We start from the raw sequence: 56112 nt of genomic DNA, 5'->3' as shown, positions 1-56112 counted from the left end.
ATACCGATCAGTTCGGCGTCACCGATTTCCACACCCAGGTCGCCACGGGCAACCATCACGGCGTCGGACGCCTTGATCAGGCCGTCGAGGGTTTCGTCATCGGCCACGGCTTCGGCGCGTTCGATCTTCGCCACCAGCCAGGCGGTACCGCCGGCTTCATCGCGCAGTTTACGAGCGTATTCCATGTCGGCGGCGTCGCGCGGGAAGGACACGGCGAGGTAGTCCACTTCCATTTCAGCGGCGAGCTTGATGTCGGCCTTGTCTTTTTCAGTCAGGGCTGGGGCGGTCAGGCCACCACCGCGACGGTTGATGCCTTTGTGATCGGACAGCGGGCCGCCGATGATCACGGTGCAATTCAATTCAGTCGGAGTCGCGGTATCAACGCGCATTACAACGCGACCGTCGTCCAGCAGCAGCTCGTCACCGACACCGCAATCCTTGACCAGGTCCGGGTAGTCGATACCCACGACGTCCTGGGTGCCTTCGGTCAGCGGGTGGCTGGTGGAGAAGCTGAACTTGTCACCGATCTTCAGCTCGATACGCTTGTTAGCGAACTTGGCGATACGGATTTTCGGGCCTTGCAGGTCACCCAGCAGTGCGACGAAGCGGCCGTGCTTGGCGGCCAGGTCACGCACCAGCTTGGCGCGAGCCTTGTGCTCGTCCGGGGTGCCGTGGGAGAAGTTCAGACGGGCAACGTCCAAACCAGCCAGAATCAGCTGTTCGAGGACTTCCGGCGAGTTGCTGGCCGGGCCAAGGGTGGCGACGATTTTGGTACGACGGACGGACATGCACAGACTCCTGAGTTCAAGCGCTGAGGAAGGCTACTATGCTCTTTGGTTGTAGTCATTGTTCGTTTGCACTACTTATCGATGATTCGTTTGTTTTCGCTTCGATTGAATAGATGAACAGCCTTGAAGATTTTTGACGAGGGGTCGATACACTGCACAAGACAGGAGAACCCTCATGCGAATTTTGCTCATTGCTGCCCTGGCCGTCAGTGTTGGCGGCTGCACCCGTTGGTCGATGGACCACCATTTGAACAATGCCTACCGTGCGTACAAGGTCGGTGATTGCGAGCGTGTCACTTTGGAACTATCCCAGGTCGACCGCGAGAGCCGTACCCGGCGTTATGTACAGCCGGAAGTCTCGATGTTGCGCGGGCAATGCCTGGAACGACAGAAGCTGTTCGTTGACGCAGTGCAAACCTATCAATTCATCATTAACCAATATCCGTCGAGCGAGTATGCCTACCGTGCCCGCGCGAGGCTGGACACCCTGCAGCAACTGGGTCATTACCCTGGTGCGAGCGTGGCACAGCCGCGTCCTGCCTCGTTGTAATGGCATTCGTCGTTTAATCACTGGCCCGTTGCCAGTCTTGGGCTATTCTTTCAATGTTCGTTTGTACAAGTTTCTATTCAAGCGGATGCAAGGCCCGGATTCGGCAGCTGTCTAGTGACGAAATGTTGTTCGTTGTCACACCGAGATCCAGGGAGAGCGAGCGCTCGCGCTCGTTCCGAATCACTGGCACGGCCAGAGTCATGGCCACTGGATGGCGATCTCACCATGTTTACCGACCGACGGATCGAGCGGCATCAACTACCGTATTTCCTGCAAGTGTTTAACCGTCTCACCGACAAACCCATAGGTTTTCTGGGTAACGTCTCTGAAGATGGGCTGATGTTGATCAGCCAGTTACCCATGATGGTCGATGTTGATTTCGAGTTGTGCTTGAAGATACCCGGGGCGGACGACACGTTCCATGTCATCGACATCACGGCGACCTGTCTGTGGAGCCATGAAGATATTAACCCGCAGCACTACGATTCCGGGTTCAGCGTGCTTGAGGCTCCCGAGGAATATGGGCAACTGATCAACGTGTTGTTGCAGTACTTCAGTTTTGATCCCTTGCAGGCTTCGGCCTAGACGCAGCGCGTCGTCGACGCGGCCGGGGGCTACTGTCCCTGCCGCAGTCGTGCGCTTTTTTTAGAAAACCCCGGCTTTCTTCCAGCCCAGGTAGCGTGTCACCAGGGCCGCCCCCATTTCTGATGGCAACGTATCCAACACCGACAGGCCGTGGGCGGTCATGCGGTCATGCAATTCATCCCGCGTATTGAGGTAGTCGACAGTGCCGCTGTAGGCCAGGGCCTCGGGCAAGGTTTGTACGGGGGATTGGCGCAGCAGATCGAGTACTTCCTCACGCATACTGGCCACCAGCACCCGATGTTGGCGACTGATGCGCTTGACGGCGGAGAGCAGGGCTTCATCGTCCTCATCCCGCAGGTTGCTGACCACGATTACCAATGCCCGACGTTTTTGCCGGGCCAGCAGTTGGCTGGCTGCTGCCTGGTAGTCGGCGGTTCGGCGGGTGGTGTCCAGGTCATAGACCGTATTGAGTAACAGGTTCAACTGGCTACTGCCCTTGACCGGCGCCAGGTAGCGTGGCTGGTCAGTGGCAAAGGTGCACAACCCCACCGCATCGCCCTGGCGCAGGGCCACATAACTGAGCAGCAGGCAGGCATTGAGGGCGTGGTCGAAATGGGACAGCTCATCATCCTGGCTGCGCATGCGGCGGCCGCAATCGAGCATGAACACGATCTGCTGGTCGCGCTCGTCCTGATACTCCCGGGCGATGGGGGTACGTTGCCGCGCAGTAGCTTTCCAGTCGATTTGCCGCAGGCTGTCGCCCTCACGAAATTCGCGTAACTGATGAAACTCCAGTCCCAAGCCTCGTCGTTGCCGTTGACGTACCCCCAGTTGGCTCAGCCAGTTATCCACACCCAGCAGTTGTGCCCCGTACAGGCGGGCGAAATCCGGATAGACACGGGTGGCATCCTCGGCTTCGATAAAGCGTCTTGCAGACCAGAGCCCCAAGGGGCTGGGCAGGTGGATTTCGCAGCGACTGAAAGTGAAATGCCCGCGCCGCAAGGGGCGCAGGCGATAACCCAGTTCACTGCGTTCACCGGGGCGCAATTCGATGGCCTGGGGCAGGTTTTCCACACTTAACCCATCGGGGACGTGATCGAACACCTGCACCGTCAGCGCCTGTGGGTAGTCATATTCCAGGGTCAGACGGACTTCGCCCCAGCGGCCCAACGCCAGGCTGCCGGGCATCTGCCGGTACACGCGCGGCGACGGGCGACGGCGCAGTCGCAGCGCGTCCAGCATGGCCAGCAGCAACAGCGCCAGGAGCAAGCCCCACGCTATTGAGTGCAAGGTGTCGGGGACCTTGAACTGCAAGGCTGCCGCAGCGCCCAGCAGGATGCTCAAGCCCAGCAGTACGCCAAGCCAGGCCAATAACAGACGGGTCGGTTTCATGGACGGGTCATTGCCGGGGGGCCGGAATCTGGTCCAGCAGTTGCTTGAGCACCTGGTCGACCTCCAGCCCATCTATATCCAGTTCTGGCGCAAGACGTACACGATGGCGCAGTACTGCCAGGGCACAGCCCTTGATGTCATCCGGCGTGACGAACTCGCCTGCACGTAACAATGCGCGTGCGCGTGCGCCGCGGACCAAGGCGATGGAGGCTCGTGGGCCGGCGCCTATGGCCAGTCCCGGCCAGCTGCGAGTAGCTCGCGCCAGGCGCACGGCATAGTCGAGCACTTGTTCATCCAGGGCCAGTTCACTGGCGACCAATTGCAGTTGCAGTACGTCCTCGGCCTTCAGCACGGTGCGCAACGGTTGCACGTCCAGCATGTCGGCCCGTGATGAGCGCGTCACTTCACGCACCATATCCAGTTCCTGCTGCGCTTCGGGGTAGTCCATGCGTACCTTGAGCATGAAACGGTCCAGTTCGGCTTCCGGCAGGGGGTAGGTACCTTCCTGTTCGATGGGGTTTTGCGTGGCAAGTACCATGAACGGCTGACCGATGGGCAGCGCCTCGCCTTCGAGGGTGACTTGCCGTTCCTGCATGGCTTCGAGCAGGGCCGCCTGAGTCTTGGCCGGGGCGCGGTTGATTTCGTCAGCCAGCAACAAGTGGGTGAACACGGGACCCTTGCGCAGCTTGAACTGTTCGGTGTGCAGGTCGTACACCGCGTGGCCGGTGACATCGCTTGGCATCAGGTCCGGGGTGAACTGGATCCGCGCGAATTCGCCGTCAAAGCAACGGGCCAGGGCACGCACCAGCAAGGTCTTGCCCAGCCCGGGTACGCCCTCGAGCAATACGTGGCCGCCGGCGATCAGGGCGGTGAGTACATCATCGATCACCTGATCCTGCCCGATCACCGCCTTGCGCAGTTCAATGCGCAGGGCCTGGGCCTGCTGGCTGGCGCGTTGAAGGGGTTCGCCGGGCAGGGTGTTAGCGCTGGGAAATTCGCTCATAGGGCATTCCTGAGGGTTTGCAGGCACGCCACCTGCCGGCTGAAATCGGCACTGGAAAGCCGTTTTGCCGGGAGTGGGCCGAGGGCCTGGCTGATGACGTGAGAGGGTTGGCGCGTCAGGTGGGCAAGCACTCGCCCCCGTTCGGTGTTGTCGAGATGTTCAAAGCCGGGATGACGCCGCTTTGCGGCGCGCAGGATGTCGAGCTGCAAGGCCTGCAATAGCGTGCCTTGGCCGCTGCGGCGCAGCAGGAAGTCGGCGCTGGCCTTCAGGTGTTCCTGCAATTGCCGACGCGCCTTGGGGCCGGGCGCCTGGATTGGTCCCTGGCGCATCCCCGCCTGCCAGAGTGCCAGGGCAATCAGGGCAATGAGCGCCACCAACGCCTGGGGGAAGTAACGCAACAGCAGGGTGAATAGGTCATCCACATGGCTGTTGAACAACAAGGTCACGGCACTGCCCTGAGTCAGATACCACAGCAGCCAGGCATTGTCGTGCTTGCCAATAGCCGGTGTTTTCCACAGGTCGCTGTCGGTGATCACCGTTACGCGGCCCTGCCCTAGGTCGAGTTGCATCAAGTGGCTCGACCTGGCGCTATTGGCTGAAAATTGTGCCAGGTGCTTGGGGTCGATGAGGTTGAAGTCGGTGTCGAAACTGAAATACGCCGGGGCGGTGTCATTGTCGACATAGAGTTTGGTCAGGTCCGGTGCTTTGTTTTTGCGGGCCGGGGCTGTGTCCTCGGGTTCATCGCTCAGAGCCTGGTGGATATGCAGGCGATCAAGCAGCAGGTCGCCGCTCTTGCCGGTTTCTTCATCCCACAGAGCCTCGGCGACTACCAGTAGATGGCCGCCGGACTTGGCCCAGTCCAGGAGTTGACCTACCTGGCGTGGCGACATGTTGCTGCGTTCGCCCAGTAACAGCAGGCTGTTGCCCTTGGCGGGCAGGGTAGTCAGGCGTTCCAGGCCATTGGCGTGTTCCACGGCCAGGCCTTGCTGGCGCAGAAAGTGTTCGGCCGCCAGGTAAGGGTTGGCCATGGCTTCCGGGGAGGGGCCGCGGTCCACCACTTCTTCATAGGGGATCGCTTTGCTCCAGGCATAAAAGCCGCCCGCTCCAAGCAGGCACGCCAACAGCAGCCCCACCCACAGTAATGGCCGGTTCATTGGGCGCCTCCCGAACTGAACAGGACGCGCCAATCGTTGCACAATTTCTGCTGGGCTGAGACCGGGGGCAGGTGGTGGCCATAGGCAAGGTTTTGCCAGTGCCGAGTCAACTCATCACTGAAGGCCAGCAACTGCGGCTGTTGCAACTGGTGAACGCGTTGCAGGACCTGACCTTCGGTGTCAGCGCTTTTAAGGGGCAGGTTGAAGTCATGCAGCAACCTGCTCAGCAGGCCACGATACAAAAGGCCGAGGGCTTCCCGTGGTTGGTTAGGCCAGAGTTGCTCGGCAGTGCTGGCGATATCCTCAGGCAGGGTCTCGGTGCCCAGTTCCAGGCCGAACAATTGCGCGGGTGATGGTTTCGCCGCTTTGGGTATACGTGCCCCGCGCTGGCTGACAAAGGTGCGCAACCAGTCCCGATAACGCCATATCACCAGGGCCACGCCACCGATAAGCAGGCTCCATAACAGTACTTCCAGGCCTTGGGCGACAGGCTTGAAAGTATCGCTGTTGAGGTTGTCCAGTAGTGCCTGCAGCCACGCCGGAAGTTTGCCGTCACTGTGCGCCTTGTTTTTAACGACGGGCTTTTCTTCGCCAAAGCGATAGCGGGTGACGGTTTCCGGATTTTTGAAGGGTGGTTTGTCCAGCAGCGACTTGATGGACTGGCTTGCGCTTTGGGGTGGCAGTGGTTTGGTTTCATCCGCCATGGCGGGCGGGTTGAATGGCAGCAAGGTCAGCCCGAGCACCAGCATTAACAGGGGCGCCACATTGCTCAGGCGCTGGCGCAGGCGTCGGAATACCAGCTCCAGGTCCCACGCCTCCAGTAGGGTGCGACGATTCAGATAAAGGCTGAAACCGCAGGCGACGTAGATGGGCTCCCAAAATACCAGGATCAAGGCGTAGAAGGCGTTGCTCAAGTGCTCCAGCCAGACCCCCTCGGCGCCTGTCGCCAGCGCCAACCGTTGCCAATCCCAATCCAGTTCAAGTTGTTGCGGAATGAATAGATAGAACAGCGCCATGCAGCCGAACCACAACCCGATTTCCAGGTGCACCCCAACGGTGGTCAACCAGCGCGCCGCACCGGAATTGCGCTGCTGCAGCACGCCCAGGCGTTTCTGACGCGCCTGGCCGTCCAGGCCTTCGAGCTGGCTGACTGGCATCACAAAACTGCGGCTGAGGCTAAGTCGGCGCCAGGTCAGGCTGGCCAGCAGTTGGTGGTTGAGCAGTCTTGGCCATTCGCGCACAGCCTGCTTAAGGCTTGGCGTTTCGCCGAACAGGGCTTTGGAGAGGATATATAGAGGCAAGCGGTCGAACGCCGGTTTGAACCACCAGAACAGGAACATGGCTGTGGACGGGTATTTCCACAGCAACGCGGTAAGCAGGGCAAAAACCGGCAGGGTCACCAGCGCCCAACTGCTCATCAACAGCAGGCGATGTTCCCGGGCCATTAGTACCCCAAGGTCCATGGCCTCCCATGCGGTACGCGGGCGAATCGCCACGCTGGCATTACTCAGGCGCATGGCGAGTCCGTCCGGCAAAGGTAAGGTAAGTCGCCACCAGCAGCCAGAGTGCAGCGCCTACCAGGTATTTGACCCAAGGGGCGATCTGGGTGGTGGAAGACCAGTAGGCTTCGATAAATGCGGCGATCAGCAGGAACACCATGACACCGCACAGCAGTTGCACACTCTTGCGCGCTGCGAGCCGCAGGGATTCGCCACGGGTCAGTTGCCCCGGGGCGATCAACGCCCAGCCCAGTTGCAAGCCCGCGGCACCGGCGAGTGCAATGGCCGTCAACTCAAAGGCCCCATGGCCGATGACAAATGACCAGAAGGTCTGCCCATAGCCGATTTCGGTCAGGTGCCCGGAAACCGCGCCGATGATCAGCCCGTTGAATATCAGGAAAAACACACTGCCCAGGCCGAACAGCAAACCGGCGGCAAATGTCTGAAAGGCGATACCGATGTTGTGCATGACGTAGTAGCCAAACATCATCCAGTCTTCGCTCGACGCACGTTCGGCGGCGCGCCCCAGCCGGCTGGCCTCAGGGTCATACATGCCCTGCATCTCGGCCACCTGCTGGGGGCTGACAATGCTGTAGATCAGGTCGGGGAACAGGTAGACCAGCAGGGCAATGCCCAGCAGGCTGCCAAAGAACAGCAGGCTGGCAATCAACACGAAACGCCACTGTTCTCGCACCAGTCGCGGGAAGTCGGCGAGTATGAAACCCAGCACATTCGCCGCCAATTGGCTGCGGTGGCGATACAGTTGTTGATGGCCGCGCAACGCCAGTTGTTGCAGGGGGTCCACCAGGTAACTGCTGTAGCCGCGCTCCTGGGCGAGGGCCAGGTGCTGGCATAGGCGTCGGTATTGATGAGGGAAATCGGCCACGTCACTGGCCTTGGCCTTGCCTTGTTCCAACTGTTTCAGTTGTTCGGCAAAAGATTGCCACTGGTGTTGGTGACGGCTTTCGAAAAGACTCTGCTTCATGTTGGCCCCAGCAGGCCGCGGGCCACGCCATTGAGTTGCTCCACGGCGCGGGCCGGAGACACTTGCAGCGGCGTTGCAAGGATCGAGGCGAGCTCGTGTACCCGTTCTACGGACAGTTCACCCTGGCGTTCCGCGAAGCCAAGAATCGCTCGCTGCTCACTCAGGTCCAGGGCAAACGGCAAGCGCAGTGCCGCAGCTTGAGGTACCTGTGGACGTGCCAGAGGCTGTTCGCGGTAGACCACCAGGGTGCCGGCGGCCAGGTCGCCAAGGCGTTTGAAGTGAGGGTGTTGCAGGCAACTGATTGCGCCGAGAAAGTAGCCGAAAGGCAGCATGTCGACAAACCGCAGGAGGTTGCGAATCAGCGACGCTGACCAGCCTATGGGGGTGCCGTCGTCCTGCACGACCCGTAAGCCCATGACCTGTTTGCCCGGTGAGCAGCCCTGGTTGAGTACCTCGAACAGTACCATGTACCACCAACTGACCAGGAACAGCAGAAGCGACCCCAGGCCGATACCTATATTGCCGAGCAACGCCAATGGCACCAGCAGCACGCCCATGATCACTGCACGTGCGCCGAGGTCGAAGGCAAATGCCAGCGCCCGTGGCACCAGGCCGGCGGGGCGAAGTGGCAGGTCGATGCCCTCCGGGGTCTCGATCTGGTAGAGGGTATCCAATGGGGCTGATGGCATCGCGATCCTTGGCAGTGCAGAGCGGTTGGAGACACGGATGCTAACAGCGTCGGCGATGGAAGCAACTATTCAAGGTTTTGCTGGATGTTTGTACAGTGTAATTGGTGCTGGCCCCGAACACGGCTCAACGCCTAGACTTTGTCGATCTTCAGCACAGGAACAGCCCGTGACCTCCATTTTCTGGTACGACTATGAAACCACCGGCATCAACCCACGCAGCGATCGCCCACTCCAGGTTGCCGGCATTCGCACGGATCTCGATCTCAACGAAGTCGGCCCGCCGGTCAATCTTTACTGCCAGCCCAGCGACGACATCCTGCCCCATCCCGCCGCCTGTGCCATTACCGGCATCACCCCTCTAACACTGGCGGAAAAAGGCCTGGCCGAGGCCGATTTCATGACCCGTGTACATGCCGAACTGGCGGCTCCGGGTACGTGCGGCGCAGGCTACAACATCTTGCGGTTTGACGATGAAATGACGCGCTACAGCCTGTATCGCAATTTTTTCGATCCCTACGCGCGGGAATGGCAGGGCGGTAACAGCCGTTGGGACCTGATCGATGTGGTTCGCACTGCCTACGCCCTGCGCCCGGAAGGCATCGAGTGGCCGCAGCAGGACGGGCGCGTGACCCTCAAGCTCGAGCGCCTGACCGCCGCCAACGGCATTGACCACGGCCAGGCCCACGATGCGTTATCCGACGTGCGTGCCACGATCGCCCTGGCGCGCCTGATTCGTGAGAAGCAGCCCAAGCTATACGACTGGCTGTTTCAACTGCGCAGCAAGCAACGGGTGATGGACCAGGTGCGCTTGCTGCAACCCATGGTGCATATCTCCGGACGTTTTTCTGCCGAGCGTCATTACCTGGGGGTCGTGCTGCCCTTGGCCTGGCACCCGCGCAACCGCAATGCGCTGATTGTCTGCGACCTTGGGCTCGATCCCCAGGGGCTGCTGGACCTGGATGCCGCTGCCTTGCGCCAACGCCTGTATACCCGTCGTGAGGACCTTGCCGAAGGTGAGCTGCCGGTGCCGCTCAAGTTGGTGCATATCAACCGTTGCCCCGTGGTCGCGCCCTTGAACGTACTGCGGGCCGAGGATCGTGAGCGCCTGCAATTGGATATGGATATTTGCCAGGCGCGGGCGCTGCGGCTAACTGACGCACAGGAACTTTGGCGCGATAAGTTGGCGGTCATTTACGCCGAGGAAGATTTTGCACCGAGTTCAGACCCGGAACAGCAGCTTTACGAGGGTTTTATCGGGGATCGTGATCGACGCTTATGCGAGCAAGTCCGGGCGGCTGAGCCTGCGCAATTAGCTAGCCAGCAGTGGCCTTTTGATGATCACCGTTTGCCTGAACTATTGTTTCGCTACCGGGCGCGTAACTTCCCCGATACGCTGAACAGCGAGGAGCAACAACGCTGGAAACTTTTCTGTCAGCAACGTTTGGAAAATCCTCAATTCGGCGCGCCGAATACCCTGGAGGCATTTAATCAGGCTCGGCAGGAGTTGGCCGTTAGTGCCACGCCGTTTCAGCAGCAGGTGCTGGAGCAGTGGCAGGAATATGCTGACTCTTTAGCCGCTCGTGTGAATGCGTAATAGCGGTTTGTAGAAAAGACGATCAATAAAAAACGCCAGCAGGCTGGCGTTTTTAATGGGTCGCGTATCAAGCGCAGACCTGGCGAAGCTTAGCCCAGCAGGGTAGCCCAGCCTTCAACCACATCACCGCCCCACTTGGCTTTCCACTCTTTCAGGGTTTTGTGGTTGCCGCCTTTGGTTTCAATCACTTCGCCGTTGTGCGGGTTTTTGTATTGCTTGACCTTGCGAGCACGTTTGGTGCCGGTAGTTTTTACGGCGCCACGGGGTGCTTTAACTTTCGACTCTGGATCCAGCAGCGCGATGATGTCACGCAGGGATTTGGAGTACTCGCCCATGAGGGTGCGCAGTTTGCCTTCGAATTCCAGCTCGGTTTTGAGTTTGTCATCTTGGGACAGATTCTTCAAACGAGCTTGCAGCTCTTTGATAGCTTCTTCGGTGGCACGGTATTCGTTGATCAGAGACATGTGGACTACCTTATGTAGAACGCTGATTGACAGGATAGTGGCCCAATAATAGTCAGGCGGTTTCCTCAAGTAAACATTTAAGAGCGCATTTAGGTGAATTACTTTGAATGTTTGTGAAGGCGCTATGCGATCGAGTTAATTAATAGGTGCTAACCCGAAAATAATGTCCTTAAAATTTGCATAATTGCTGCGGCTTGCGCTGTTCGTTCATATAGCGCTGGTAAAACCATGCGCTATTAAGGGGGGGGCAGGGCAGGGGATCAGAATAAGGCTCAACGAATACTGCAGTTTTTCTGCACAATCGCTAGAATGGCGGCCTTTGCGAAGTTCTGGAGTTCCCCCCTAATGCGCACTTTTCGGCTGGTGATTGCTTGCCCGGACCGGGTCGGCATCGTTGCCAAAGTCAGTAACTTTCTGGCCTCCCACAACGGCTGGATCACCGAGGCGAGTCATCACTCGGACAATCTCAGCGGTTGGTTCTTCATGCGTCACGAAATCCGTGCCGACACGCTGCCCTTTGGTCTTGAGGCTTTCCGCGAGGCATTTGCGCCAATCGCAGAAGAGTTTTCGATGACCTGGCACATCACCGACACCGAGCAGAAAAAGCGCGTGGTGTTGATGGCCAGCCGCGAATCCCACTGCCTGGCTGACTTGCTGCACCGCTGGCACAGCGATGAGCTGGACTGCGAGATCGCTTGCGTGATCTCCAACCATGACGACCTGCGCAGCATGGTCGAGTGGCATGGCATTCCCTACTACCACGTGCCCGTCAACCCGCAGGACAAGGAGCCGGCGTTCGCCGAGGTCTCTCGCCTGGTCAAGCAGCACGAGGCCGACGTGGTCGTGCTGGCGCGCTACATGCAGATCCTGCCGCCGGAGCTGTGCCGCGAATACGCGGGCAAGGTGATCAACATTCACCACAGCTTCCTGCCGTCGTTTGTGGGGGCCAAGCCTTACCACCAGGCTTCGCTGCGTGGCGTGAAGTTGATTGGCGCAACCTGCCATTACGTCACCGAAGAGCTGGATGCCGGTCCGATCATCGAGCAGGACGTGGTGCGCGTCAGCCACAGCGACAGCATTGAGGACATGGTGCGGTTTGGTCGGGATGTCGAGAAGATGGTACTGGCCCGTGGCCTGCGCTATCACCTGGAAGACCGCGTGCTGGTGCACGGCAACAAGACCGTCGTGTTCTGATCAACGCGTTCGGATTGAAGAATGGAGGGCCTGGGCGTTAAATCGCTGCAGGCCCTTTTTCTTTGTCTGCCGTTGAGGATTGACTGATGAGTGACCCACTCGACAAAGCGACCTCCAAAGCCCCCGCGACACTGGGTGAGGGGTGTTTGAGCCGGTATGACCCGGACGAGCTGGACAGTGACGACGGCACCGAATTTCCAGGTGCCGCCGAGTTGTGGGAGCAGGAACAGGAAACGTCCCAATCCATAGAAGAAAAATAACCCGCCGCTGAATCCAGCGACGGGTGCCTGGATCAGATCCGGAAGCTCCCCACCAGCTGTTTCAACCGCGCCGCCTGTTGTTCCAGGTCGGCGCATGCGCGCAGCGTCGATTGCAGGTTTTCCACACCTTCCTGATTGAGGGTGTTGATCTCGGTGATGTCCATGTTGATCGACTCCACGACCGAGGTCTGCTCCTCAGTGGCGGTGGCCACCGATTGATTCATGCCGTCGATCTCGCCAATACGTTGGGTCACGCTGTTAAGGCGCTCACCGGCCAGGTTGGCGATTTCCACGCTGTCATGGCTGTGGCGCTGGCTGTCGCTCATGGTGCTGACGGAGTCTCGGGCGCCGACTTGCAGTTCCTCGATCATCTTTTGTACTTGCTGTGCCGATTCCTGGGTGCGATGGGCCAGGTTACGCACTTCATCGGCGACCACCGCAAACCCGCGCCCGGCTTCCCCGGCGCGTGCAGCTTCGATGGCAGCGTTCAATGCCAGCAGGTTGGTTTGCTGGGAAATACTGGTGATCACTTCGAGAATCTGGCCGATATTCACCGTCTTGCTGTTAAGTGCTTCGATATTGCTGCTTGAAGCACTGATCATTGCAGACAGCTGAGTCATCGCCTTGATATTGCGCTCAACCACCTGTTGACCGTCTTCGGCCAGGTGGCGCGCATCGCTGGCCTGATTGGAGGCTTGTGCGGCGTTACGGGCGATTTCCTGGGCGGCGGCGCCCAGTTCGTTGATCGCGGCGGCAACGCTGTTGGTGCGGTTGGCCTGTTCGTCGGAGTTGACCATCGACGAGTTGGACGCGCTGACAACCCGCAGTGCGACTTCATTGACCTGTTCGGTGGCCGAGGATACTTCGCGGATGGATGTATGAATCCGCTCCACGAAGCGATTGAATGCAGTGCCCAGGGTGCCGAACTCATCGTGATTCTCGATGGTCAGGCGGCGAGTCAGGTCACCTTCGCCGTCGGCGATGTCTTGCATGGCACGGGTCATCACGTGCAGCGGTTGCAACAGGACGCGAATCAGCATGCCCAACAAGGCAATGATGATCACCACCGCAATGAGCGTGGCGATCACCGCCGAGGTGCGGAATTCGCTGAGCATGGCGTAGGATTTGTCTTTATCCACCGAAATGCCCAGGTACCAGTGCACCGACGGCAGGCCCTTGATCGGTCTGAAGGTCACGATGTTGTCCTTGCCGTTGGCTTGGACTTCACCGAAGTCGCCGCTGATCTTCGGCGTGTTTTTTGGATACATGTCGGCCAGGGTTTTCATCACCAGGTTTTTGTCCGGGTGCACCAGCACTTTGCCGTCGGCGCTGACCAGGAACGCGTAGCCCATGCCGCCGAAGTTCAGCGCACCAATGTTATCCACCAGGGTTTGCAGGCTCAGGTCGCCGCCCACCACGCCGATGCTCTGGCCGCCTTTGGCGCTGGGGGTGGCGATGGAAATGATCAACTGCCCGGTAGCGGCATCGATATACGGTTCGGTCAGTGTTGAGCCGTTGCTGCTTTGGGCGCCCTTGTACCAAGGCCGAACGCGTGGGTCGAAGCCATCTGGCATCTTCGTGTCGGGGCGGATGGTGAAGGCCCCTTTGCTGTCGCCCACGTAGGTAGCCATGAAGGACGACGTCAGGGCTTTCTGCTCCAGCAGGCTGGCAACGGTCGAAGGCTCAGGGTTGATGGCGATGTTTTGTGCCGCGTTTTCCACCAGCGCAATGCGCCCGGTGAGCCAGGTCTGAATGTTGCTGGCGGTGACATCGCCCATTTCATGCAGGTAATTGTTGAGGTCGTCGCGAATGGCGTTGCGTTGCAGGTAGTCGTTGTAGAGGGTGAACAGTGCGAAGGCCGCGATGACGATAAGGGAGGCTGCAAGCAGGATTTTATGGCTGAAACGCAAGTTTTTATTCATAGCTTGAAGGGTCCGCTAAGGTCTTAATATCCGAAGCGCGTCCTTGTGGAACACGCGGGAGGGTAGCGTCAAAAAAGTTTGATATTTCCGTTGGTCCCTGTAGGAACTATCTGAGCGTTTTTTAGACTTTGTAGGTCTCACATCTGTCTTATCGACCTGGCGACATTAAAGATTAACCATGGGTGACGAAATGCCTGACTCCACGCAACTCCTTATCGGGGCCGGTCTTGACGGCCAGCCCATTGCCCAGGCCATGCGCCTGGCCAACCGTCACGGGTTGATCGCCGGCGCCACGGGCACCGGCAAGACGGTCACGTTGCAACGCCTGGCCGAAGCCTTCAGTGATGCGGGCGTGGCGGTATTTGCGGCTGATATCAAAGGTGACCTCTGTGGCCTGGGTGCCGCCGCCACCCCCCAGGGCAAGGTGGCAGAGCGTATCGCCGGCATGCCTTTCCTTAATTACACAGCCAAGGCGTACCCCGTCACGCTGTGGGACATCCATGGGCAGTCCGGTCATCCGCTGCGCACCACCATCAGCGAAATGGGGCCGTTGTTGCTCGGCAGTTTGCTGGAACTCACCGACAGCCAGCAGTCGGCCCTTTATGCGGCCTTCAAGGTGGCGGATCGCGAAGGCCTGTTGCTGCTGGATCTCAAGGACCTCAAGGCACTGCTCAACCACCTGCGCTATCACCCGGAGTTGCTCGGCGAAGACGCGGCGCTGATGACCACCGGCTCCAGCCAGGCGCTGTTGCGGCGCCTGGCAGTATTGGAGCAGCAGGGCGCCGAGGCCCTGTTTGGCGAGCCGGCCTTGCAGCTTGAAGACATCTTGCAGCCCACCAGCGATGGGCGCGGGCGTATCCATCTGTTAGACGCCAGCCGCCTGGTGCATGAAGCCCCGAAGGTGTACGCGACCTTCCTGCTGTGGCTGTTGGCGGAATTGTTCGAGCAACTGCCGGAGCGCGGCGATGCCGACAAACCGTTGCTGGCGCTGTTTTTCGACGAGGCGCATTTGTTGTTCGCCGACACGCCCAAGGCTTTGCAAGAGCGCCTGGAGCAAGTGGTGCGGCTGATTCGCTCCAAAGGTGTGGGGGTGTATTTCGTTACCCAATCGCCGGGCGACCTGCCGGACAGCGTGCTGGCGCAACTGGGGTTGCGGGTCCAGCATGGCCTGCGGGCATTCACCACGAAAGAACAGAAATCCTTGCGGGCGGTAGCAGACGGGTTCCGGCCGAACCCGGCGTTTGATGCTTTATCGGTATTGACCGAGTTGGGCACCGGTGAGGCATTGGTGGGCACGTTGCAGGAAAAAGGTACCCCGGAAGTCGTCCAGCGCGTATTGGTCGCTCCGCCGCAATCGCGAATCGGGCCGCTCAGCGCCGCTGAACGCGTTGCATTGGTGACCAGTTCGCCGTTGCAGGGGCGCTATGACAAGCCGATTGATCGCGAGTCGGCCTATGAAGTATTGATGGCGCGCAAGGAGCTTGGACCGACCGAAGAGGCCAGGCAGGCGGACGAAGAACCTAGCTTCACTGACAAGGCCGGGGCGTTTTTGGGAACCACCGCAGGCAAGGCGCTGAAATCCGCGATGCAGCAGGCGGCCAATCAGATGGGGCGCCAACTGGTGCGTGGTTTGTTGGGGTCTTTGCTGGGGGGCAGCAAGCGCAAGTAGCGGTTCAGGGCTTGGGCTTGCCATGGGCGGCCAGCCGCTCAAGTGCCGCGCGCAAGCCCGGATCGCTGATGCCGTCGGCCGTGGCCTGAATCGTCTCGGCCGCCGTCTCCGACAAGTCCATCGTGTGGCCTGCCGCGCCTTGCTGTACGGTCGGCGGCTGCACCTTGAACTGGATGCGCGTCAAGCTGGCAAACTCATCGAATGCCATTAATTGACGCTGCAGGCGTTTTTGCTGATAGCGCAGGCGGGTCGCCCAGTGACCATCTGTGACAATCAGCAGCAGGTTGCCTTCACGCCAGGACGCCACATGGCAGTGTTCGCGGGCGGCCGGTTGCAGTTGGCTTTCGAGCAGGCGTTGCAAATGGCCCAAGCGCTGCGCATGGCCAAAGATGGCTTTCAACGGCTTGGCTTCGCGAAGCAACACGCTGGGGGCGCGGGCTGTAAGAGGGCGAAATGCCATGATTGGACACCTTAAGTAACAGAGCGGCCATCTTAGCAGAAAGCGTCTACGCGGCCCCGGGCAATGCATTGCCGGGGCTTTATCCACAAAATCCATCAGCTCCACGGGTTGAAGTTCGCGCAAAAGCCCTTATTTTAAACAAGCCCTCTCATAGCCCCATGCCAGCCTCGGGGAACAACGCCACTTTCCTCACCCACGATTCCGGGTAGAATGCGCGTTCGCATGCGGCCGTGAGGGCTGCTCGGGCCACTCACGGTGCGCCCTCCATCCCTATGTGTGGAAGAACCTGCCGATATGTTTGCGCCTTTGTTAAAGAAACTTTTTGGAAGCAAGAATGAGCGCGAAGTCAAACGCATGCTCAAGACGGTGCAGCTGGTCAATGCCTTCGAAGAGCAGATGGTTGCCCTTTCGGACGAGCAATTGCGCGCCAAGACCGAAGAGTTCAAGGCCCGCATAGCCAAAGGTGAAACCCTCGACAAGCTGCTTCCCGAAGCCTTTGCGGTTGCCCGTGAAGCCGGTAAGCGTGTCATGGGCATGCGCCACTTCGACGTCCAGTTGATCGGCGGCATGACCTTGCATGAAGGCATGATTGCCGAAATGCGTACCGGTGAAGGCAAGACCCTGGTGGCAACCCTGGGTGTTTACCTCAACGCACTGTCCGGCAAGGGCGTGCACGTTGTGACGGTGAACGACTACCTGGCTCGCCGGGACGCCAACTGGATGCGCCCGCTGTATGAATTCCTCGGCCTGACCGTCGGCGTGGTAACGCCGTTCCAGCCGCCGGAAGAGAAACGCGCCGCCTACGCCGCCGACATTACCTACGGCACCAACAACGAATTCGGTTTCGACTACCTGCGCGACAACATGGCGTTCAGCATGGAAGAAAAATTCCAGCGCGAACTCAACTTTGCCGTGATCGACGAAGTCGACTCCATCCTCATCGACGAAGCCCGTACCCCACTGATCATCTCCGGCCAGGCCGAAGACAGCTCGCGCCTGTACACCGAGATCAACAAGTTGATCCCGCGTCTTGAGCAGCACATCGAGGAAGTGGAAGGCGTGGTGACCAAAGAAGGTCACTTCACCATCGACGAGAAGACCCGCCAGGTTGAACTCAACGAAGCCGGTCACCAGTTCGTCGAAGACATGCTGACCCAGATCGGCCTGCTGGCCGAGGGCGAAAGCCTCTACTCGGCACACAACCTGGGCCTGTTGACCCACGTGTATGCCGGCCTGCGCGCCCACAAGCTGTTCCACCGCAACGTCGAATACATCGTGCAGGACGGCCAGGTCGTACTGGTTGACGAACACACCGGTCGTACCATGCCGGGTCGTCGTCTGTCCGAAGGCCTGCACCAGGCCATCGAAGCCAAGGAAGTGCTTAACATCCAGGCCGAAAGCCAGACGTTGGCGTCCACCACGTTCCAGAACTACTTCCGTCTGTACAACAAGCTGTCCGGCATGACCGGTACCGCCGACACCGAAGCGTTCGAATTCCACCAGATCTACGGTCTGTCGGTAGTGGTTATCCCGCCGAACAAGCCGCTGGCCCGTAAAGACTTCAACGACCTGGTGTTCCTGACCGCCGAAGAGAAATACGCGGCGATCATCAACGACATCAAGGACGGCATGGCCCAGGGTCGTCCGATCCTGGTGGGTACCGCCACCATCGAGACTTCCGAGCACGTCTCCAACCTGCTCAACAAGGAAGGCATCGAGCACAAGGTCCTCAACGCCAAGTTCCACGAAAAAGAAGCCGAGATCATTGCCCAGGCCGGTCGCCCAGGCGCGCTGACCATCGCCACCAACATGGCCGGTCGTGGTACCGACATCCTGTTGGGCGGCAACTGGGAAGTGGAAGTGGCTTCGCTGGACAACCCGACCCCCGAGCAGATCGCCCAGATCAAGGCCGACTGGCAGAAACGCCACCAGGCCGTGCTGGAATCCGGTGGCTTGCAGGTGATCGCGTCCGAGCGTCACGAATCGCGTCGTATCGACAACCAGCTGCGTGGTCGTGCCGGCCGCCAGGGTGACGCCGGTTCCAGCCGCTTCTACCTGTCCCTGGAAGACAGCCTGATGCGTATCTTCGCCTCGGATCGGGTGAAGAACTTCATGAAGGCCCTGGGCATGCAGTCCGGTGAAGCGATCGAGCACCGCATGGTGACCAATGCCATCGAGAAGGCCCAGCGCAAGGTCGAAGGCCGTAACTTCGACATTCGTAAGCAACTGCTCGAGTTCGATGACGTCAACAACGAACAGCGTAAAGTGATCTATCACATGCGTAACACGTTGCTGGCCGCCGACAACATTGGCGAGACCATCGCCGATTTCCGTCAGGATGTGCTCAACGCCACCGTCAGCGCCCATATCCCGCCACAATCGCTGCCTGAGCAGTGGGACGTCGCCGGTCTGGAAGCTGCATTGAAGAGCGACTTCGGTGTCGACTTGCCGGTCCAGCAATGGCTCGACGAAGACGACCACCTGTACGAAGAGACCCTGCGCGAGAAGCTCATGACCGAGCTGCTGGCCGCGTACAACGAGAAGGAAGAGCAGGCGAGTGCCGAAGCACTGCGCACCTTCGAGAAGCAAATCGTACTGCGCGTGCTGGACGACCTGTGGAAAGACCACCTGTCGACCATGGATCACCTGCGTCACGGCATCCACCTGCGTGGCTATGCCCAGAAGAACCCGAAGCAGGAGTACAAGCGCGAGTCGTTCACGCTGTTCTCCGAGTTGCTGGATTCGATCAAGCGCGATTCGATTCGTGTGCTGTCCCACGTTCAAGTGCGTCGCGAAGACCCGGTCGAGGAAGAAGCTCGCCTGCGTCAGGAAGCCGAAGCACTGGCGGCGCGCATGCAGTTCCAGCACGACGAAGCGCCGGGCCTGGAAGTACCTGAGGTGTTGGGCGAGGAGGTCGATGTGGCCCTGGCCCAGACCCCGGTACGCAACGATCAGAAGCTGGGCCGCAACGAACTGTGCTACTGCGGTTCGGGCAAGAAATTCAAACACTGCCACGGCCAGATCGAATAAGATTTTCGCCTGACGCTGCAACACCCCGCGCCGCGACCGGCCTCTGCCGTCGCGGCGTTTTGCCATTAATTTCACCGTCGATCACGACGGCACAGACATCACCTATTTTTAAGGAGCGCATTCATGGCTGTTGGTCTTGGTCCTTTGCCCACATTGCACCCGGTTGCCGGTTTTGAACTCGGTATCGCTTCGGCCGGCATCAAGCGCCCAGGGCGCAAGGATGTGGTGGTGATGCGCTGTGCCGAAGGCTCGACCGTTGCGGGCGTGTTCACCCTCAACGCCTTCTGCGCCGCGCCGGTGATCCTGGCCAAACAACGTGTTGCCGGCCCGATCCGTTACCTGCTGACCAATACCGGTAATGCCAACGCTGGTACCGGCGAGCCTGGACTGGTCGCCGCTGCGCGCACCTGCGCCAAGCTGGCCCAACTGGCCGGTGTGGACGCCAGCCAGGTGCTGCCGTACTCCACCGGGGTCATCGGTGAGCCGCTGCCGGTGGAGAAAATCGAAGGCGCCCTGCAAGCCGCGCTGGATGACTTGTCTGTGGATAACTGGGCAGGCGCCGCCACCGGCATCATGACCACCGATACCCTGCCAAAAGGCGCGAGCCGCCAGTTCGTGCACGATGGCGTGACGGTCACCGTGACCGGCATCAGCAAAGGCGCGGGCATGATCCGCCCGAACATGGCCACCATGCTTGGCTATATCGCCACCGACGCCAAGGTCTCCCGCGACGTGCTGCACAGCCTGATGCTGGATGGCGCCAACAAGTCGTTCAACCGCATCACCATCGATGGCGACACTTCGACCAACGATTGCTGCATGCTGATCGCCACCGGTAAAGCCGACCTGCCGGAAATCACCTCCACCAGCGGCCCGCTGTTCGCGGCGCTGAAGCAAGCGGTGTTCGAGGTGTGCATGGAAGTGGCCCAGGCCATCGTGCGTGACGGCGAAGGCGCGACCAAGTTCGTGACGGTTGAAGTCAACGGCGGCGGCAACCACCAGGAATGCCTGGATGTCGGCTACACCGTGGCCCACTCGCCGCTGATCAAGACCGCGCTGTTCGCCTCCGACCCGAACTGGGGCCGCATACTGGCTGCCGTCGGCCGTGCCGGTGTGCCGGACCTGGACGTGAGCAAGATCGACGTGTTCCTTGGCGACGTGTGCATCGCCAGCCGTGGCGCCCGCGCCGAAACCTACACCGAAGCCCAGGGCTCGGCGGTGATGCAGCAGGAAGAAATCACCATCCGCATCGAACTCGGTCGTGGTGAGTGCAGCGAAACCATCTGGACCACCGACCTGTCCCACGAGTACGTGAAGATCAATGCGGAATACCGTACCTGATAGAAGAGGATAAGCGCGGTGAAACGAGTGCATGTAGCAGCAGCGGTGATCCGCGGTGTCGACGGCAGGATCCTGCTGGCGCGCCGTGCCGATACCCAGCATCAGGGCGGTCTCTGGGAGTTTCCCGGTGGCAAGGTGGAGGCCGATGAGTCGGTCGCCACGGCCCTGTCCCGTGAATTGCAGGAAGAGCTGGGTATCCAGGTCACCACGGCGCGACCGCTGATCAAGGTGCAGCATGACTACCCGGACAAGCAGGTGTTGCTGGATGTCTGGGAAGTCTCGGCCTTTACCGGCGAGCCCCACGGTGCCGAGGGACAACCGCTGGAATGGGTGGCCCCGCGGGATCTGCCCAACTATGAGTTTCCAGCAGCCAATGCGCCGATCGTGGCTGCTGCGCGCTTGCCCGCCGACTACCTGATCACTCCCGGCGAGCTGGAAACGCCAACGCTCTTGCGCGGGATTCAGAAGGCTGTCGCCGGCGGTATCAAGCTGATCCAGCTGCGTGCGCCCAACGGTTACGACCCCAAATACCGCGACCTCGCGGTAGATGCGGTGGGCCTGTGCGCCGGTAAGGCGCAGTTGATGCTCAAGGGGCCGTTTGAATGGCTCGGGGACTTCCCGGCGGCCGGCTGGCATATGACCTCGGCTCAACTGCGCAAATATGCGAGCAAAGGTCGGCCATTGCCGAAGGATCGCTGGTTGGCGGCGTCATGCCATAACGCGGAAGAACTGGCATTGGCGCAATTGATGGACGTGGATTTTGTCACGCTGTCGCCGGTGCAGCCGACCCAGACCCATCCCGATGCCCAGCCGTTGGGCTGGGAGCCGGCGGCGGAGTTGATCCGTGGGTTCAGCAAACCGGTGTTTCTGTTGGGTGGGGTAGGGCCTGCGCAGCGGGAGCAGGCGTGGGAAGCCGGCGCTCAAGGTGTCGCAGGGATCCGGGCGTTCTGGCCTGAGGTTTGAGGGGGCTCTGAAGGGCCCTATCGGGGCATGGGTATCGACACAACTTTTGCTCAACGCTGAACGCCCGGCAGATAGGGCTGTTGTGGCGAGCGGGCTTGTCCCGCGTAGGGCTGCGTAGCAGCCCCAGTAAGGAAGAACGCGGTGTATCAGACACTCTGTGGAGGCTGGTTTTGGGGCTGCTTCGCAGCCCAACGCGGGCGGTGCGACGATTCGACAAGCCCGCTCGCCACAGGGGAACTCGCCAGTCTCTGAAAATTGTGTAGATACCCATGCCTATCGGGGCAAGCCCTCTCCCACATTCGACCGAGTTCCAACTTTGGAATGTGATCAAAATGTGGGAGGGCGCTTGCCCCCGATGAGGCCTATCAGTCACCGAATCATCATCAGTGTGGCTTTGCCGCCGCCTGCCACAACACTTCTGTAACACCCTGGCGCTTGGCAATCACCCGCGCGGCCACAAACAGCAAATCCGACAACCGATTGATATACGCCAACCCCACCCCTTCCAGCGGTTCCACTGCATTCAGGTGCTGACAGCGTCGCTCGGCACTGCGCGCCAGGCTGCGGCATACATGGGCCTGGGCAATCAGCGCTGAACCACCAGGCAAGATAAAGTTTTCCAGCGGCCCCACTTCCTCATTCCAGCGATCAATCGCCGCTTCCAGCCGATCCACTTCTGCTGCATTCAGGGCTTTGTACTCTGGCATCGCCAACTCGCCGCCCAGATCGAACAATCGATGCTGGCAAGGCGTCAGCACCTCGATCACGTCCTGTAAGCCCGGATACTGCCCGCCGAGTGCTTCGAGATAGGCCAGCAATAATCCGAGCTGACTGTTCAACGTATCCACTTCGCCGATGGCTTCCACCCGTGGATGGTCCTTGGGCACGCGGCGACCGTCGCCGAGGCCGGTTTCGCCTTTATCGCCGGTACGGGTGTAAATCTTCGACAGGCGAAAGCCCATGGTCAGTGCTCCAGTTGGGTGAGTTCGTAAGGTGGCAGTTGGCCCGCCAAGGGCAGGCGCAAGGTGAAGCAGGTGCCCTGGCCGAGGGTGGAGTGCACTTCCATCTGGCCTTTGTGGTTGTTGGTGATGATGAAATACGACACCGACAGCCCAAGCCCGGTGCCCTGGCCGATTTCCTTGGTGGTAAAGAACGGCTCGAAGGTGCGTTTGCGCACGTTCTCGCTCATGCCGATGCCGTTGTCTTCCACCTGGATTTCTGCCCACGGCGGGTTGAGGCGCGTGCGCAGGATGATGCGCCCCGGCTCGCTGTCGTCTTCACGTAGATGAATGGCCTGGGCGGCGTTTTTCAGCAGGTTGAGCAGCACCTGTTCGAGTTCGTTGGCAGTGCCGGGCACCGGGCCCAGTTGCGGATCGAACTGACGGATGATCGCCTGGCCCTTGAAGTCGAAGCCAATGGCCAGGTCAAAGTCGTTACCGGCGATCTCTACCGCCTGGTCGATCAGCGCCGGCAAGTCGCAAGGTGCCATCTGCCGGTTGCTGCGGCGGCTGAAACTGAGCATGTGGGTGACGATTTTCGCCGCCCGTGCCCCCGCCTGCTGGATGCCGTCGAGCAATTGCGGCACTTCGCGGCTTTGCAGGTAGCGGTTGACGGTGTCCAGCTCAATGCCCACCTGTTCGGCATGCTCCAGGTTCTTGGGCAGGTCCGGGGACAGGCGACGGCGAATGTTCTGCACGTTATGCAGGATCGCCCCCAGCGGGTTGTTGATCTCGTGGGCCATGCCGGCAGCAAGCCCGCCGACGGAGAGCATTTTTTCCGACTGCACCATCATTTCTTCCAGTGACAGGCGCTGGGTGATGTCGTCGATACGGATCACCACGCCGCGCCCGGCACCGCCCATCAGCGGGTAGAAGGTCAGGGCGTAATGCTTGGGTTCGTCGTCCTTGATCCAGGTAACGCGCTCGATGCGTTCCACCGTGTGCTGCTCCACCGTGGCCTTGATCTGCGGCAGGTAGGGCTTGAGCGGCTGGAAGGCGAGGTAGATCGGTTGATTCAGCGCTTCATCCAGACGCGTGCCGGACAAGGCCGTGGCCTCCTGATTCCATTGGGTGACGTAGAGCTGTTCGTCCAAGGCGATCAGTGCCGAAGGCATGGAGTCGATGATGCTGTTCAGGTAGTTCTGGAAACCGGTGAGTTTTTTCTCGATCTTGCTGCGCACCTGGACTTCCAGCTCCAGCTTGCGGTTGGTGTGGCGTGTCTCTTCGGCCAACCCTTGTGCCTGGTCGTAGGCCGCCTGGGAATCGTCCCGCGCGCGTTTGAGCTGCTGCTCACGGGCTTCGATGCGCGACAACATGGTGTTGAAGGCTTCGGCCAGGCTGCCGATTTCATCGTGGTTGCCACGGCTGGCGCGCAGGGCGTAGTTCTCTTCGCGGGTTACCTGGCGCGACAGTTCTTCGAGTTCATGGATCGGCCGGGTGATCAGGCGTTTGATCTGCCGGGCGATGATCAGCCACAGCAGCACACTGAAAATCAGGATGCCCAGGCTCGCCGTCAATGTGCCGGTATAGAAGGCCACCGGCAGTTCACTGCTGGCCACCAGCAGCAGGTGACCGGACGCTTGGCCGGGGCGGGGCAGGGTGATGACCTGGTTACTGCGAAACTCGGTCACTCGCCAGGCTTCGATATGCCGGTAGTTGTCCGGCAGGTGCAGGCGATCGCCGTGTTGCATCTGCGCCAGGAGATTGCCTTCGCTGTCGTACAGGGCGGCAGCGCGCAGGGGCGAATAGCTGGTCAGTTCATTGAGCAGCGCATCGGCCTTGGCCGGGGATTCGAGGGCTTCGGCAGCGAGGGCCGGGTTGGACACCAGCCGGCCGATGGCCTGCAAGGCCTGGGGTGCCATGCTTTCCTGGGAGATCCAGTAGGCGGCACTGATAAAGGTCAGGTTGGCCACCAGCAAGACGGTGGTCAGCAGCACCAGCAGGGCGGCCAGCAGTTTCTGCCCGACCGGTAGGTTTTCTAGACGCTGGCGCAGCGGCATCAGGGTTTTCCCAGGTGATAGACAGGCGGGCAGGGTAGCGCGTGGCTCAGTCGCGGGGCAATCCGCGTGCAAGTAACTGGTCAACCAGGCGCACTTGCAGCTGTTGCAAATGCGGCAGGCTCAATTGGTGACGGGCAGCCGCCTGGCAAGCATAGCCCAACAGGTAGCTGATTTCGGTGCGGCGGGCGTTGGCCACGTCCTGGTACATGGAGGAATAGTTGGCGGCCGTGGCCTGGATGACCCGTTCCACTTCATGTTGCAGATCCAGCGCGGCAGCGGGCTGGCCGCAGCATTCCAGCAGTTCGCCGAGTTCGGCGCACAGGGTCGCGACTTCACATTGATGGCTTTGCAGTTCGCCGTTGCGGCATTGGTAAAGCACGGTCAGCGGGTTGATCGCGCAATTGAGCGCCAGCTTGCGCCACAGCCGCGTCAGAATGTCGGTACTCCATTCGTGGGGGATGCCGGCGGTGTGCAGATCGTCCAGCCAGATCGGTGGGGTAGGGTGGCTCGCGTCCCCCAGCCAGGTGTAGCCATGGCCGGCAAACACCACGCGCCAGTCACCGTCGCGAAACGCGCCTTCGGTGCTGGAGGCAAAAATGCAGCGCGCCTGGGGCAGTTGCGCCGCCACCGCGTCCTGGCTGCCGAGGCCGTTTTGCAGCAGGATCAGCTCGGCGTCCGGTGCCAGGCGATGTTGCAGTTGTGCGACAGCGCCCTCGGCGTCGTAGGCCTTGCAGGCCACCAGCAGGCGATGAATCGGCTCGGGGCTGTCGGGTTTTTCGGCGAACACCGGGTAGGTGTGGGCTACGCCGTGTTCCACCAGAGTCAAGCCTGGCGAGGCTCGGTAGCTGGCCAGGCGCGCGGCATCGCGCAGGATCAACCTGACGGGCACGCCGGCGCGAGCCAGGCGGGTGGCCCACAGTGTGCCCAGGCTGCCGGCGCCGAGAATATGCCAGATGGTCGACATCAGTTTTTGCTCCGTAGGGTCGCTCACAGTGAACGGGACGAAAGAACCGCTATAATGCCCCGGCATTTTAGCTCGGGCGCGCTCCATCTCTACTGAGCCGGCCCCTTATATTGGAGAAATCACATGCCTTCGTTCGACGTGGTATCTGAACTGGACAAACACGAAGTCACCAACGCCGTCGAGAACGCCGTCAAGGAGCTGGACCGCCGCTATGACTTGAAAGGCAAGGGCAGCTTCGAATTCAAGGAAAAGGAACTGACGGTCAACCTGACCGCTGAAGCCGATTTCCAACTGGAAGCGATGATCGAGATCCTCAAACTGTCGCTGGTCAAGCGCAAGATCGACGCGCAGTGCCTTGAAATCAAGGACGCCTACGCCTCCGGCAAGCTGATGAAGCAGGAAGCCGTACTCAAGGAAGGCATCGACAAGGAGCTGGCGAAGAAGATCGTCGCCCATATCAAGGATGCCAAGCTGAAAGTCCAGGCTGCCATCCAGGGTGAGCAGGTTCGCGTCACCGGCAAGAAGCGCGATGATCTGCAGGACGCCATTGCCGCCCTGCGCGCCAAGACCTTCGATATGCCGCTGCAGTTCAATAACTTCCGCGACTGATGGCACTTTGGGGAACCTGTGGGTTTTTTTGACGTCCCACGCCCCAGAACTTGTGCCTGCACTTGAGCCCTACGGGGCTCATTTGCGTTATTAGGCCGCCAATAAAACCCACATCCGCCATACAGGAGACGCTACATGGATTTAAACGCTGAAATGGATCACTTGATCAAGACTTCACAGTCGTGGATCCCGATGATCATGGAATATGGCAGCCGGGTGTTGCTGGCGGTGATCACCCTGGCCATCGGCTGGTGGCTGATCAACGTATTGACCCACCGCGTGGGCCGCCTGCTGGCCATGCGGAACGCGGACCTGGCGCTGCAGCACTTCATCACCAGTCTTGCGAACATCGCGCTGAAAGTCATGCTGATTGTCAGTGTGGCGTCGATGATCGGCGTGGCGACCACCTCGTTCGTGGCTGCCATCGGTGCCGCTACCCTGGCCATCGGCCTGGCGTTGCAAGGCAGCCTGGCCAACTTCGCCGGTGGCGTGCTGATTCTGTTGTTCCGCCCGTTCCGCATTGGTGACTGGATCGAAGCCCAGGGCACCTCGGGGACTGTCGATAGCATCCAGATCTTCCATACCGTACTGCGTACCGGCGACAACAAGACCGTGATCGTGCCCAACGGCATCCTGTCCAACGGCATTATCACCAACACCAACCGTCAGCCGACCCGCAAGGTAGTGTTTGATGTGGGTGTGGACTACGAGGCTGATCTGCAGAAAGCCCGTGAAGTGCTGCTGGAACTGGCAAAAGACCCGCGCGTATTGACTGATCCGGCTGCAGTGGCCGTGGTTTCGACCTTGGGCGATAGCTCGATCACCGTTTCCCTGCGCTGCTGGACCAACACCCCGGATTATTGGGATGTAGTGTTCATGCTTAATGAACTGTCGCGTGACCGTTTAAAGGCCGCGGGGATTGATATTCCATTTCCGCAGCGCGTTATTCGAGTCATGCAGGAAGCAGCACCGAAGTAAGCGAAAGACGCGTGTTTAACTTGGCCGAAAGGTCAGGTTAAACGTGTCATCTGAATCTCGTTAGTTAGCTTGCTAGTTATTTAGTTGCTGAAATAAAACTGCAATAAAAAAGCCGCTCCCTTGTAAACAGGGGAGCGGCTTTTTTGTTTAAGGCCGAGGCCTTAAGTCATCGTTGTAATTGAACCGGCAATTACAGGATGTTCAGCGGGTAGTTCGCGATCAGACGCAGTTCGTCGATCGAAGGCGAACCGTAGTACACGCCATCACCGGAGCGATAGGTCGCTTGACGCAGACGCAGGCTCAGGTCTTTGGCAGGACCGCTTTGGATCACGTACTTGGCTTCGATGTCGCGTTCCCACTCTTTACCGTTCGAGGTGGTGGCGGTGTTGGCGCCGCTACCGGTTACGTAACGAGTCATGAAGCTCAGGCCAGGAATGCCGAAGGTTGCCATGTTAATGTCGTAACGAGCCTGGTAAGACTTCTCGCCTTCGGCGTTGAAGTCGGAACGGGCAATGGAGTTGGCCAGGAACACTGTGCCGCCGCCGTCTACACCGTAGCCGTAGTCGCCGTCGCCGGTAACCTTCTGGGCTGCCAGGGTAAAGGTGTGAGCACCGATGGTGTAAGCACCCTGCAAGCTGAATGCGCGGTTGTCGAGCTTGGTCGTGCCATCTTTTTCGGCGCGCTGCAGGCCGGCACCGTCGCTCTTGGTGTCGTAGATGTTGAAGTCCAAGGCGAACGACTGGTCGTCGCTAAGTGCATGGGTCCAGTTCAGGTTGCTGTAGTACTTGCGGAAGTAATCTTCGGTTTTCGCGTAGTACAGGCTGCCGGTGAACTCTGGGGTAAACGAGTAGACGCCGCCGACAAAGTCGGTCTTCGTCAGGCCCAGGCTGTCATGGTAGGTCTGGCTCTGCGCGACGCTGGAAGTGAAGTGACCGCCTTCCAGTTTCAGGCCCTTGATCTCGTTGCTGGTGATCGAGATGCCTTGTGGCAGCTCTGGCAGCAGACGGCTGTCATCGGAAGCGAACACTGGAGCTGTGGTGTACTGGTCACCGATTTTCAGGACGGTATTGGAGATACGGAACTTAACGGCGCCACCGCCTTTGGAGTAATCGTCTTGTGAACGACCATCGGAGCCGGTTGGGAACAGGCCGGTACCTGCACGACCCTTACCGCTGTCGAGTTTCACGCCCAGCAGGCCGATTACGTCAACACCGACACCTATAGTGCCTTGGGTGAAGCCGGACTCGTACAGAGCATTGAAGCCTAAGCCAGTTTCTTCAGCCCGGCTTTTACGCTTGCCGTTGACGGTGTCGTAACCGCCCGCTGGCTCATTACGGAAATCGCGGCTGAAGTACAGAGCGCGAGTGTTAATGCTGAACGTACTGTCTTCAACAAAGCCCTTGGAATCGTCCTGGGAGGACGCCATTGCGAACTGCGAGGTGCCTGCTGAAACAGCCAGGGCGATCATGCTCCACTTCATCACGCGCATCGTGATTTGCTCCTTTGGTTTTAGGAAGAGTACTGCCGTCCCACCTGTATTTTTATCTGGGCGGCTCTTTCTTTTTTGTGTCGGCGCAAAGTTATATCACGCAGACCCTATTGACGATACTTACCCATCTTTCCTTTCAGCTTCTTTACGAGGCTGTCGTAAATTGCTAGCTCCATGTCGCAAATTCACAGTCCGAATGTAACGGGACTGACAACTTCAATGCTGTTTTAAAACGCCTCTCCGCGTTTGCCGTCTTCCTTGGTGCGCATTGAAACGCCACTGTTTCTTATCGCGAAACACTCACTTCCATGCGGGTGCCGTTGTCGACGATATGGGGTTGAATGCAACAAGCGCGCCCAAACCGGTAACTGAATGTCATTTTTTCGTGAAAAACGTTACGGTGGTGTAAAGACCGCATAAGCACGGGCTTTTTACGCCGTTTGGTTTGGGCTTGACGCCCGTGTGTTACCGCTGTTGGGTGGTACAAAAAAACGCTCCAAGAGAAAAACGTTACCGGTCCACCCTCATGGGTGGGTAGTTGGCGGATCTCTTTGAAGCACAAGTGGGTCATTTTGGTGCATCCCGGTGAGGCCCGAATTAGCGTAGCTCAATTATTCGCCTGCCTCGAAAGAGTGCGGTTTTTTTATCGAGATGCGCCGGGGCTCTCCCGCATTCGCCGTGAAGCCGCATGCATTCGAAGGTATGCTGGGCGCCAGAACTTGACTTGCCAAACGGAGTGCCCGTGGTGTTCGCCTTAGATCAACGCCTGCAACAAGACACACTGGTCATCGGGGACTTCCCGTTGTGCCGCCTGCTGCTGTCCAATGACTCGAACTACCCCTGGTTCATCCTGGTGCCACGCATCAACGGTATCAGCGAAGTGTTTCAGCTGGATGTCGCAGATCAACAAATCCTCTGGAAGGAAACTACGTTTCTGGCGCAGTTACTCAACGAAGGCCTGGGCGCCGACAAGATGAATATCGGTGCGCTGGGCAATGTCGTCAGCCAATTGCATGTGCATGTGATCGTACGCAAACGGGATGACGCCGCCTGGCCGGCGCCAGTGTGGGGCAAGCATCCGGCACAGCCGTACACTGAAGAACAAGTGGCGGCGATTCGTGTGCACCTGCGCGAGTTGCTGCCTGCCGACTTCATCTTTACCCAGGGTTGAACCATGGACTTGCAAGACCGCGTCACCGACCTGGAAAGCCGCCTGGCGTTTCAGGACGACACCATCGAGACCCTCAATGACATCCTGGTCGCCCAGCAGCGCGCGGTTGAACGCCTGCAACTGCAGATGACCGCGCTGCTCAAGCGTCAGGAAGAAATGGGCGGTCAGTTCGAGACGTCCGAAGAAGAGGCGCCGCCACCGCACTATTAATCCGGGTGCAATAAAAAACCGCGACCCAGCCAGGCTGGATCGCGGTTTTTTTTGCTGCGCCGGCTGGAATCAGCGGCGCGGCAGGGCAGCGATCACGTCTTCGGCTTGCAGGCCTTTGTCGCGATTCATCACGGAGAACTCCACGCGCTGGCCTTCCACCAGGACGCGATGGCCTTCGCCACGGATCGCCCGGAAGTGCACGAAGATGTCGTCGCCCGAATCACGGGAAATAAAGCCGAAGCCTTTGGAGGTATTGAACCACTTGACGGTACCGGTATCCCGGTTGGTCATGTCGTAGTTTTGCGACGCGGCCGCTGGGGACGAACGGTAGAAGCTGATGGCCAGGTGAAGAACGATGGCGACCACAGCAATCACCAGGCTGAGCAGGATAGCCGGATGGCCGCCCACTTCAGGCATAGGTGCCAGGAGGGTGAGGGTTTGTACGACAACGGTCAGTACCAGCAGCGCGCTGACCAGATTTTGCAGTTGATGACGCGTGCCTTTGTTCCAGTAAGGAATTACGGGAGCGAGCGTCAGGTTAAGAAGGCCGAACAAGGCCAGGTACAGAGCGTCGTGTTGTTGCAGGTAGGGCAGGCTTTCAGGCTGCAGGTTCGGGATAAAGGACAGCAGCAAAGCTGCAACGCCCGTTAGCAGGTGGACGATTTTCAACATTTTGATTAACTCACGTTAAGACGGATCACAAGGAAGAGCTGACCGGCACGGTTCGCTTCTGAACAATGGGAGGCGTTGGGCACGTGCGCGGGTATCAGCCTATGCCGCTTGCCGTGGAATTTAACGGCGGCGACACGCTGCCTATTTAACAGCAAAGGCCGTGCCTACTCAAATCAAGCATTTTGTGGGGTTGAAAGGGGTATGGCATTTCCGGGGGAAACGCTGGTCCTAGACATGTGCAGGAGTTTCAGGCGGTCTTAAAGGAAATTTCCTATGCGTCCCACAGGCTTGTCCTGCACGGGGTGACCGGTCGTGCGGGGGCGATTTGCCGCATGTCGCCGGAGGGGGGCGGGCTGCGCATCTCCGGCGCTCTTGCTAGAGTGGTCCTGCACCGGATCAATGAATGCTTGTCAATTGAAGGGGATAAACATGGCAATCGATATCGGTATCAGTGAAGAAGATCGTAAATCCATCGTCGATGGGCTTTCACGGCTGCTTTCCGATACCTATGTACTGTACTTGAAGACCCACAACTTCCATTGGAACGTCACGGGCCCCATGTTCCGTACGCTGCACCTGATGTTCGAAGAGCAGTACAACGAGCTGGCGCTGGCGGTGGACTCCATAGCCGAGCGTATCCGTGCCCTGGGTTTCCCGGCACCGGGCGCCTATTCGATCTACGCCCGTCTTTCCTCCATCAAGGAAGAAGAGGGCGTACCCAGCGCAGAAGAGATGATCAAGCAACTGGTGGCGGGCCAGGAGGCGGTCACGCGTACCGCGCGCGGTATTTTCCCATTGCTCGACAAGGTCAGCGATGAGCCGACTGCGGACCTGCTGACCCAGCGCATGCAGGTTCACGAGAAAACCGCGTGGATGCTGCGATCCCTGCTCGAAAACCAGTAAACGTCACCCTGAGTGGCGCCATTGTGGCGCCACTTGCTTGTTTCCACGCATTTCCTGGCGTTGTCCTACGCCTATAAACGTCCCGTCTTCTGGCTGCCTGCTGCGTCCTGCTGTCTTATAGGGCCACTGTCCAATGGGAGAACCCATGGGCTGTTGTTTGGCAATGGAGTGTCAGGTGTATGTCACGTGGAGTGGATATTGGAGTGATGGAAACCGCTGGTTTTCATAAGATAAACGTCGACCCCTTCGCCAAGGGTTTCGATATGGGGCTGGCCAAGCCATTGTCCCGATCAGTAAGGCTCAATGGGTTTTCCACTTGTCTTCGGCTTGAGCAGATCTATTGGAATATCCTCACGGAGATAGCCAGGATCAATGCCTGCTCTGTCAGTGCATTGCTGTCCTATGTCGATCGGGAAGTGCACTTGCGCTATGGAGGCGTGAAGAACTTCAGTGGGTTGGTCAGGGTGGTGTGTGTGGTTCATCTGTTAAAAGGCCGTGCCAGCTTACCGAACCCTGAGTAATCGGCAGGCCCCGGGGCTGGTCCGCCGTCGAGGTGGACCAGGCTCCGGGCAGAAAGCCGGCTGCGCTGCCTCGATTTACCAGATATAATCCCGCGCTTTGCTGCTGCCGGGGCTTTCTCCCTCTGCTCTCTATCAGGAGCGGGCGCGGCACAGTAACGATCGATCGCCGAGACATCGCCATGCCCATGTACGACTATCAATGTGCTTCCTGTGGACATCAGTTGGAAGCCATCCAGAAGATCAGCGCCGAGCCGCTGGTCGATTGCCCGGCCTGCCAGGCACCTGAACTCAAGAAGATGTTGTCGATGCCGGGCTTCCGCCTGAGCGGCAGCGGCTGGTACGAGACCGATTTCAAGACCGGTTCGAAAAAGAACCTGGCGGGCGGCGACAAAGCAGACTGAGTTGAACTCCATGCGCAGGCTCCTGCATTATCCGTCCCCTGCTTTAATGTACGGTGACGAGGCAGGCCTCCACCGAATTTCGAATTACGAGAAGTGAAACCACTACCATGATGCGCAGCCACTATTGCGGCCAACTGAACGAGACCCTGGATGGTCAGGAAATCACCCTTTGCGGATGGGTTCACCGTCGCCGCGACCACGGCGGGGTGATCTTCCTCGATATCCGTGATCGTGATGGTCTGGCCCAGGTGGTATTCGATCCGGACCGCGCCGAGAGCTTCGCCGCCGCTGACCGCGTGCGCAGCGAGTACGTCGTGAAGATCACCGGCAAGGTTCGCCTGCGTCCTGCCGGTGCCGTGAACGCGAACATGGCATCCGGTGCGATCGAAGTGCTGGGCTACGAGCTGGAAGTACTGAACGAATCGGAAACCCCGCCGTTCCCGCTGAATGAATACTCCGACGTCGGCGAAGAAACCCGCCTGCGCTACCGCTTCCTGGACCTGCGTCGTCCGGAAATGGCCGAGAAGCTGCGCCTGCGTTCGCGCATGACCACCAGCATCCGCCGCTTCCTCGACGAGAACGGCTTCCTTGACGTCGAGACGCCTATCCTGACCCGGGCCACCCCGGAAGGCGCGCGTGACTACCTGGTGCCTAGCCGTACCCACGCCGGCAGTTTCTTCGCCTTGCCGCAATCGCCGCAGCTGTTCAAGCAACTGCTGATGGTGGCCGGCTTTGACCGTTACTACCAGATCGCCAAGTGCTTCCGCGACGAAGACCTGCGCGCAGACCGTCAGCCGGAATTCACCCAGATCGACATCGAGACCAGCTTCCTCGATGAAAAAGAGATCATGGGCATCACCGAGCAGATGATCCGCAACCTGTTCAAGGAAGTGCTGGACCTGGAGTTCGGCGAATTCCCGCACATGACCTTCGAAGAAGCCATGCGCCGCTACGGTTCCGACAAGCCAGACCTGCGTAACCCGCTGGAACTGGTGGACGTGGCCGACCAACTCACCGAAGTTGATTTCAAGGTATTCAGCGGTCCGGCCAACGACCCGAAATGCCGCATCGCCGCCCTGCGCGTGCCTGGCGGCGCAAGCATGCCGCGCAAGCAGATCGACGACTACACCAAGTTCGTCGGCATCTACGGTGCCAAGGGCCTGGCGTACATCAAGGTCAACGAACGCGCCAAGGGTGTTGAAGGCCTGCAGTCGCCAATCGTGAAGAACATCCCGGAAGCCAACCTCAATGTGATCCTGGATCGCGTGGGCGCGGTCGACGGCGACATCGTGTTCTTCGGCGCCGACAAAGCCAAGATCGTCAGCGAAGCCTTGGGCGCGCTGCGGATCAAGCTGGGCCACGACCTGGACCTGCTGACCTGCAAATGGGCACCGATGTGGGTCGTCGACTTCCCGATGTTCGAAGAAAACGACGACGGCAGCTTCAGCGCCTTGCACCACCCGTTCACCGCGCCGAAGTGCTCGCCCGAAGAGTTGGAAGCCAACCCGGCAGGCGCTCTGTCCCGCGCGTATGACATGGTGTTGAACGGTACTGAGCTGGGTGGCGGTTCGATCCGTATCCACCGTAAAGAGATGCAGCAAGCGGTCTTCCGCCTGCTGGGCATCAACGAAGCGGAACAGGAAGAGAAATTCGGCTTCCTGCTCGACGCCCTGAAATACGGTGCGCCGCCCCACGGTGGCTTGGCTTTCGGTCTCGACCGCCTGGTAATGCTGATGACCGGTGCCCAGTCGATCCGTGAAGTGATCGCCTTCCCGAAAACCCAGAGTGCTGCCGACGTCATGACCCAGGCTCCAGGTGTGGTGGATGCCAAGGCGTTGCGCGAGCTGCACATCCGTCTGCGTGAGACGCCGAAGGCTGAGTAAGGCTGCTGCGTGAAAGCGCACTGAGGTTTACGCAGTCTTAAAGGCGCATCTTCGGATGCGCCTTTGCGTTACAAGGGCTGTGCTTTAAAGAAAGAAATCCGGCCTGGGGCGGGATTGATAAGGTTTCTAGAGAATTTCGGAGTTGTGTTATGGCTGGCCATTCCAAGTGGGCGAACATCAAGCACCGCAAAGAGCGTCAGGATGCCAAGAAAGGCAAGATCTTCACCAAGTGGATTCGCGAGCTGACGGTCGCTGCCCGCCAGGGCGGTGGTGACCCGGGCTCCAACCCGCGTCTGCGCCTGGCGCTGGACAAGGCCCTCGGCGCCAACATGAGTCGTGACATTATCGACCGTGCCGTGGCTCGTGGCGCGGGCGCTGCCGACACCGACGATATGGTCGAGTTGAGCTACGAAGGCTACGGCCCGGGTGGCGTGGCAGTGATGGTCGAATGCATGACCGATAACCGCAACCGCACCGCCGCTGCCGTGCGTCATGCGTTCAGCAAGTGTGGCGGCAACCTCGGCACGGATGGTTCGGTGGCTTATCTGTTCGAACGCAAGGGCCAGATTTCCTTTGCGCCGGGCACGGATGAAGACGCGTTGATGGAGGCTGCAATGGAGGCCGATGCCGACGACGTGGTCACCAATGATGATGGCTCCATCGACGTGTTTACCTCGTTCGCCAGTTTCTACGCGGTGCGTAATGCGCTCGAAGCTGCCGGTTTCAAAGGTACTGACGCGGAAATCGTGATGCTGCCGACCACCAGCGCCGAGCTGGACCTGGATGGTGCGCAGAAGGTGCTGAAGATGCTGGATATGCTCGAAGACCTGGATGATGTGCAAAACGTGTATTCCAATGCCGACATCCCGGAATCCGTAGCCGAACAGCTAGGCTGAAGAATGACGTAGATCCAAATGTGGGAGGGGGCTTGCTCCCGATAGCGGTGTATCAGTCAGCTTATGTCTAACTGGACGACCGCTATCGGGGGCAAGCCCCCTCCCACATTGGAACTACGGTGTATCAAAAAATGTGTTTACCCGACCTGCAGGCGTTATGACTTTAATCCTAGGTATCGACCCCGGTTCGCGCATCACCGGTTTTGGTGTGGTGCAACACACCCCGCGCGGCTGCGTCTACGTCGCTTCGGGCTGTATTCGCACCGGCGCCGGCGAGTTGGCCGAGCGCCTGCAGATCGTTTATCGCGGTGTGCGTGAAGTAATCCAGACCTACGGGCCGGTGACCATGGGCATTGAAAAAGTGTTCATGGCAAAAAACGCCGACTCGGCCCTTAAGCTCGGGCAAGCGCGTGGCGCTGCCATCGTGGCAGGAGCCGAAGAGGGCATGGAAATCGCCGAATACACCGCGACCCAGGTCAAGCAGGCCGTGGTCGGCACCGGCGCGGCAAATAAAGAACAGGTGCAGATGATGGTCATGCACATGCTCAAGCTCACCTCAAAACCGCAGATCGATGCCTCCGACGCCCTGGCTATTGCCATTTGCCATGCACACACACGCTCCAGCCTGCTGCCTCACGGCTTGGGTACGGCACGCAGTCGTGGCGGACGCCTGCGTCTCTGATAGCATCAGCGCAATCGTTATTTCCGGTCAGGCCTTGATCTGACCTCCAAGCTTTAAGGATCTGAACCGTGATTGGACGCTTGCGCGGCACCCTGGCTGAGAAACAGCCGCCGCACCTGATTCTGGATGTAAACGGGCTGGGGTATGAGCTGGAAGTGCCCATGACCACCCTGTACCGCCTACCGTCGGTCGGTGAACCGATAACGCTGCATACCCATCTGGTGGTGCGCGAAGATGCGCAACTACTCTATGGTTTCATTGGCAAGCGCGACCGCGACTTCTTCCGCGAACTGATTCGCCTCAATGGCGTGGGGCCTAAATTGGCCCTGGCGTTGATGTCGAGCCTGGAAGTGGATGAGCTGGTACGTGCCGTGTCGGCCCAGGACACCTCGGCGCTGACCAAGGTGCCGGGTGTGGGCAAGAAAACCGCCGAGCGCCTGCTGGTAGAGCTCAAGGACCGCTTTAAGGCCTGGGAAGTGGTGCCGAGCATGTTCGCCCTGGTGCCGAACCAGCCGGATATGCCGGCGGGCCAGGTCGCGAGTGCTGAAAGCGATGCGGTGAGTGCGCTGATTTCCCTGGGCTACAAGCCGCAGGAGGCCAGCAAGGCCGTATCGGCCATCAAGGACAAGAATCTGAGCAGCGAAGACATGATCCGCCGAGCCCTGAAGGGAATGATTTAAGTGATTGAAGCTGATCGTCTGATCGCGGCCACCGGGCCCCGTGACCGTGAAGAAGTCCAGGACCGGGCCATCCGCCCCCTGAGCCTGGCCGAATACATCGGCCAGCCCACCGTGCGTGAGCAGATGGAGTTGTTTATCCAGGCCGCGCGCGGGCGCAGTGAGTCCTTGGACCACACCTTGATCTTCGGCCCGCCGGGGCTGGGTAAAACCACCCTGGCCAACATCATTGCCCAGGAGATGGGCGTGTCGATCAAGTCCACCTCCGGCCCGGTGCTGGAGCGCCCAGGTGATTTGGCGGCATTGCTCACCAACCTCGAGCCCCATGACGTCCTGTTTATCGACGAGATCCACCGGCTCTCGCCAATCGTCGAGGAAGTGCTGTACCCGGCGATGGAAGACTTCCAGCTCGACATCATGATCGGCGAAGGCCCGGCCGCCCGCTCGATCAAGCTCGACTTGCCACCGTTCACGCTGGTGGGGGCGACGACCCGTGCAGGCATGCTCACCAACCCGCTGCGAGACCGTTTCGGCATCGTTCAACGTCTGGAGTTCTATAGCACTGCCGACCTGGCGACCATCGTCAGCCGTTCGGCCAGTATTCTCGGCCTGCCCCTGGACCCGGAAGGCGCGTTCGAAATTGCCCGTCGGGCCCGGGGCACGCCACGGATTGCCAACCGCCTGCTGCGTCGCGTGCGTGACTTTGCCGAAGTACGGGCCAAGGGGCACATCACCAAGGCTGTGGCGGACCTGGCCTTGAACCTGTTGGATGTGGACGAGCACGGCTTCGATCATCAGGATCGACGTCTACTCTTGACCATGATCGAGAAGTTCGACGGCGGCCCGGTGGGTGTCGACAGCCTGGCGGCGGCCATCAGTGAAGAGCGCCATACCATCGAAGATGTGCTGGAGCCGTACCTGATCCAGCAGGGCTATATCATGCGCACGCCAAGGGGCCGTGTGGTGACGCGCCATGCCTATCTGCACTTCGGGTTAAACATTCCGTCACGATTGGGTGAGATGCCCGTGGTAGACGAATTCCTTGATGCAGTGGACGATTAAAAGCTTCACGCAAGTCGATTTATTCGATGTTTGTGCTGTCCTAGTGGCTGGCGTCGTCATTCAGTCACTGGATATGTTTTTCGAGAATGAAAAAACAGTTGCCCTGCCGGATTGGCAACCTGAGGAGTAAGCACTAGAGTATGCGCGCGCAAAACGGGGATCAGTCGTTCGCACATCGCTGTCGCGTTTATTACGAGGACACCGATGCCGGCGGTATCGTTTATTACGTCAATTACCTCAAGTTCATGGAGCGGGCTCGAACCGAGCGGCTACGGGAGCTGGGCTTTGCCCAATCCCAGCTGGCAGGGGAGGACCTGTTATTCGTCGTGCATTCCAGCGAGGCGCGTTACCACGCACCGGCGCGACTGGACGACGAGCTGCTGGTCAGCGCTGAAGTAATCGAATTGAACCGTGCCAGCCTGCGTTTCAAGCAGCAGGTCAGGCGGGCAACGGATGCAACGCTGCTCTGTGAGGGGCAGTTCCTGGTGGCGTGTGTGCGCACCAATAGTTTGAAACCTCGGGCCATTCCCGAAACTCTACGTGCGGCCTTTGCCGCCGTGAGCGGCGCGGGTAAACAATCAAAGCAGGAGATTTAGCGTGGAACCTACCGTCGTCGACCATTCCTCCATGTGGAGCCTGGTCAGCAATGCCAGTGTCGTGGTTCAACTGGTGATGCTGACCCTGGTAGCCGCATCGGTTACCTCATGGATCATGATTTTTCAGCGCAGCAACCTGCTGCGTGCCGGTCGACGTGCCCTGGAGAGCTTTGAAGAGCGCTTCTGGTCGGGTATCGACCTGTCCAAGCTGTACCGCCAGGCCGGCAGCAACCCGGACCCGGACTCGGGCGTCGAGCAGATCTTCCGCGCCGGCTTCAAGGAATTCTCGCGCCTGCGCCAGCAGCCGGGTGTGGATCCGGAAGCGGTCATGGAAGGCGTGGCCCGTGCCATGCGCGTCGCCATTTCCCGTGAAGAAGAGAAACTGGAGCAGAGTCTGCCGTTCCTCGCTACCGTCGGTTCCGTCAGCCCGTACATCGGCCTGTTCGGTACCGTGTGGGGGATCATGAACTCGTTCCGCGGCCTGGCCCAGGCCCAGCAAGCGACCCTGGCCACCGTGGCCCCGGGTATTGCCGAAGCCCTGATCGCCACCGCGATCGGCCTGTTTGCCGCTATCCCCGCAGTAATTGCCTATAACCGCTTTGCTGCCACCAGCGAAACGTTGATCAGCCGTTACTACACCTTCGCCGATGAATTCCAGGCGATCCTGCACCGTAAAGTGCACACCAGCGAAGAATAAGCAGGTAATTCCCAATGGCTTTAATCGCTCGAGCTCGCAAAAAGCGCAAGCCGGTCGCCGAGATGAACGTAGTGCCCTACATCGACGTGATGCTGGTGCTGCTGGTGATCTTCATGGTGACCGCGCCGATGCTCAACCAGGGCGTGAAAGTTGATCTGCCCAAGGTTTCCAGTGAAGCCTTGCCGCAAGACAACAACACTCAGGTCCTGACCATTTCGATCAAGGCTGACAAGACCTATTACTGGAACCTTGGCAGCGAAGTCGACACTCAGAAACAACAGGACAAGGCCTTGACCCTGCCGGCGATGACCGATGCGGTGACCAAGATCATTCGCTCCGGCAACGAAGGCGGCAAGCACACCCAGGTGTTCATCCGCGGCGACAAGTCGGTCGACTACGGCTCCGTCATGGGCGCCATGGGCGGGCTGCAGAAGGCCGGCGTCGGCAACGTTGGCTTGATTACCGAGGCGCCCTGATGCAGCAACAGCGAGAGCCGTCCGCCTCGGAAAGCTTCTTCTGGCCTAGCGTCTGGGCAATTGCCCTGCACGTCCTGGTATTTGGCATGCTGTTCGTCAGCTTTGCCATGACCCCGGACCTGCCGCCAGCCAAACCGATCGTGCAGGCGACCCTGTATCAGCTGAAATCGAAAAGCCAGGCCACTACCCAGACCAATCAGAAGATTGCAGGTGAGGCCCAGAAGTCGGCTGCGCGCCAGACTGAAGTCGAACAGATGGAACAGAAGAAGGTCGAGCAGGAAGCGGTGAAGGCTGCTGCGGAACAAAAGAAAGAAGAGGCGGCTCAAAAGGCCGAGGAATCGAAAAAGGCTGACGAAGCCAAGAAGGCCGACGAGGCGAAAAAGGCTGATGAAGCCAAGAAAGCCGAGAAAGCTGCCGAAGCTAAAAAAGCTGAAGAGAAACAATTGGCTGATATAGCCAAGAAGAAATCTGAAGAAGAAGCCAAAAAGGCTGCCGAAGAAGAGGCCAAGAAACAGGCCGCTGAAGACGCCAAGAAAAAGATAGTCGAAGACGCGAAGAAGAAAGCCGCCGAAGACGCCAAGAAAAAAGCTGAAGCAGACGAGGCGAAGAAGAAAATCGCCGACGACGCGAAGAAGAAAGCTGCCGCCGATGCCACCAAGAAAAAGGCCCAGGAAGCAGCGCGCAAATCCGCCGAAGAGAAAAAGGCCCAGGCCTTGGCAGATTTGCTCTCCGACACGCCGCAGCGTCAGCAGGCCTTGGCCGATGAACGTGGTGATGAAGTCGCGGGCAGTTTCGACGACCTGATTCGGGCGCGGGCAGCAGAGGGCTGGACACGTCCACCTTCGGCACGCAAAGGCATGACAGTAGTGCTGCAGATCGGCATGTTGCCGGACGGTACGGTGACTTCGGTCAGCGTGGCCAAGTCCAGTGGTGACGGTTCGTTCGACAGTTCGGCGGTTGCCGCAGTCAAGAATATTGGCCGGTTGACCGAGATGCAGGGAATGAAACCAAGCGACTTCGCTCCCTATCGTTCATTCAAGATGACATTCACACCTGAGGATCTAGCCTTGTGAGAAACCTTCTTCGAGGAATGCTTGTCGTTATTTGCTGTATGGCAGGGATAGCGGCGGCGGATGAAAAGAACATCCTGGTCACCAGCGGCAGCGATCGGGCCACCCCGATCGCGGTAGTACCGTTTGGCTGGCAGGGCGGCAGCGTGCTGCCGGACGACATGGCCCAGATCGTCAGCGACGACCTGCGTAACTCCGGTTACTACGCACCGATTCCGAAAGGCAACATGATCAGCCAGCCGACCCAGGCCAGCGAAGTCATCTTCCGTGACTGGAAAGCGGTGGGCGCGCAGTACCTGATGGTCGGCAGCATCACGCCGGCCGGTGGTCGCCTGCAGATCCAGTACACCTTGTTCAACGTGGCCACTGAGCAGCAGGTCTTGACCGGCAGCGTATCGGGCACCGCCGAACAACTGCGGGACATGGCCCACTACATCTCGGACCAGTCGTTTGAAAAGCTCACCGGCATCAAGGGTGCGTTCTCGACGCGTCTGCTTTATGTAACGGCTGAGCGTTTCTCCGTAGACAACACTCGCTACACCCTGCAGCGTTCGGACTACGACGGCGCGCGCGCCGTTACCTTGCTGCAATCGCGTGAGCCAATCCTGTCGCCGCGCTTCGCGCCGGACGGCAAGCGTATTGCCTACGTGTCTTTCGAACAGAAGCGTCCGCGTATCTTCGTCCAGCACATCGATACTGGCCGTCGTGAGCAGATCACCAACTTCGAAGGCCTCAACGGTGCGCCGGCCTGGTCGCCGGATGGTTCGCGCCTGGCATTCGTACTGTCCAAGGACGGCAACCCGGACATCTACGTGATGAACATGGCTTCGCGCCAGATCAGCCGTGTGACCAGTGGCCCAGGTATCAACACCGAACCGTTCTGGGGCAAGGATGGTTCGACCATCTACTTCACCTCCGACCGCGGCGGCAAGCCACAAATCTACAAAACGAGTGTTGGCGGTGGGGGCGCGGAACGCGTGACCTTTATCGGTAACTACAACGCCAATCCGAAGCTTTCGGCTGATGAAAAGACGTTGGTGATGATTCACCGTCAGGATGGTTTCACTAATTTCCGGGTTGCGGTCCAGGATTTGCAGCGCGGAACCGTAAAAATCCTCACAGATACCAACCTTGATGAGTCAGCCACTGTTGCGCCCAACGGCACCATGGTAATCTACGCCACCCGCCAGCAGGGCCGGGGAGTCTTGATGCTCGTGTCCATTAATGGACGCGTAAGGCTCCCGCTTCCTACCGCACAAGGCGAAGTCAGAGAACCATCCTGGTCCCCTTACCTGAACTGACGCGGCGCTACAAAAAGATTTGCTTAACACACTGGGGTTCATTAGGAGTTTCACGATGGAAATGCTGAAGTTTGGTAAGTTTGCTGCTCTGGCTCTGGCTCTGTCCGTAGCCGTTGGTTGCTCGTCTAAAGGCGGCGACAATGCCGGTGAAGGCGCAGCTGTTGATCCAAACGCTGGTTACGGCGCTAACACTGGTGCAGTTGACGGCTCCCTGAGCGAAGAAGCTGCTCTGCGCGCAATCACCACTTTCTACTTCGAATACGACAGTTCGGACCTGAAACCAGAAGCCATGCGCGCTCTGGACGTTCACGCGAAGGACCTGAAAGCTAACGGCGCTCGCGTTGTTCTGGAAGGTAACACCGACGAACGTGGTACTCGTGAGTACAACATGGCACTGGGCGAGCGTCGTGCGAAAGCCGTTCAGCGCTACCTGGTACTGCAAGGTGTTGCTCCAGGCCAACTGGAACTGGTTTCCTACGGTAAAGAGCGTCCAGTTGCTACTGGCCACGACGAGCAGTCCTGGGCTCAAAACCGTCGCGTCGAACTGCGTAAGTAATTCGTCATGCGAACGTGCCGTCGTGCTCTAACTGTATTGGCTCTCAGCCTCGCCCCGCTTGCGGTGTGGGCTGCGGTTCCTGTGGAAGATAGCAACTCTGGCTATAACAATAGCGGGAGCAGCTATCCGCCAGCGGGTTATGGCACGAACGGCGCCTATGCTGGGGGAGCGGCTACGTCTGCTCCCTCGGCACAGGGCGAACTGTTCAACCAGCTGCAACGCATGCAGGATCAATTGGCGCAGCAACAAGGCACCATTGAAATTCTGCAGAATGAAGTGCGTCAGCTGAAGCAAGAAGGCCTGGAGCGTTACCAGGATCTTGATCGACGTATAGGAGCCGGTGTTGCACCTGCCGCTACTCCTGATAATTCTTCTGCCGGTGGCGCGCCCAGCGCTGCTATCGGTGGTGCTGCAGCAGGGGCCGCCGCTGCGAGCCAAGCCCCTGCCGCCAGCAGTGAACCGGGTGATCCGGCGAAGGAAAAGCTGTATTACGATGCAGCCTTCGACCTGATCAAGGCCAAGGATTTCGATAAGGCCAGCAAAGCCTTTACCGCGTTCCTGGGCCGCTACCCAAACAGCCAGTACGCGGGTAACGCCCAATACTGGTTGGGCGAGGTAAATCTGGCAAAGGGTGATCTGCAGGGGGCGGGCCAGGCATTTGCCAAGGTCAGTCAGCTGTATCCCAAGCACGCCAAGGTGCCGGACTCGCTGTACAAACTCGCTGACGTAGAACGCCGCCTGGGTCATACCGACAAGGTCAAAGGTATTCTGCAGCAGGTCGTAGCCCAATATCCGGGCACTTCCGCCGCACAGTTGGCTCAACGGGATCTGCAACGCTTGTAAGCGATGCAGCCCGTTTAGAAGAAACCCGCGCCTGGCGCGGGTTTTTTCGTTAGAATCCACGCCCTTTTATGACACACGCTTCCTGGGGTCTACGCGTTGGCGGGGTTCCTTGAAGTGCCTGACGGAGGCGGACAGCCTGTTTAGCTGTTACGCCCGTGGCGACTATGCAAGACACATTACGCATCACCGAAGTTTTTTACTCGTTACAGGGTGAAACGCGAACCGCTGGCCTGCCCACTGTTTTTGTGCGCCTGACCGGCTGCCCCTTGCGTTGCCAATACTGTGACAGTGCCTACGCCTTCAGTGGCGGAACCGTGCGCACCCTCGAAGACATCCTGGAGCAGGTTGCCAGCTACCGGCCGCGCTACGTCTGTGTGACGGGTGGCGAGCCCCTGGCCCAGCCTAACGCCATACCCTTGCTCAAACAGCTGTGTGACGCCGGTTACGAAGTATCCCTGGAAACCAGCGGCGCCCTGGATATTTCTGCGGTAGACCCGCGTGTGAGTCGAGTGGTTGACCTCAAGACGCCGGGCTCCAAGGAAGTGCACCGCAACCGCTACGAGAACATCGAGCTGCTGACGCCCAACGATCAGGTCAAGTTCGTGATTTGTTCCCGTGAGGACTACGACTGGGCCAACTCCAAGCTGATCCAGTACGGCCTTGACCGCCGTGCCGGTGAGGTATTGTTCTCTCCCAGCCACCATGACCTGAACGCGCGCGATCTGGCCGACTGGGTGGTTGCCGATAACCTGCCCGTACGCCTGCAATTGCAGCTGCATAAATACCTGTGGAACGACGAGCCAGGGCGCTGAGATGACTGATCAACAGCGCGCCGTCATCCTGCTGTCTGGCGGCCTCGATTCCGCAACGTTAGTGGCCATGGTACGCGCTGAAGGTTACAGCTGTTACACCATGAGCTTCGACTACGGTCAGCGCCACCGTGCCGAACTGGAGGCCGCCGTCCGGGTTGCCCGAGACCTGGGGGTGGTTGAACACAAGGTAATTGGCCTGAACCTCGACGGCATGGGTGGTTCGGCCTTGACCGATAGCACCATCGACGTACCAGAGGCGCCTACGCAAGGCATCCCGGTCACCTACGTACCGGCACGCAACACCGTGTTCCTGTCACTGGCCCTGGGCTGGGCGGAAGTTCTGAATGCCCGTGACATCTTCATCGGGGTTAATGCCCTGGATTACAACGGCTACCCGGACTGCCGCCCGGCGTTCGTCGAATCGTTCGAGCGCATGGCCAACCTGGCGACCAAGGCGGGTGTAGAGGGGCAGGGGGTTCGTATTCAGGCACCGCTGCAGAACTTGAGCAAAGCCGATATCGTGAAGGCTGGCGTAGGACTTGGTGTCGATTACTCGCTGACTGTTTCCTGCTATCAGGCCGACGATGACGGCCGTGCCTGTGGGAAATGCGATAGCTGCCGACTGCGTGCGGAGGGCTTCCAAATGGCCGGAATTACGGACCCAACGCGTTATTTCTGATTTATTTCAAATAAGGTGTTGAATAATCCTTAGAAATCAGTATTATACGCGCCACCACACAGCGGGTCGTTAGCTCAGTTGGTAGAGCAGTTGGCTTTTAACCAATTGGTCGTAGGTTCGAATCCCACACGACCCACCATTTTTGGCGGTTTAGAAAATCCGGAAGGCCCACGCAAGTGAGGATTTCCGGGTTTTTTTTTGCCTGTGATTTGGCGCTTACTACCGGTACGCAATGCACCGGCTACACCTGCTTTTGGCAAACCTCCCTATTGACTCTCCTGTTACGGGCACACCCTATTCTGAGCGCCCTACATTCAGGATGCAGTGATGATGAGTAAGCGAGTACTGGTGATTCTGGGGCACCCTTCAACCGACAGTTTCTGCGGGGCATTGACCGACACCTATATGAAGGAGGCCACCAGTGCCGGGCACGACGTGCGTCTGTTACGCCTGGATGCACTGAGTTTTGATCCAGTGCTGCACGCTGGCTACAAACAGGTTCAGTCGTTGGAGCCCGATCTGCTCAAGGCCCAGGCCGATATCACGTGGGCCGAACACCTGGCGTTTGTCTATCCGATCTGGTGGGGCGGGATTCCAGCGTTGATGAAAGGCTTTTTCGATCGGATATTCCTGCCTGGTTTTGCCTTCAAGTACCGCGAAGGCAAAGCCTTTCCCGACAAGCTTTTGAAAGGGCGCACGGCTCACCTGCTGGTCACGATGGATACCCCGCCGTGGTACTACAAGTGGGTCTACCGCATGCCGGGCTTGCACCAGGTGCGCAAGACCACCCTGGAGTTCTGCGGCATCAAACCATTGAAGACCCTCACGTTCGGGCCAGTCCTCGGCTCCGACGCCTCCCAGCGTGACGCTTGGCTCAAGCAAGCCCAGGCTCTCGCTGGCCGCTGAAACATTCGTTGCACAGCATCGCCTTGCAACAGGCGATGCCGGCGTCCTACTTGCCATATATTGCCTTTTGACACCTTCGCGTTTCCGACTCCGCAGACATATGTGAAGATGCGCGCGCCAAAGTGCTCTCCCCACTCTTGTGCCAAAAAAGGACTTTTCATGTATATCGGCAAAGCAGCCCAGCTGTCGGGCACCACCGTCAAGACTATCCGCCACTATGAAGACATTGGTTTGCTGCCGCCGCCCGTGCGCGAAGGGACGTATCGGGTCTATAGCCAGCAAAGCGTTGAGCTGCTGACGTTCATCAAATGCGCTCAGCAACTAGGCTTCAAGCTCAAGGAAATGCAAGTGATCCTTCAGGATCACCGGGGGAAGGAGCTGCCGTGGGATTTGGTCAGCCAGGCCATTGCGGATAAAAAGCTGGAGCTGAAAAACCAGATCCAAGGACTGCAAAACGTCTATGACGGCCTTGAACAGTTCGAAAGCAGCCTCAAGGACGCCCAGTACCAGTGCCGGTTTGAACATCTTTCCAAAATGGCCTGAACGAACGCGCTGCATGACCTCTGCCCGCTGACGGCTATTTGCGTGAGATGATTTCTAAAGGTGGGGGAGACTCCAAGTGCCATTGCGGGTTTTTAACCGACAGGCGAGCGCGTCAAAGCCAGATTAGGCTTTTGAAACCATTGGATATTCTGTAGCCTTGCGCAGCTTCACCCGTGCTTGATGAACACAATCACTTCGTCCGGCGGCGCCCGAAGGGCTCCAGAGCCGGTGGTACACTCGACTTTCGCGCAACTGCGCCTGCAGGTCTTGCGAACATGACGCACATTTCCGAACGCCTACTGGTTCAAGCCCACCTCGACGCCAAGCAGCCCAAGGCCCTCAGCGCCGAGGAAGAGGCAAGCCTGCGTGCCGCCATCGCCGCCGAGCTCAAGGCTCAGGACGCGGTGCTGGTTGCCCACTTCTACTGCGATCCGGTGATCCAGGCCCTGGCCGAAGAAACCGGCGGCTGTGTCTCCGACTCCCTGGAAATGGCCCGCTTCGGCGCAGCCCATCCGGCCAAGACCGTATTGGTCGCCGGTGTACGTTTCATGGGCGAGACCGCCAAAATCCTCACCCCCGAAAAACGTATCCTCATGCCGACCCTGGAAGCCACGTGCTCCCTGGACCTGGGGTGCCCGGTGGATGAGTTTTCGGCGTTCTGCGACCAGCATCCCGAGCGCACCGTGGTGGTGTATGCCAACACCTCGGCGGCAGTCAAAGCCCGCGCCGATTGGGTGGTGACTTCCAGCTGTGCGCTGGAAATCGTCGAAAGCCTGATGGATAACGGCGAGACCATCATCTGGGGTCCGGACAAACACCTGGGGACCTACATCCAGCGCCAGACCGGTGCCGACATGCTGCTGTGGGACGGTGCGTGCATCGTCCACGAGGAGTTCAAGTCCAAGCAGTTGGAAGACATGAAGGCGCTGTACCCGGACGCAGCGATCCTGGTGCACCCGGAATCGCCGACCTCGGTGATCGAATTGGCCGACGCGGTGGGTTCCACCAGCCAGTTGATTGCGGCGGCACAGCGTCTGCCGAACAAGACCTTCATCGTGGCGACCGACCGCGGCATCTTCTACAAGATGCAGCAGCTGTGCCCGGACAAGGTCTTCGTCGAAGCGCCCACCGCCGGCAACGGCGCCGCGTGCCGCAGTTGCGCACACTGCCCGTGGATGGCGATGAATACGCTGGAGCGCACGCTGCAGTGCCTGCGTGAGGGCAGTAACGAGATATTCGTCGAGCCGTCGGTGATTCCCCACGCCGTGCGGCCGCTCAAGCGCATGCTGGATTTCACTCAGGCTGCGCGCCTGAAGCTGGTGGGTAACGCCTGAACCGAGGCGAGCTCGGTTAAAAATGTGGGAGGGGGCTTGCCCCCGATGACGGTGTGTCAGTCAATAGAAATATTGAATGTAGAGCCGCTATCGGGGGCAAGCCCCCTCCCACATTTTGATCTCCAATTAAGAAGGGTATTATTTCTTTTGCTTCGGGATGCGCACCAACTGCGTATCCGAGTAGATGTCATGCCAACTGCGTTTCTGCTTGTCGAACAACGACCAGACAAACCCCAGCCCCACGCACAACCATGACGCAATCGACACGACAAAGCGCAACAGCGCCTGCCACAGGCTGATGCGCGTGCCGTCGGCGTTTTGCACGCGTACGCCCCAGACCTGCATGCCCAGGGTTTGCCCGGAATGGGTCCAGAACTTGGCAAAGAAACCAAACAGCACAAAGAACAGAATCGTCGACAGCAGCGGGTCACCGTCCAGCGCGCCGGATTCGGTGAGGGTGCGCATCTTGGCTTCGCCCACGAACGCGATCCACACCAGCTTGTAGATAAACGCGGTGACGATCAGCAGCGCGGTGCACAACAGGAAGTCATAGAACATCGCTGCCAGGCGACGGCCCAGGCCAACGGCGGGGAACTCGCCTTGGGGACTCAGCAAGGGTTTGGGCATGGCTGGGCTCTCTGAGGAAAAAAACCATTTTACGGAATAGCGCCCATAAAAAAGCCCCTGATGTCATGTCAGGGGCTTTTTGTTGCAGAAAGGATCAGCCTTCTGCTTGTACTTCGTCAGCCTGCATGCCTTTCTGGCCTTGAACTGCAACGAAGGTGACCTTCTGGCCTTCCTTCAGGCTTTTGAAGCCGTTGCCTTGAATAGCGCGGAAATGCACGAACAGATCCGGACCGCTTTCTGGAGTGATAAAACCAAACCCTTTCTCGTCGTTAAACCACTTGACGGTACCGCTCTGACGATCAGCCATTTTCTTATTTCCTTGACGCTAAAAATTAATGACAGCCCCTTTCACAGGAAAGAGTACTGGGCTGGGTTGCAGGAAAGTAAGAGACGTCGAACGGGTTGTAGCAAACTTTGGCTACTGCCCAGGTCCAGGTTCCAAGCGACCCATGCAAACACAGTGGGCAAACTCTACGCCAACTAATATAGAAAAAACAAGCCCCGCCAAAAGCCCAGCGTTTACTCGGCCACATGGCACTTCGCTGAATAATGGGAGGCTTGCTTATTCGATAGAACAGGTCACTTGTTATAGGTTAAATCCTATAACGATGACTATCGTCGCTGCACTGTTTTATGGCGGTTGCGTTACAGATTAGTGCACGTTAACGCAACCGCGTTACTTATAGGAACAGTCAATCAGCCACGATAGTAACGTTGCGGCACGAATGGCATTTTACTTACACGAAGTGGCACCTTTTTCCCACGCACCAACGCAGACACTTCGGTGTCCAGCGCGATGAATGCGCTGTCCAGGTAACCCATGGCCAGCGGGCCGCCCAGGCTCGGGCCAAAGCCACCGCTGCACACACTGCCGATCACGGTGCCGTGTTCGTCGACGATCTCTGCACCTTCACGCACCGGGGTGCGTTCCTGGGGCAGCAGACCTACGCGCTTGCGGCTCACACCGGTTTGCTGCTGGGTGAAGATGCGGTCGGCACCCGGGAAGCCACCGGCACGTGCACCGTCGGCGCGACGGGCCTTGGAGATCGCCCACAACAGGCTGGCTTCGATTGGGGTGGTCTCGGTGTTCATGTCGTGACCGTACAGGCACAGGCCGGCTTCCAGGCGCAGCGAGTCACGGGCGCCCAGGCCGATGGCCTGCACTTCGTCCTCGGCCAGCAGGCTGCGTGCCAGGCTTTCGGCGTTGGCCGCGGGCACGGAGATTTCAAAGCCGTCTTCACCGGTGTAGCCGGAGCGGCTGACGTAGCACTCCACGCCCAGCAGGCGCAGGGAGGCGAATTGCATGAAGGTCATCTGGGTGACTTCCGGTGCCAGGCGCGCCAGCACCTTGACCGCCGCCGGGCCTTGCAGGGCGAGCAGGGCGCGCTCTTCGAACAGCGGCTCGATGCTGCATTGATCGCCGATATGCGCACGCAGGTGCGCCAGGTCCTGGTCCTTGCAGGCGGCGTTGACCACCAGGAACAGTTCGTCGTTACCCAGGTTCGCCACCATCAGGTCGTCGAGGATGCCGCCCTGCTCATTGGTGAACATCGCGTAGCGCTGCATGCCGACCGGCAGGTCGATGATGTCGACCGGTACCAGGGTTTCCAGGGCCTTGGCGGCGTTGGCGCCGGTGAGGCGGATCTGGCCCATGTGGGACACGTCGAACAACCCGGCCTGTTCACGGGTGTGCAGGTGCTCCTTCATCACGCCCAGTGGGTATTGCACCGGCATGTCGTAGCCGGCAAAGGGCACCATGCGTGCACCCAACTCGAGGTGCAGGGCGTGCAATGGGGTTTTCAACAGGGTTTCGGTGGACATATTCAGCTCCTGAAAAACGTGCTGGCGCGCCTTTAGGCGTCAGCACTCGATAATGTTGACCGCCAAACCGCCACGGGCGGTTTCCTTGTATTTGCTTTTCATGTCGGCGCCGGTCTGGCGCATGGTGCGGATGACCTTGTCGAGCGAGACGAAGTGTTGCCCGTCGCCACGCAAGGCCATGCGCACCGCATTGATGGCCTTCACCGAGCCCATGGCATTGCGCTCGATGCACGGCACCTGCACCAGCCCGCCAATCGGGTCGCAGGTCAGGCCGAGGTTGTGTTCCATGCCGATCTCGGCGGCGTTTTCCACCTGGGAAACCGTACCGCCCAATACTTCGCACAACGCGCCAGCGGCCATGGAACAGGCCACGCCGACTTCACCCTGGCAACCGACTTCGGCCCCGGAGATCGAGGCGTTTTCCTTGTACAGAATCCCGATGGCGGCGGCGGTGAGCAGAAAGCGCACCACGCCGTCTTCGTTCGCGCCGGGGATAAAGCGCATGTAGTAATGCAGCACCGCCGGCACAATCCCGGCCGCGCCGTTGGTGGGCGCCGTGACCACGCGCCCGCCGTTGGCGTTTTCTTCGTTGACGGCCAGGGCGTACAGGTTGACCCAATCCAGTACCGACAGCGGGTCGCGCAGGGCCGACTCCGGGTTCTTGCACAACTGGCGATGCAAGGCGGCGGCGCGACGCTTGACCTTCAAGCCGCCGGGCAAGATGCCTTCGTTGCGACAGCCGGCTGCCACGCAGTCCTGCATCACCTGCCAGATCTTCAGCAGGCCGGCGCGGGTCTCTGCTTCAGGGCGCCAGGCACTTTCATTGGTGAGCATCACCTGGCTGATGGACAGCCCATAGGTGGTGCAATGGCCGAGCAAGTCCTTGGCATGCTTGAACGGGAACGTCAGGGGCGTGGCGTCTTCGACGATCCGGTCGGCGCCGGCGGCGTCTTCATCCACCACGAAACCGCCGCCGACCGAGTAGTACTCGCGGCTGCGGATCTGGATGCCCGCCGCATCAAAGGCACGAAAGATCATGCCATTGGGGTGGTAGGCCAGCGGTTTGCGAATCATCGCCAGATGTTCTTTCTCGTTGAACGCAATGCTGTGTTCGCCGAGCAGGTTCAAGCGACCGTCGCCGCGCATCTGCGCCAGGCGCGCGGCCACGGTTTCGGTGTTCACGGTGTCCGGGTGTTCGCCTTCCAGGCCCAGCAGCACGGCCTTGTCGCTGCCGTGCCCTTTGCCGGTGGCGCCGAGGGAGCCATAGAGTTCCACCTTGATGCCGGTGGTGGTGCTCAGCAGGTTGTCACGCTTGAGGCCCTCGGCGAACCGAGCGGCCGCGCGCATGGGGCCGACGGTGTGGGAGCTGGAGGGGCCGATGCCAATCTTGAACAGGTCGAACACGCTTAACGACATGAGTTGTTCTCCGGTTTCTTATTATTCATGGGGTCAAAATGTGGGAGGGGGCTTGCCCCCGATAGCGGTGTGTCTGTCACCAGATTGATCAACTGACACTCCGTCATCGGGAGCAAGCCCCCTCCCACATTTGATTGAGTTCAGCCTCGGGTTATGCGTAGCTCTCGATTGAAGGGCATGCGCATACGAGGTTGCGATCACCAAACACGTTGTCGACCCGGCCAACCGGCGGCCAGTACTTGCCTTCGATCAGAGACGCTACCGGGTATACCGCTTGTTCGCGGCTGTAAGGGTGGCTCCATTCGCCCACCAGTTCCGCCGCAGTATGCGGGGCGTTTTTCAGTGGGTTGTCGTCCTTGTCCAGGGTGCCGTTCTCCACTGCGCGGATTTCTTCGCGGATGGCGATCATGGCGTCGCAGAAGCGGTCCAGTTCTTCCTTGGATTCGCTTTCGGTCGGCTCGATCATCAGCGTGCCGGCCACCGGGAACGACATGGTCGGTGCGTGGAAGCCGAAGTCGATCAGGCGCTTGGCCACGTCATCCACGCTGATGCCGCTGCTGTCCTTCAGCGGGCGCAGGTCCAGGATGCATTCGTGCGCCACCAGGCCGTTGCTGCCGGTGTAGAGCACGGGGTAGTGCTCTTCCAGGCGACGGGAAATGTAGTTGGCATTCAGGATCGCCAACTGCGACGCGCGCTTGAGGCCGGCGCCGCCCATCATGCTGATGTACATCCAGGTGATCGGCAAAATGCTCGCGCTGCCGAACGGCGCCGCACACACCGCGCCTTCCTTGCGCGCCATGGCCGCGTGGCCGGGCAGGAACGGCGTGAGGTGGGACTTGACGCCAATCGGGCCAACGCCCGGGCCGCCACCGCCGTGGGGGATGCAGAAGGTCTTGTGCAGGTTCAGGTGGGACACGTCGCCGCCGAACTTGCCCGGGGCACAGAGGCCGACCATGGCGTTCATGTTGGCGCCGTCGATGTACACCTGGCCGCCGTTGTCGTGAACGATGCCGCAGATTTCGCGGATGCCTTCTTCGAACACGCCGTGGGTGGACGGGTAGGTGATCATCAGTGCCGCGAGGTGTTCGCGGTGCTCGATGGCCTTGGCGCGCAGGTCTTCGATGTCGACGTTGCCACGGGCATCGCAGGCGGTGACGACCACGCGCATACCGGCCATGTTGGCGGTCGCCGGGTTGGTACCGTGGGCCGACGACGGGATCAGGCAGATGTCGCGACGCTCTTCGCCACGGCTCTGGTGATAGGCACGGATCGCCAACAGGCCGGCGTATTCACCCTGGGAACCGGCGTTCGGTTGCAGCGAGATAGCGTCGTAACCGGTGGCCGCGCAGAGCATGGCTTCCAGCTCGGAGGTCAGTTGCAGGTAACCGCTACTTTGCTCGGCCGGGGCGAACGGGTGCAGGGCACCGAATTCGGCCCAGGTCACTGGGATCATTTCGCTGGCGGCGTTGAGCTTCATGGTGCATGAGCCCAGCGGGATCATGGTGCGGTCCAGGGCCAGGTCTTTGTCCGCCAGCTTGCGCAGGTAGCGCATCAGCTCGGTTTCGGAGTGATAACGGTTGAACACCGGGTGGCTGAGGATCGGCGACTGGCGCAGCAATGCGGCAGGCATGTTGCTGTCCACGGCGGTGTTGAAGTCCGGCAGGGCTTTGCCCGCAGCGAAGAGCGCCCACAGGGTTTCGATATCGGCTTGGGTGGTGGTTTCGTCGACCGACAGGCCAACCCGCTCAGCATCCACCACGCGCAGGTTGATGCGCTGGGTGCGGGCCTTGTCGTGCAGTGCGCCAGTGTCGGCGCCGGAGTGCAGGGTCAGGGTGTCGAAGAAGTGTTCCTGCTCGACCTTGAGGCCCAGTGCGGTCAAGCCCTTGGCGAGGATCGCGGTCAGGTGATGAATGCGGTTGGCGATCTGGGTCAGGCCCTTGGGCCCGTGGTACACGGCGTACATGCTGGCGATGTTGGCGAGCAGCACTTGGGCGGTGCAGATGTTGCTGGTGGCTTTCTCGCGGCGAATATGTTGCTCGCGGGTCTGCATGGCCAGGCGCAGGGCCGGCTTGCCGAAGCGGTCTACCGACACACCGACGAGACGCCCCGGCATGTCGCGCTTGAACGCATCCTTGGTGGAGAAGTACGCCGCGTGCGGGCCACCGAAGCCCAGCGGGACGCCGAAGCGTTGCGCGCTGCCGATGGCCACGTCGGCGCCGAACTCACCCGGTGGGGTCAGCAGGGTCAGGGCCAGCAGGTCGGCGGCCACGGCCACCAAGGCGTTGGCGGCGTGGAAGCGCTCGGTCAGCGCGCGGTAGTCGAACACGTCACCGTTGCTGGCCGGGTATTGCAGCAGGGCGCCGAAAAACGCGCTGACGTCGGTCAGTTCGCGTTCATCGCCCACGACCACGTCAATGCCCAGCGGCTCGGCACGCGTGCGCAGTACATCGAGGGTTTGCGGGTGGCTGTGGATAGAGGCGAAGAAGGCGTTGCTGCCCTTGTTCTTGCTCAGGCGCTTGCAGAAGGTCATGGCTTCGGCGGCGGCGGTGGCTTCATCCAGCAGCGAAGCGTTGGCGATCGGCAGGCCGGTGAGGTCGCTGATCAGGGTCTGGAAGTTCAGCAGCGCTTCCAGGCGGCCTTGGGAAATCTCTGGCTGGTAGGGGGTGTAGGCGGTGTACCAGGCCGGGTTTTCCAGCAGGTTGCGCAGGATCGGCGACGGCGTATGGCAGTTGTAGTAGCCCTGGCCGATGTAGGTCTTGAACAGTTGGTTCTGGCTGGCAATGGCCTTGATCTTGGCCAGGGCCTCGGCTTCGCTCAGGCCGTCTTCCAGGCCGAGCACGCTGGTGCCCTTGATGCTTTCCGGGATCACGCTGGCGCTCAGGGCTTCCAGGGAATCGAAGCCCAGGCTGGCGAGCATTTGCTGCTCATCTTGCGGGCGCGGGCCGATGTGGCGGGCGATGAATTCGTTGGCGGTGCTCAAGTTGATCGTCATGGCGCGCTCCTCAGGCTTCAGCGTTGGCTTTGATCAGGCGGTCGTACGCGTCCTGATCCAACAGTTTAGCTACCGCCCCGGCATCGGCCGGTTTAAAGCGGAAGAACCAGCCTGCGCCCATCGGGTCTTCGTTGACCAGTTCCGGGCTGCCATCGAGCTTGTCGTTCACTTCCAGCACTTCACCGTCCAGCGGCATGTACACGCCGCTGGCGGCCTTGACCGATTCTACGGTGGACGCTTCAGCGCCCTTGGCGTAGGCCTGCAACTCCGGCAGTTGCACGAAAACCACATCACCCAGCGCGTCCTGTGCGAAAGCGGTGATACCCACGGTGACGCTGCCGTCAGCTTCGGCGCGCAGCCATTCGTGATCTTCAGTGAAACGCAACTCGCTCATGGAAACTCCTCAGGGCCAGATTCGTCTGGCGGACGGGATTGGAATAATGGGGAGTTACTTAGCAATATCGCGGCCAATCTTATTAATTCGTTATAAATCAACAAGTTAATAAATTTGGTTATAGGCTTATACGTTTCCACTGTAGCGATTTCGCTACAGTCAGGCCTGGGAAAAAAAGCCTATGTGGATCAAAGCCTTGGATGGCGCGCAAAAAACAGGGTTGTAGCGAAATCGTTACGCTGTAGCGCTTTCAGTACAGCGGATGTCGTTCTCAGACCCTTTTTGAAACGCAACCCGGTAGGCGTCCAGCTCAGGACTTATTGGGTATGCCGTACTTGCGCAATCGATGGGCGATGGCCGTGTGGGAGGTTTGCAGGCGACTGGCCAATTGCCGGGTCGAGGGATAGCTGGCGTAGAGTTTCTCCAGCAGGCCGCGTTCGAAATCCTCGACCGCCTGTTCGAGGCTGTCGATTTCACCGTCGCTTTGGCGGGCCACCGAGGTGCCGGCAATGTCCAGGTCGCCGATGTCCACCAGGCTGCTTTCGCAAATGGCGGCGGCGCGGAAGATCACGTTCTGCAGCTGGCGCACATTGCCCGGCCAACGGTTGCCCAACAGCGCCGGATAGGTGCCGGGCGCCAGGCGACACACCGGGCGCTGGATCTGCGCGCAGGCCTGCTGCATGAAGTAACGGGCCAGCAACAGGATGTCCTGGCCGCGTTCGCGCAGCGGCGGCACTTCGACGTTGAGCACGTTGAGACGGTAGAACAGGTCTTCGCGAAAGGTGCCTTCGCTGACCATTTTTTCCAGGTTGCGGTGGGTGGCGCTGAGGATGCGCACATTGACCTTCACTTCGCGGTCGCCGCCCACCCGACGGAAGCTGCCGTCGTTGAGAAAACGCAGCAGCTTGGCCTGCAAATACGGTGACATTTCGCCGATTTCATCGAGGAACACCGTGCCCTGGTTGGCCAGCTCCATCAGCCCCGGCTTACCGCCGCGCTGGGCGCCGGTAAAGGCGCCGGGGGCGTAACCGAACAATTCGCTTTCGGCGAGGTTCTCCGGCAATGCGGCGCAGTTCAACGCCAGGAACGGTGCACTGTAGCGCGCGCTGATGGCGTGGCAGGCTCGCGCCACCAATTCCTTGCCGGTGCCGGTTTCGCCCTGGATCAACAGCGGTGCATCCAGCGCGGCCACCCGTTGCGCGCGGGCCTTGAGGGTGCGGATCGCCGGTGATTCGCCCAATAGCGCGTCAAAGCCTTCGGCATGGTCGTGGTGCAGCGCCGACAGTTGTTCACCGATGCGGTTCGGCTGGTACAGCGTGAGCAGGGCGCCGGCATCGGTGATTGGCGTGGCGTCCAGCAAGAGGGTCTGGCCGTTGACGCTGATCTCGCGC

55 protein-coding genes, 1 tRNA gene and 1 pseudogene (2 of these 57 only partly in view) are annotated in these 56112 nt (G+C 59.6%); 34 read left to right on the top strand and 23 right to left on the bottom strand.

Annotated features, from left to right (window positions below; genetic code table 11):
• Positions 1–788 carry the 5' portion of a pyruvate kinase gene (pyk, locus tag FIV39_RS21700; protein WP_090400587.1) on the bottom strand. Its footprint begins 664 nt before the window's first position, so the window shows 788 of its 1452 coding nt (coding positions 1–788); its start codon is at positions 786–788; the stop codon falls past the left edge of the window.
• Positions 789–963: 175 nt separating this feature from the next.
• Between pyk and FIV39_RS21695 the strand changes: the two genes are divergently transcribed.
• Positions 964–1338: a tol-pal system YbgF family protein gene (locus FIV39_RS21695; RefSeq protein WP_090400586.1), complete on the top strand. Its 375-nt coding sequence runs from the start codon at positions 964–966 to the stop codon at positions 1336–1338.
• Positions 1339–1563: 225 nt separating this feature from the next.
• On the top strand, positions 1564–1923 hold the full coding sequence (locus FIV39_RS21690) for a PilZ domain-containing protein (protein WP_090400585.1): 360 nt from the start codon (positions 1564–1566) through the stop codon (positions 1921–1923).
• Between the two features lie 60 nt (positions 1924–1983).
• On the opposite strand, the gene FIV39_RS21685 is transcribed toward FIV39_RS21690, so the two are convergent.
• From FIV39_RS21685 to FIV39_RS21660, 6 genes are read right to left on the bottom strand one after another with little or no spacing between them, the layout of a single operon-like run.
• On the bottom strand, positions 1984–3315 hold the full coding sequence (locus tag FIV39_RS21685; RefSeq protein ID WP_090400584.1) for a DUF58 domain-containing protein: 1332 nt from the start codon (positions 3313–3315) through the stop codon (positions 1984–1986).
• 7 nt (positions 3316–3322) lie between these two features.
• Complete coding sequence (locus FIV39_RS21680) at positions 3323–4318, bottom strand: AAA family ATPase (protein ID WP_090400583.1); 996 nt, start codon at positions 4316–4318, stop codon at positions 3323–3325.
• Entirely contained in the window at positions 4315–5472 is a 1158-nt protein-coding gene (locus FIV39_RS21675) for a DUF4350 domain-containing protein (protein ID WP_090400582.1), read from the bottom strand. The genes FIV39_RS21680 and FIV39_RS21675 overlap by 4 nt, the downstream gene beginning before the upstream one ends.
• A complete protein-coding gene (locus FIV39_RS21670; RefSeq protein WP_090400581.1) occupies positions 5469–6989 on the bottom strand; it encodes a DUF4129 domain-containing protein in 1521 nt (506 codons plus the stop codon). The genes FIV39_RS21675 and FIV39_RS21670 overlap by 4 nt, the downstream gene beginning before the upstream one ends.
• Positions 6976–7956, bottom strand: coding sequence for a stage II sporulation protein M (locus tag FIV39_RS21665; RefSeq protein ID WP_090409787.1), 981 nt, complete (start codon positions 7954–7956; stop codon positions 6976–6978). Before FIV39_RS21665 ends, FIV39_RS21670 begins: the two co-directional genes overlap by 14 nt.
• Entirely contained in the window at positions 7953–8645 is a 693-nt protein-coding gene (locus FIV39_RS21660) for an RDD family protein (RefSeq protein ID WP_090400580.1), read from the bottom strand. The genes FIV39_RS21665 and FIV39_RS21660 overlap by 4 nt, the downstream gene beginning before the upstream one ends.
• A gap of 166 nt (positions 8646–8811) precedes the next feature.
• Between FIV39_RS21660 and sbcB the strand changes: the two genes are divergently transcribed.
• The gene (sbcB, locus tag FIV39_RS21655; RefSeq protein ID WP_090400579.1) at positions 8812–10239 is read left to right on the top strand and encodes an exodeoxyribonuclease I; all 1428 of its coding nucleotides are present in this window, start codon (positions 8812–8814) and stop codon (positions 10237–10239) included.
• An 89-nt stretch (positions 10240–10328) separates the two neighbouring features.
• Here the strand turns inward: sbcB and mvaT are convergent, their stop codons facing one another.
• Positions 10329–10703: a histone-like nucleoid-structuring protein MvaT gene (mvaT, locus tag FIV39_RS21650; protein ID WP_003175830.1), complete on the bottom strand. Its 375-nt coding sequence runs from the start codon at positions 10701–10703 to the stop codon at positions 10329–10331.
• 345 nt (positions 10704–11048) lie between these two features.
• On the opposite strand from mvaT, the gene purU reads away from it, so the two are divergent.
• Together purU and FIV39_RS33090 are read left to right on the top strand one after the other, a co-directional pair.
• Entirely contained in the window at positions 11049–11897 is an 849-nt protein-coding gene (gene purU / locus FIV39_RS21645) for a formyltetrahydrofolate deformylase (protein ID WP_015885632.1), read from the top strand.
• An 86-nt stretch (positions 11898–11983) separates the two neighbouring features.
• Positions 11984–12157, top strand: a complete 174-nt coding sequence (locus tag FIV39_RS33090; RefSeq protein ID WP_167361088.1) for a hypothetical protein — start codon at positions 11984–11986, stop codon at positions 12155–12157.
• A gap of 32 nt (positions 12158–12189) precedes the next feature.
• On the opposite strand, the gene FIV39_RS34020 is transcribed toward FIV39_RS33090, so the two are convergent.
• Both FIV39_RS34020 and FIV39_RS34015 read right to left on the bottom strand, forming a co-directional pair.
• On the bottom strand, positions 12190–12954 hold the full coding sequence (locus tag FIV39_RS34020) for a methyl-accepting chemotaxis protein (RefSeq protein ID WP_390620711.1): 765 nt from the start codon (positions 12952–12954) through the stop codon (positions 12190–12192).
• A gap of 93 nt (positions 12955–13047) precedes the next feature.
• Positions 13048–14079 (bottom strand): annotated as a pseudogene (locus FIV39_RS34015) (HAMP domain-containing protein); the annotation flags it as partial.
• Positions 14080–14269: 190 nt separating this feature from the next.
• On the opposite strand from FIV39_RS34015, the gene FIV39_RS21635 reads away from it, so the two are divergent.
• Positions 14270–15748 (top strand): helicase HerA-like domain-containing protein, encoded by a 1479-nt coding sequence (locus FIV39_RS21635; protein ID WP_090409785.1) that lies wholly within the window; start codon positions 14270–14272, stop codon positions 15746–15748.
• A gap of 4 nt (positions 15749–15752) precedes the next feature.
• Here the strand turns inward: FIV39_RS21635 and FIV39_RS21630 are convergent, their stop codons facing one another.
• Positions 15753–16208, bottom strand: a complete 456-nt coding sequence (locus tag FIV39_RS21630) for a DUF721 domain-containing protein (RefSeq protein ID WP_027605525.1) — start codon at positions 16206–16208, stop codon at positions 15753–15755.
• A gap of 294 nt (positions 16209–16502) precedes the next feature.
• Here FIV39_RS21630 and secA point away from each other — a divergent pair, with 294 nt between their 5' ends.
• The 3 genes from secA (at position 16503) to FIV39_RS21615 (ending at position 21542) form a co-directional block, all read left to right on the top strand.
• Positions 16503–19238, top strand: a complete 2736-nt coding sequence (gene secA, locus FIV39_RS21625) for a preprotein translocase subunit SecA (RefSeq protein ID WP_090400577.1) — start codon at positions 16503–16505, stop codon at positions 19236–19238.
• A gap of 123 nt (positions 19239–19361) precedes the next feature.
• Positions 19362–20579, top strand: coding sequence for a bifunctional glutamate N-acetyltransferase/amino-acid acetyltransferase ArgJ (gene argJ, locus FIV39_RS21620; protein WP_090400576.1), 1218 nt, complete (start codon positions 19362–19364; stop codon positions 20577–20579).
• A gap of 18 nt (positions 20580–20597) precedes the next feature.
• Entirely contained in the window at positions 20598–21542 is a 945-nt protein-coding gene (locus FIV39_RS21615; RefSeq protein WP_090400575.1) for a Nudix family hydrolase, read from the top strand.
• A gap of 383 nt (positions 21543–21925) precedes the next feature.
• On the opposite strand, the gene FIV39_RS21605 is transcribed toward FIV39_RS21615, so the two are convergent.
• The 3 genes from FIV39_RS21605 to FIV39_RS21595 are packed head-to-tail and all read right to left on the bottom strand — an operon-like array spanning position 21926 to position 25504.
• Complete coding sequence (locus FIV39_RS21605; protein WP_090400574.1) at positions 21926–22504, bottom strand: cob(I)yrinic acid a,c-diamide adenosyltransferase; 579 nt, start codon at positions 22502–22504, stop codon at positions 21926–21928.
• Positions 22505–22506: 2 nt separating this feature from the next.
• On the bottom strand, positions 22507–24540 hold the full coding sequence (locus tag FIV39_RS21600; RefSeq protein WP_090400573.1) for a sensor histidine kinase: 2034 nt from the start codon (positions 24538–24540) through the stop codon (positions 22507–22509).
• 46 nt (positions 24541–24586) lie between these two features.
• Entirely contained in the window at positions 24587–25504 is a 918-nt protein-coding gene (locus FIV39_RS21595; protein ID WP_090400572.1) for a putative 2-dehydropantoate 2-reductase, read from the bottom strand.
• Between the two features lie 123 nt (positions 25505–25627).
• Here FIV39_RS21595 and FIV39_RS21590 point away from each other — a divergent pair, with 123 nt between their 5' ends.
• Both FIV39_RS21590 and FIV39_RS21585 read left to right on the top strand, forming a co-directional pair.
• The gene (locus tag FIV39_RS21590; RefSeq protein ID WP_053135814.1) at positions 25628–26113 is read left to right on the top strand and encodes a YajQ family cyclic di-GMP-binding protein; all 486 of its coding nucleotides are present in this window, start codon (positions 25628–25630) and stop codon (positions 26111–26113) included.
• A 135-nt stretch (positions 26114–26248) separates the two neighbouring features.
• Positions 26249–27091 (top strand): mechanosensitive ion channel family protein, encoded by an 843-nt coding sequence (locus FIV39_RS21585; RefSeq protein ID WP_090400571.1) that lies wholly within the window; start codon positions 26249–26251, stop codon positions 27089–27091.
• 190 nt (positions 27092–27281) lie between these two features.
• Here FIV39_RS21585 and FIV39_RS21580 read toward each other — a convergent pair whose 3' ends face one another.
• Complete coding sequence (locus FIV39_RS21580) at positions 27282–28580, bottom strand: OprD family porin (RefSeq protein WP_090400570.1); 1299 nt, start codon at positions 28578–28580, stop codon at positions 27282–27284.
• A gap of 745 nt (positions 28581–29325) precedes the next feature.
• Here FIV39_RS21580 and FIV39_RS21575 point away from each other — a divergent pair.
• Both FIV39_RS21575 and FIV39_RS21570 read left to right on the top strand, forming a co-directional pair.
• Positions 29326–29751, top strand: coding sequence for an HIT domain-containing protein (locus FIV39_RS21575; protein ID WP_090409783.1), 426 nt, complete (start codon positions 29326–29328; stop codon positions 29749–29751).
• Between the two features lie 3 nt (positions 29752–29754).
• Positions 29755–29961 carry a SlyX family protein gene (locus FIV39_RS21570; protein WP_027605535.1) on the top strand — a complete coding sequence of 69 codons (207 nt, stop codon included), beginning with the start codon at positions 29755–29757 and terminating at the stop codon, positions 29959–29961.
• A 69-nt stretch (positions 29962–30030) separates the two neighbouring features.
• Here FIV39_RS21570 and FIV39_RS33765 read toward each other — a convergent pair whose 3' ends face one another.
• Positions 30031–30633, bottom strand: a complete 603-nt coding sequence (locus tag FIV39_RS33765) for a cold-shock protein (protein ID WP_090400569.1) — start codon at positions 30631–30633, stop codon at positions 30031–30033.
• A gap of 429 nt (positions 30634–31062) precedes the next feature.
• On the opposite strand from FIV39_RS33765, the gene FIV39_RS21560 reads away from it, so the two are divergent.
• The 21 genes from FIV39_RS21560 (at position 31063) to nadA (ending at position 47471) form a co-directional block, all read left to right on the top strand.
• Positions 31063–31536, top strand: a complete 474-nt coding sequence (locus FIV39_RS21560; RefSeq protein WP_003193874.1) for a Dps family protein — start codon at positions 31063–31065, stop codon at positions 31534–31536.
• 179 nt (positions 31537–31715) lie between these two features.
• Complete coding sequence (locus tag FIV39_RS21555) at positions 31716–32057, top strand: ribbon-helix-helix domain-containing protein (RefSeq protein WP_090400568.1); 342 nt, start codon at positions 31716–31718, stop codon at positions 32055–32057.
• A gap of 179 nt (positions 32058–32236) precedes the next feature.
• Positions 32237–32458: an FmdB family zinc ribbon protein gene (locus FIV39_RS21550; protein ID WP_090400567.1), complete on the top strand. Its 222-nt coding sequence runs from the start codon at positions 32237–32239 to the stop codon at positions 32456–32458.
• A 107-nt stretch (positions 32459–32565) separates the two neighbouring features.
• Positions 32566–34341, top strand: coding sequence for an aspartate--tRNA ligase (aspS, locus tag FIV39_RS21545; RefSeq protein ID WP_027605538.1), 1776 nt, complete (start codon positions 32566–32568; stop codon positions 34339–34341).
• Positions 34342–34490: 149 nt separating this feature from the next.
• A complete protein-coding gene (locus FIV39_RS21540; RefSeq protein ID WP_090400566.1) occupies positions 34491–35237 on the top strand; it encodes a YebC/PmpR family DNA-binding transcriptional regulator in 747 nt (248 codons plus the stop codon).
• A 157-nt stretch (positions 35238–35394) separates the two neighbouring features.
• The gene (gene ruvC, locus FIV39_RS21535; RefSeq protein ID WP_024077147.1) at positions 35395–35919 is read left to right on the top strand and encodes a crossover junction endodeoxyribonuclease RuvC; all 525 of its coding nucleotides are present in this window, start codon (positions 35395–35397) and stop codon (positions 35917–35919) included.
• Positions 35920–35987: 68 nt separating this feature from the next.
• Positions 35988–36599, top strand: coding sequence for a Holliday junction branch migration protein RuvA (ruvA, locus tag FIV39_RS21530; RefSeq protein WP_003175802.1), 612 nt, complete (start codon positions 35988–35990; stop codon positions 36597–36599).
• Complete coding sequence (gene ruvB, locus FIV39_RS21525; protein ID WP_003193867.1) at positions 36600–37658, top strand: Holliday junction branch migration DNA helicase RuvB; 1059 nt, start codon at positions 36600–36602, stop codon at positions 37656–37658. It begins immediately after the preceding gene.
• A gap of 140 nt (positions 37659–37798) precedes the next feature.
• Positions 37799–38254 (top strand): tol-pal system-associated acyl-CoA thioesterase, encoded by a 456-nt coding sequence (gene ybgC, locus FIV39_RS21520; RefSeq protein WP_032890914.1) that lies wholly within the window; start codon positions 37799–37801, stop codon positions 38252–38254.
• A 1-nt stretch (position 38255) separates the two neighbouring features.
• Positions 38256–38951 (top strand): protein TolQ, encoded by a 696-nt coding sequence (gene tolQ, locus FIV39_RS21515; protein WP_090400565.1) that lies wholly within the window; start codon positions 38256–38258, stop codon positions 38949–38951.
• Between the two features lie 23 nt (positions 38952–38974).
• Positions 38975–39427: a protein TolR gene (gene tolR, locus FIV39_RS21510; RefSeq protein ID WP_161793227.1), complete on the top strand. Its 453-nt coding sequence runs from the start codon at positions 38975–38977 to the stop codon at positions 39425–39427.
• Positions 39427–40500, top strand: coding sequence for a cell envelope integrity protein TolA (gene tolA / locus FIV39_RS21505; protein ID WP_090400564.1), 1074 nt, complete (start codon positions 39427–39429; stop codon positions 40498–40500). Before tolR ends, tolA begins: the two co-directional genes overlap by 1 nt.
• A 17-nt stretch (positions 40501–40517) precedes the next feature.
• Positions 40518–41798, top strand: a complete 1281-nt coding sequence (tolB, locus tag FIV39_RS21500) for a Tol-Pal system beta propeller repeat protein TolB (protein WP_186731548.1) — start codon at positions 40518–40520, stop codon at positions 41796–41798.
• A gap of 55 nt (positions 41799–41853) precedes the next feature.
• Entirely contained in the window at positions 41854–42354 is a 501-nt protein-coding gene (gene pal / locus FIV39_RS21495) for a peptidoglycan-associated lipoprotein Pal (protein WP_003209827.1), read from the top strand.
• A gap of 6 nt (positions 42355–42360) precedes the next feature.
• Positions 42361–43197 (top strand): tol-pal system protein YbgF, encoded by an 837-nt coding sequence (gene ybgF, locus FIV39_RS21490; protein ID WP_090400562.1) that lies wholly within the window; start codon positions 42361–42363, stop codon positions 43195–43197.
• Positions 43198–43361: 164 nt separating this feature from the next.
• Positions 43362–44009 carry a 7-carboxy-7-deazaguanine synthase QueE gene (gene queE / locus FIV39_RS21485; protein ID WP_090400561.1) on the top strand — a complete coding sequence of 216 codons (648 nt, stop codon included), beginning with the start codon at positions 43362–43364 and terminating at the stop codon, positions 44007–44009.
• 1 nt (position 44010) lies between these two features.
• Positions 44011–44688, top strand: coding sequence for a 7-cyano-7-deazaguanine synthase QueC (gene queC / locus FIV39_RS21480; RefSeq protein ID WP_090400560.1), 678 nt, complete (start codon positions 44011–44013; stop codon positions 44686–44688).
• Positions 44689–44751: 63 nt separating this feature from the next.
• Positions 44752–44827, top strand: a tRNA-Lys gene (locus FIV39_RS21475).
• A gap of 188 nt (positions 44828–45015) precedes the next feature.
• Complete coding sequence (locus FIV39_RS21470; RefSeq protein ID WP_090400559.1) at positions 45016–45594, top strand: NAD(P)H-dependent oxidoreductase; 579 nt, start codon at positions 45016–45018, stop codon at positions 45592–45594.
• Positions 45595–45753: 159 nt separating this feature from the next.
• Positions 45754–46137: a MerR family transcriptional regulator gene (locus FIV39_RS21465; RefSeq protein WP_090400558.1), complete on the top strand. Its 384-nt coding sequence runs from the start codon at positions 45754–45756 to the stop codon at positions 46135–46137.
• A 275-nt stretch (positions 46138–46412) separates the two neighbouring features.
• Entirely contained in the window at positions 46413–47471 is a 1059-nt protein-coding gene (nadA, locus tag FIV39_RS21460) for a quinolinate synthase NadA (protein ID WP_090400557.1), read from the top strand.
• A gap of 138 nt (positions 47472–47609) precedes the next feature.
• On the opposite strand, the gene FIV39_RS21455 is transcribed toward nadA, so the two are convergent.
• The 7 genes from FIV39_RS21455 to FIV39_RS21425 all read right to left on the bottom strand — a co-directional run.
• Entirely contained in the window at positions 47610–48098 is a 489-nt protein-coding gene (locus tag FIV39_RS21455; protein ID WP_090400556.1) for an RDD family protein, read from the bottom strand.
• A 94-nt stretch (positions 48099–48192) separates the two neighbouring features.
• Positions 48193–48405, bottom strand: coding sequence for a cold-shock protein (locus FIV39_RS21450; RefSeq protein ID WP_014339904.1), 213 nt, complete (start codon positions 48403–48405; stop codon positions 48193–48195).
• Positions 48406–48794: 389 nt separating this feature from the next.
• The gene (gene gcvT, locus FIV39_RS21445) at positions 48795–49919 is read right to left on the bottom strand and encodes a glycine cleavage system aminomethyltransferase GcvT (RefSeq protein ID WP_090400555.1); all 1125 of its coding nucleotides are present in this window, start codon (positions 49917–49919) and stop codon (positions 48795–48797) included.
• A 39-nt stretch (positions 49920–49958) separates the two neighbouring features.
• Positions 49959–51335 (bottom strand): L-serine ammonia-lyase, encoded by a 1377-nt coding sequence (locus FIV39_RS21440; RefSeq protein WP_090400554.1) that lies wholly within the window; start codon positions 51333–51335, stop codon positions 49959–49961.
• A gap of 151 nt (positions 51336–51486) precedes the next feature.
• A complete protein-coding gene (gcvP, locus tag FIV39_RS21435; protein WP_146371603.1) occupies positions 51487–54327 on the bottom strand; it encodes an aminomethyl-transferring glycine dehydrogenase in 2841 nt (946 codons plus the stop codon).
• A gap of 10 nt (positions 54328–54337) precedes the next feature.
• A complete protein-coding gene (gene gcvH / locus FIV39_RS21430) occupies positions 54338–54721 on the bottom strand; it encodes a glycine cleavage system protein GcvH (RefSeq protein ID WP_090400552.1) in 384 nt (127 codons plus the stop codon).
• Positions 54722–55031: 310 nt separating this feature from the next.
• A protein-coding gene (locus FIV39_RS21425) for a sigma-54-dependent transcriptional regulator (RefSeq protein WP_090400551.1) crosses the window boundary here: on the bottom strand, positions 55032–56112 show its 3' portion. It continues 428 nt past the right edge of the window; only the last 1081 of its 1509 coding nucleotides appear in the window; its start codon lies off the right edge, out of view; its stop codon occupies positions 55032–55034.

The sequence above is a fragment of the Pseudomonas grimontii genome, assembly GCF_007858185.1.
Classification (GTDB): Bacteria; Pseudomonadota; Gammaproteobacteria; order Pseudomonadales; family Pseudomonadaceae; genus Aquipseudomonas; species Aquipseudomonas grimontii.
The sequence above is the reverse complement of the archived record's forward strand: the minus strand, read 5'-3'. Positions and strand labels throughout refer to the sequence as shown.

Excerpts from the sequence above, each read along its gene's own strand:
- tolB (WP_186731548.1), top strand. The coding sequence starts at position 40,518 with ATGCTTGTCGTTATTTGCTGTATGGCAGGGATAGCGGCGGCGGATGAA.
- FIV39_RS33765 (WP_090400569.1), bottom strand. The coding sequence starts at position 30,633 with ATGTTGAAAATCGTCCACCTGCTAACGGGCGTTGCAGCTTTGCTGCTG.
- FIV39_RS21680 (WP_090400583.1), bottom strand. The coding sequence starts at position 4,318 with ATGAGCGAATTTCCCAGCGCTAACACCCTGCCCGGCGAACCCCTTCAA.
- FIV39_RS21670 (WP_090400581.1), bottom strand. The coding sequence starts at position 6,989 with ATGCGCCTGAGTAATGCCAGCGTGGCGATTCGCCCGCGTACCGCATGG.
- queC (WP_090400560.1), top strand. The coding sequence starts at position 44,011 with ATGACTGATCAACAGCGCGCCGTCATCCTGCTGTCTGGCGGCCTCGAT.
- FIV39_RS34020 (WP_390620711.1), bottom strand. The coding sequence starts at position 12,954 with ATGGTCAACTCCGACGAACAGGCCAACCGCACCAACAGCGTTGCCGCC.
- FIV39_RS33090 (WP_167361088.1), top strand. The coding sequence starts at position 11,984 with ATGAGTGACCCACTCGACAAAGCGACCTCCAAAGCCCCCGCGACACTG.
- FIV39_RS21470 (WP_090400559.1), top strand. The coding sequence starts at position 45,016 with ATGATGAGTAAGCGAGTACTGGTGATTCTGGGGCACCCTTCAACCGAC.
- FIV39_RS21635 (WP_090409785.1), top strand. The coding sequence starts at position 14,270 with ATGCCTGACTCCACGCAACTCCTTATCGGGGCCGGTCTTGACGGCCAG.
- FIV39_RS21585 (WP_090400571.1), top strand. The coding sequence starts at position 26,249 with ATGGATTTAAACGCTGAAATGGATCACTTGATCAAGACTTCACAGTCG.
- nadA (WP_090400557.1), top strand. The coding sequence starts at position 46,413 with ATGACGCACATTTCCGAACGCCTACTGGTTCAAGCCCACCTCGACGCC.
- ybgF (WP_090400562.1), top strand. The coding sequence starts at position 42,361 with ATGCGAACGTGCCGTCGTGCTCTAACTGTATTGGCTCTCAGCCTCGCC.
- secA (WP_090400577.1), top strand. The coding sequence starts at position 16,503 with ATGTTTGCGCCTTTGTTAAAGAAACTTTTTGGAAGCAAGAATGAGCGC.
- gcvT (WP_090400555.1), bottom strand. The coding sequence starts at position 49,919 with ATGTCCACCGAAACCCTGTTGAAAACCCCATTGCACGCCCTGCACCTC.
- FIV39_RS21690 (WP_090400585.1), top strand. The coding sequence starts at position 1,564 with ATGTTTACCGACCGACGGATCGAGCGGCATCAACTACCGTATTTCCTG.
- FIV39_RS21660 (WP_090400580.1), bottom strand. The coding sequence starts at position 8,645 with ATGCCATCAGCCCCATTGGATACCCTCTACCAGATCGAGACCCCGGAG.
- FIV39_RS21570 (WP_027605535.1), top strand. The coding sequence starts at position 29,755 with ATGGACTTGCAAGACCGCGTCACCGACCTGGAAAGCCGCCTGGCGTTT.
- purU (WP_015885632.1), top strand. The coding sequence starts at position 11,049 with ATGCGCACTTTTCGGCTGGTGATTGCTTGCCCGGACCGGGTCGGCATC.
- FIV39_RS21450 (WP_014339904.1), bottom strand. The coding sequence starts at position 48,405 with ATGGCTGATCGTCAGAGCGGTACCGTCAAGTGGTTTAACGACGAGAAA.
- FIV39_RS21440 (WP_090400554.1), bottom strand. The coding sequence starts at position 51,335 with ATGTCGTTAAGCGTGTTCGACCTGTTCAAGATTGGCATCGGCCCCTCC.
- tolA (WP_090400564.1), top strand. The coding sequence starts at position 39,427 with ATGCAGCAACAGCGAGAGCCGTCCGCCTCGGAAAGCTTCTTCTGGCCT.
- FIV39_RS21600 (WP_090400573.1), bottom strand. The coding sequence starts at position 24,540 with ATGCCGCTGCGCCAGCGTCTAGAAAACCTACCGGTCGGGCAGAAACTG.
- queE (WP_090400561.1), top strand. The coding sequence starts at position 43,362 with ATGCAAGACACATTACGCATCACCGAAGTTTTTTACTCGTTACAGGGT.
- FIV39_RS21595 (WP_090400572.1), bottom strand. The coding sequence starts at position 25,504 with ATGTCGACCATCTGGCATATTCTCGGCGCCGGCAGCCTGGGCACACTG.
- mvaT (WP_003175830.1), bottom strand. The coding sequence starts at position 10,703 with ATGTCTCTGATCAACGAATACCGTGCCACCGAAGAAGCTATCAAAGAG.
- FIV39_RS21590 (WP_053135814.1), top strand. The coding sequence starts at position 25,628 with ATGCCTTCGTTCGACGTGGTATCTGAACTGGACAAACACGAAGTCACC.
- FIV39_RS21665 (WP_090409787.1), bottom strand. The coding sequence starts at position 7,956 with ATGAAGCAGAGTCTTTTCGAAAGCCGTCACCAACACCAGTGGCAATCT.
- FIV39_RS21455 (WP_090400556.1), bottom strand. The coding sequence starts at position 48,098 with ATGCCCAAACCCTTGCTGAGTCCCCAAGGCGAGTTCCCCGCCGTTGGC.
- FIV39_RS21550 (WP_090400567.1), top strand. The coding sequence starts at position 32,237 with ATGCCCATGTACGACTATCAATGTGCTTCCTGTGGACATCAGTTGGAA.
- FIV39_RS21695 (WP_090400586.1), top strand. The coding sequence starts at position 964 with ATGCGAATTTTGCTCATTGCTGCCCTGGCCGTCAGTGTTGGCGGCTGC.
- ruvC (WP_024077147.1), top strand. The coding sequence starts at position 35,395 with ATGACTTTAATCCTAGGTATCGACCCCGGTTCGCGCATCACCGGTTTT.
- gcvP (WP_146371603.1), bottom strand. The coding sequence starts at position 54,327 with ATGACGATCAACTTGAGCACCGCCAACGAATTCATCGCCCGCCACATC.
- FIV39_RS21540 (WP_090400566.1), top strand. The coding sequence starts at position 34,491 with ATGGCTGGCCATTCCAAGTGGGCGAACATCAAGCACCGCAAAGAGCGT.
- aspS (WP_027605538.1), top strand. The coding sequence starts at position 32,566 with ATGATGCGCAGCCACTATTGCGGCCAACTGAACGAGACCCTGGATGGT.
- pal (WP_003209827.1), top strand. The coding sequence starts at position 41,854 with ATGGAAATGCTGAAGTTTGGTAAGTTTGCTGCTCTGGCTCTGGCTCTG.
- FIV39_RS21630 (WP_027605525.1), bottom strand. The coding sequence starts at position 16,208 with ATGGCATTTCGCCCTCTTACAGCCCGCGCCCCCAGCGTGTTGCTTCGC.
- FIV39_RS21675 (WP_090400582.1), bottom strand. The coding sequence starts at position 5,472 with ATGAACCGGCCATTACTGTGGGTGGGGCTGCTGTTGGCGTGCCTGCTT.
- gcvH (WP_090400552.1), bottom strand. The coding sequence starts at position 54,721 with ATGAGCGAGTTGCGTTTCACTGAAGATCACGAATGGCTGCGCGCCGAA.
- FIV39_RS21685 (WP_090400584.1), bottom strand. The coding sequence starts at position 3,315 with ATGAAACCGACCCGTCTGTTATTGGCCTGGCTTGGCGTACTGCTGGGC.
- ybgC (WP_032890914.1), top strand. The coding sequence starts at position 37,799 with ATGCGCGCGCAAAACGGGGATCAGTCGTTCGCACATCGCTGTCGCGTT.
- FIV39_RS21560 (WP_003193874.1), top strand. The coding sequence starts at position 31,063 with ATGGCAATCGATATCGGTATCAGTGAAGAAGATCGTAAATCCATCGTC.
- argJ (WP_090400576.1), top strand. The coding sequence starts at position 19,362 with ATGGCTGTTGGTCTTGGTCCTTTGCCCACATTGCACCCGGTTGCCGGT.
- FIV39_RS21580 (WP_090400570.1), bottom strand. The coding sequence starts at position 28,580 with ATGCGCGTGATGAAGTGGAGCATGATCGCCCTGGCTGTTTCAGCAGGC.
- FIV39_RS21465 (WP_090400558.1), top strand. The coding sequence starts at position 45,754 with ATGTATATCGGCAAAGCAGCCCAGCTGTCGGGCACCACCGTCAAGACT.
- FIV39_RS21555 (WP_090400568.1), top strand. The coding sequence starts at position 31,716 with ATGTCACGTGGAGTGGATATTGGAGTGATGGAAACCGCTGGTTTTCAT.
- FIV39_RS21605 (WP_090400574.1), bottom strand. The coding sequence starts at position 22,504 with ATGGGCTTTCGCCTGTCGAAGATTTACACCCGTACCGGCGATAAAGGC.